Origin of the sequence: Mycobacteroides immunogenum (assembly GCF_001605725.1) — a bacterium.
In the GTDB taxonomy this organism is placed as follows: Bacteria; Actinomycetota; Actinomycetes; order Mycobacteriales; family Mycobacteriaceae; genus Mycobacterium; species Mycobacterium immunogenum.
The window spans coordinates 4,091,821-4,149,491 of record NZ_CP011530.1 but is presented as its reverse complement, the minus strand read 5'-3'; the positions used below and the strand labels follow the sequence as shown (position 1 = coordinate 4,149,491).

Below are 57,671 nucleotides of genomic sequence, written 5' to 3'. Positions count from 1 at the left end.
TTCCGCTGCCGCTGGCAGTTTGGAAGATCTTCCCGGCCCTGGGGGCCGGCAATACCGTAGTGGTCAAGCCCGATGAGACCGCGCCCCTCATGCTCCTGGAACTGGCGCGCGAGTTGGAGGCGGCCGGATTGCCCGCGGGTGTCTTCAACGTAGTCACCGGCGACGGTGAGACTGTGGGTGCCCGGCTCGCCGATCACCCCGATGTGCGCAAGATCGGGTTCACCGGGTCCACGGCGGTGGGCAAGGAGGTGATGCGCCGCGCCGCGGGAAACGTCAAGAACGTGACCCTGGAGCTGGGCGGTAAGGGAGCCAATATCGTCTGTACCGACGCCGATATCGACACCGCGGTCGACGGTTCGCTTTTCGCGTTTCTCACCCACTCCGGACAGGGGTGCGAGTCGGGGACGCGGCTGTTGCTTCCTGAATCGCTCCACGACGATTTCGTGGAGCGCATGGTGCGCAGGGTGGCCACGCTCAAGTTCGGCGATCCGATGGACTACGACACCGACCTCGGGCCGGTGCATTCCGCGGAGCATCGCGACCGGATCCTGGCGTACATCCAGCAGGGTCTGGATGAGGGTGCGACACTCGCGTGCGGCGGGGGAAGCCCGAATGGACCGTTGTTCGACAAGGGCTTCTGGGTGGAGCCGACGATCTTCACCGACGTTACCAACGACATGACGATCGCCCGCGAGGAGATCTTCGGGCCGGTCCTGTCGGTCATCAAATATCGGGCTCTATTGCCATGAATGTGGGTCGGGTGGGGTGTGCTATGTCTCGCGTGGCGGAGTGGTCTGGGCGCACGGGTAGCTCATAGGTTCGAAAGCTCCTACACCTCGTACCAAGGAGCTTGCCCGTGCGCGCGACCACTTTACTCAACCGTGTCCTCGACCTGCCGAAGACCACGGTCCGCGACGTCGAGTGCGGCGACAAGGTGACGGTGTGGGTGCGCCCGCAACAGCGGGTGATGTCCTGTCCGCATTGCGATTTCCGTACCCGGCACCGCTACGACACACGGATGGTGGATTCGGCGTGGCGGCACCTGGACCTCAGTGGGCGGGTATGTGTGCTCAAACTGCGGCGACGTCGGTTGCGCTGCCCCGAGCACGGTGTCCTGGCCGAGTCAGTGCCGTTCGCGCGGCCGGGATCGGGGTTCACCCGCGACTTCGAGGACCTTGCGGTCTGGCTGGCCGCCAAGTGTGACAAGAAGACGGTGTCGACGTTCTGCCGCGTCACGTGGCGCACCGTCGGGGCGATGTGTTCGCGCGTCGTGGCCGAGAAACTGGACCCCGACCGGCTGGCCGGGCTGGTCGACATCGGCGTCGATGAGATCTCCTGGCGCAAGCACCACAAGTATTTGACTTTGGTGTCCGACCACGACACCGGCACAATCGTGTGGGGTGCGCCGGGCAAGAAGGCAGCCACTCTCGACGCGTTCTTCACCGCGGCCCTACCCGCCGATGGCGCGAAGAAGATCGAGGCCGTGTCGATGGACCTCGGGCCGGCATTCGCGAAATCCGTTCGCGCACATGCCCCGCAGGCGGTGATCTGCTTCGATCCGTTCCATGTCGTCAAACTAGCCACCGACGCCCTCGACGACGTTCGCCGTCAGGTATGGCAGTCCGCGCGCAAACTGTCGGACAAGCAGATCGCCAAAACCTACAAGGGAGCCCGCTGGGCGCTGCTGAAGAACCCCGAATCCCTCACCGACACACAGAAAGCCACCCTCGCCCAGCTCAAACGCGAGGGCGGCGCACTGGTCCGCGCCTACGAACTGAAGGAATCGCTGCGGGCGGTGTTCGCCGGGGATCTTGACGCCGACACCGTCACCGACATGCTCGGGAAATGGTGCTCATGGGCGCAGCGGTGCCGGATCCCGCAGTTCGTCAAGGTCGGCCGAACCATCAACAAACACCTCGATGGCATCCAAGCCGCGGTGGAGCGCGGACTGGCCAACGGCCGCCACGAAGGGCTCAACAACAAGGTCCGGTTGATCATCCGCAGGGCCTACGGCTTCCACAACGCCGAGAACGCGCTCGCCATGATCATGCTCGTCTGCGGACCGGTGACCCTCGAACTCCCATACCACACATGAGGTCATCCACATTCATGGCAATAGAGCCAAATATCGGACGATCGACGAGGCCGTCGCCATCGCCAACGACACGGAATATGGCCTCTCGGCGGGTGTCTGGACCAGGGACATTCAGCAGGGTCTCGATATAGCCGAGGCCCTCGAGGCCGGCATGGTGTGGGTGAACGACTGGCATGTCGTCTATCCGGGATACCCCTTCGGCGGCATGAAGCAGAGCGGGATCGGACGGGAGGGCGCCGAGGACGCCCTTGACGCGTACACCGAACCCAAGATGGTCACCGTCGACCTGTCCGGCGGAGTCGACGGCAAGGCCTACGGAATGCTCTTCAGCAGCTAGAAATTGGAGATTCGATGACTACCCCTCAGACACTTCCGCGCGCATTCCAGGGCCACGTTGCCGAACGTCCGGATGAGCTCGCGCTCAGTGCCTTTGGCAGGGACTACGTATTGACCTGGGCGCAGTACGGCGCCGAGGTCGAGCGAGTGGCCGGCGGTCTGGCCGAGCTGGGTCTGGGCCGTGGCGATGTCCTGGCGACATTGCTCACCAATCGGCCCGAGTTCAATATCACCGAGTTGGCGGCGAACCATCTGGGAGCCACCACCTTCTCGATCTACAACACCTGCTCCGCCGAGCAGATCCACCATCTGCTGACGGACTCCGCGGCGAAGATTGTGGTCACTGAGCGCCAGTACGTCGACACCGTGAAGGCATCGGGTGTCGGCATCGAGCATCTGCTGGTGGTCGAGGACGGCGACTTCGAGAGGCTACAACCCCCTGCGGGATTCGACTTCGCTGCGCGGTGGCAGGCCGTGCAGCCCGACGACGTGCTGTGCATGATCTACACCTCGGGCACGACCGGTCCGCCGAAGGGCGTCGAGCACACCCATCGTGGGGCGTTGGGCATGGCCGGGTCGCTTGCCGCGACGTTCCCGCTGGGGCCGGGAGATACCACCATCTCGTATCTCCCGTCAGCGCACGCTGCCGATCGATGTGTCTGCCACTATCTGGCAGTCGCCACCGGCGCCCACATCGTCACGCTCTCGGATGCCGCGCAGCTTCCGCAGGCACTGCCGGAAGTGCGCCCCAGTGCCTTCGCCGCGGTACCCCGCATGTGGGAGAAGCTGAAGGCCGGTGTGGAGAGGCAACTCGACGCCATGCCCGGGTTGCGGGAGGCCTTCGAAGCGGATACCCCCGAGGTGATCGCCGCAGTCCGTGAGCGCCTGGGACTCGACAAGGTGCGCTGGGCGTTGTCGAGCGCAGCGCCGATTCCATTGGGTGTCTATGCCTTTCTGCAACGGTTGGGTATCCCGGTGAGCGAGATCTGGGGCATGTCGGAGACGGGAATCGCCACCGCGGCCTCACCTGAGCGTGCACGCATCGGCACGGTGGGTACCGTGATGCCGGGTTATGAGACGAAGGTACTCGAGGACGGTGAGCTGTTGGTGCGAGCGCCGTTCATCATGCGCGGCTATCGGAATCTTCCCGACAAGACTGCCGAGGCAATCGACGCCGAGGGCTGGATGCACACCGGCGATATCGTCACTGTGGATGACGACGGCTACTTCACCATCGTCGATCGCAAGAAGGAGCTCATCATCAATTCCGGGGGAAAGAACATGTCCCCCACGAATATCGAGAATGCCATTCGCACCGAGTCGCCGTTGGTAGGTCCGCTGATCGCCGTCGGCGATCGTCGGCCCTACAACGTCGCGGTGGTGAGCCTCGAGGCCGACGCTGTGCGGGTTTACGCGGAGAAGCTGGGTTTGGCCGCAGATCCGGCAGCCCTGGCCAAGGACCCGCGAGTGCTCGCCGAGGTTCAGCGGGCTGTCGACGCCGGCAACGCTAAACTTGCGCGTATTGAGCAGATCAAGCGATTCGCGGTCGTACCCGACACGTGGGAGTCCGGAGGGGAGTTCCTCACCCCGACAGGAAAGCTCAAGCGCCGCGTTATCACCGACAACTACGCCGCCACTATCGACGATCTGTACGGCGCTCCCGCTAGCTAGCCGACAACGCGTCTTCGACGATGTCGAGCGCCTCCGCGATATGTACGGAGAGCCGCTGCGAATGCGGCAGCGCGTCGGGGCATGCGGTGACGGTGAAGCACAGCTGGTCCACCCAGCTCGTCACCGTGACCACCAGCGCGTGGCCGTTGGCGATGATTGTGGTGGCGTGCAGGGCATCAGCATGGGCTCCGTTCCAATACAACGGCACCCGGATGCCGGGAACATTGGACAGCCCCACATTGAACATGGGCAGCTGATGCCCGGTTCCGGTGGCCATCGACACGATGAATGGGGCCAGGGCCAGCGTGCTGTAGCCGAGGGCATCGGCGCCGAGTCCCAGAAGATGCTGTTTTCCGGCCGTCGTGGAGCTGACGATACGGTTTGCGCGCTCCGGGATATCGGATGTCTCGGTGGCAAGGTCGGCGAAGATGAAACTGATCATGTTGCCGGCATTCTCGGCAAGCTGCGGGTTGACGGTATCGCGCAGCGAGGCAAGGACACCCGCCACCAAGGGGCGGTCCGGCAGTGCATCGAGCTCGATGAGATAGCGGCGCAGCGCCTCCGACAGGATCAGTGCGACAGTGTCATTTACGGTTCCGCCGATCTGAGCTGAAATCGATTGCACACGTGGCAGGTCGATGATTTGTGTCGACATCCGGCGGCGCTGGGTGATGGGCCGATTCAGTATGGATTCGGGCGGTGCATAGGGTGCGACGAGCCCGTTGTCGTGCGGGCCGTATGCCGCGATCGTGGACAGCGTTGCTTTACCGACAGCAGTGGCCGAGGAAATCGTGTTCCGCACGGTGGACAGTGTTTTCACCGGCGACCAGCTGCGCCCCGGTGAGGCTTTGGGTCGCGTGGGTTGCGGGGGCTCGGCTGCCCAGATCGGTGGTATCCCGACCGTCGACGAGTCGGTGGTGAGCCATCGGCGAATTGTCTTGAGCGCAGTCATTCCGTCCATCAACGCGTGATGCATCTTGACCAGGACGGCGTACCGTCCTTCGGCAAGACCCTCGATCAAGTGGAACTCCCACAGCGGCCGGGTGAGATCGAGTGGCTCGGTGACGATTCGGGACACGGTGAGTGCCAACTCCCACTCGCCGCCCGGGGCTGGGAGCGCCGTGTGGCGGAAGTGGTAGTCGATGTCGATATCACTGGGAGGAAGCACTTTCCATGCCGGAGCGAGCCGGTCGGTGAGATCTCGAGAGGGTATCCAGCTGAATCGGGGAGCCGTGACCGGAAACTGGCGAAGCTGATTGGCAAGCTGCTGCATGTGGTCGTGTGCTGGGTGCGATCCCGGGGTGAAGGTCAACAGAATGGACCCGTGCTGCGGCGATTCCTGCCGCTCGGCGAGTAGGAAACCGGCGTCGAGCGGGGCCATGCGGATCTTGCTGCTCATCTCGGGCTCACTTCTTATTGACTGACCGGCCGTACGGTCATTATGCTCTGGATGTGTCCTCTGAACAAGACGAAGTGGTCCAGTTCCGGCGGGAGGGTCATATCGGCGTCATCACGCTGAACCGACCCGATGCCATGAATGCCGTCAATGGAGCGATGAGCGTTGCCCTGGGTGAGATCGCGGCGGAGTTCATCGCCGACGATGGCCTCTGGGTGGGCGTCCTCACTGGTGCCGGTAGGGCCTTCTGTGCCGGCGCCGATCTGAAAGAGGTTGCCGCGGGCAAGTTCCTCACCGGAGACCAGTGGGACAGCGGGATCGGTGGGATCATCAAGAACCGCGTACCTAAACCGCTCATCGCCGCGGTCAACGGGTACGCGTTCGGCGGTGGTACCGAGCTCATGTTGGCCTGCGATCTGGCGGTGATGAGCGATACGGCCGCACTCGGACTACCGGAGGTGAAGCGCGGCATCATTGCGGCCGGAGGCGGCATGATGAGGCTCGCCAAGCGAATGCCGCTGGCCATCGCGCTCGAATACGTCATGACCGGCGACCGGATATCACCTGAGGCCGCACTGCAATGGGGGCTGGTGAATCGCGTTGTGCCGCAGGATGACGTCCTGCCGGCGGCCATGGAACTGGCCGAAAGCATTGTCGCCAACGCGCCGCTCGCGGTCGAGGCAAGCAAGGGCGTGGTGTACGACAGCCTGACCCGGGACGACTGGGATGAGCACGCGTGGGCGCTCAGCGACGGCGTCACGCGCGGCATCTTGCGGACCGCCGATGCCAAGGAGGGGCCGCGGGCCTTCGTGCAGAAGCGAGCACCGGAATGGTCTCGCACGTGAGCGCGGTGGCGGCCATCGCCGGTCTCGGCGTCACCGATGTCGGCAAGGTATACGGCAGAAGCGCGACGGATTTCGCTGCAGACGCGGTGCGGTTGGCGGCAGCGGACGCGGGTATCAGACTCGGCGACATCGACGGGCTGCTGGTCAGTCCGGGCACGCAGGGAGCCCCGCGGCTGTCGCTGCAGAAGGTGCTGGGACCGCGCGACCTGACCCTGCTGGCCGAGGTTGCGGTCTTGGGCGCCAGCCCAGCGGCCATGGTCGCCTATGCGGCCAACGCCATCGCGCGCGGTGAGGCCACCACAGTCGCATGCGTGTTCGCGGACGCCCCGCTGAAGGAAAAGGGCGCCGCCCGGGACGCTTTCGGCACGGTGCGAAAGCCCCCGAAGGGGTTCACGGCCTATCACACAGCTATCGGTGCTTTCACTCCCAACGTCTACTACGCCATGGCGGCACGCAGACATTTCGAAACATACGGCACCACAGGCGAACATCTGGCGGCGATCGCGGTGGCCCAGCGGGGCTGGGCCACCGACAATCCGGCCGCGCAGTTCCGCACGCCGATGACCGTCGCCGACCATCAATCCTCGGCACTCATCGCGGATCCGCTGCGGCTGCTCGACTGCTGCCTGGTGTCCAATGGTGGTGCGGCGGTCATCGTCACGTCGACACAGCGTGCGTTGGACCTGGCGCAACCGCCCGTCTCTGTCATGGGCTGGGGGCAATCGCATCCCGGTCTGCCCATGCATCAGGGGTCGGGCTTCGGACTGCGCACCGGCGCCGCGGTGGCGGGGCCCGCCGCGCTGAAGATGGCCGGAGTCACCATCGATGATGTCGACCTGCTGGAGCTGTACGACAGTTTCACCTACACGGTGCTGGTCACCCTGGAGGACTACGGCGTGTGCGCGAAGGGCGAGGCGGGGGAGTTCGTGGTGAGCGGGGCGACCGGGCGCGGTGGCCGGCTGCCCTGCAACACCGGGGGCGGCCAGCTGTCGAGCTATTACCTGACGGGTTTCACACCACTCATCGAGGCGGTGACCCAGGGGCGTCGGCAGGCGGCCGACCGACAGGTGCCCAAGTCTGAGGTGATCATGGTGAGCGGTAGTGGCGGAGTGCTCGAGCACCACGCCACCCTGGTGCTCGGCGGTGCCCGATGACCATCCCTAAGCCACTGATATCGCCGCTGCCGATTCAGCGAGATACCAAGAGCGCGTTCTTCTTCGACAGTGCCCGCGACGATCGGCTCGCCGTCGCCGTGTGCGCGGACTGCGATGCGGTGCTGGCCCCCGAATCCATGGTGTGTGTCAGGTGCGCGGGCACACGGCTGGAGCCCGGAGTGGCCAGTGGTGCGGCCACATTGGTGACGTGGACGGTGGTGCACCGCGCGCCCAACCCGCTCTTCGCCGACTGCGTGCCGTATGTCGTGGGCGTTGTCGAGCTGACCGAGGGCCCTTGGATGTACGCCCGCATCGACGTTCGGCAGCCCGAAGCGGGGATGCCCTTGAGCGCCTCGTTTGTCCACCCCGCCGAGGGCGAGAGCTACCCGGTATTCGGTGACGGGAGCTCCGATGGCTGAGTTCGACCTGGCGACCCTGCACGAGGCGATTGCCGTTGCTCTCGTTGATGATCCGTGCATCATCGACGGCCGGGCGTACACCTGGGGTGAGACGACCGACCGAACACGCCGATTCGCCGCCTTCCTCCGTGATCGTGGGCTGGGAGGCCGGCGGCCCACTGCCCAGCCCTGGGAATCGGGTCAGGATCATCTCGGGATCTGCCTGCACAACGGTGCGTCATATCTGGAGGTTCTGCTCGGCACTCACAAGGCATCGGTGACACCGTTCAACATCAACCATCGGTATACCGCGGCTGAGCTCGCCTACCTTCTTCGCGACGCGGCGCCGAAGGCGCTGGTGTACGGAGGAGCGTTCGCGGACGTGGTCGGCGAGGCGATAGCAGAACTCACCGACCCGCCTCTCCTGATTCGGGTGCACGACAGTAGCGATGACGAGCTGCTGTCCGGTGCGATCGATTACGAAGTGGCACTGGCAATGTCCGACCCTGATGACGGTATCCCGGATGCGAGTCCTTCGGATCGGCACATCATCTACACGGGCGGTACCACGGGCATGCCCAAGGGGGTGTTGTGGCGTGTTGGCGATCTGATCGCGGGCCCGCTTGGCGTGCGCAATGCCGAGACGGTTGCCGACGTGGTGGCCCGGGCGCTGCGGGTGCGTGGGCGTGTGATGCCAACGCCGCCGCTGATGCATGGTGCAGGAAGCGGTTTCGCGCTGGGTGGCTGGTTGGGCGGTGCGACGGTGGTCTTCCCCGACCGACCGCAGCGCTTCGATGCCGCCGATGTCTGGGATGCCTGCGACAGGCACGATGTGACGTCCATGGCGATTGTCGGGGACGCCTTCGGAGCACCCCTCGTCAAGGAACTGAAAGAGCGTCAGCGCGCATTGCCGGCGCTCAAGCTCATCGTGAGTAGCGGCGCGGCTTTGAGTCAGGGAACGAAAGATCAATTACACCAGTTGATCCCACACGTCAGGGTCAGTGACGTCCTCGGGTCCTCGGAGACCGGGTTGCACGCCAAACGCGGTGGACAGGTCTTCGAGGCGCGCGGCGACGCGGCGGTCGTCGACGAGACCCGCACGCGTGTGCTGAGACCCGGAAGCGAGGAGATCGGGTGGTTCGCATCCGGTGGGCGAATCCCGATGGGCTACCTGGGCGATCCGGACAAGACACGAAACACCTTCGTGGACATCGACGGCCGGCGCTATTCGGTCACCGGTGACAGGGCCAAGGCGCTGGTCGACGGGACCTTCGAGTTCCTGGGCAGGGAGGCCACCACCATCAACACCGGTGGCGAGAAGGTGTACGCCGATGAAGTGGAGTCGGCGGTGCGGGCCGTTCCGGGCGTGCTGGACGTGGTGGTGGTGGGCCGCCCGAACCCGCGGTGGGGACAGGAGGTTGTCGCGCTGTACCAGAGCGAGAACACTCGTCTGGATGCGCGCCAGCTCGCCGACGACTGTCGAAAAACCCTGGCCGGGTACAAGATTCCGAAGCAGTTCATTCGCGTTGAGAAGGTTGCCCGGCACGCGAATGGCAAGACCGATTACGCATGGGCGCGCGCAGTCGCCGAACAGGAGCACGCATGACGACAGTGGACATCGTGAACCCGAGCACCTATGTGCCGGGGTTTCCGTACCGGGAGGTGGCCGAGCTCCGGCGCTCCGGTCCGGTTGTGTGGGTGGAGGACTCGGAATCGAACTCGGCCTCCGGTGCGGGGTTCTGGTATGTGATGGGCCATACCGAGGTGGTGGGCGTCGGCCGTCACCCCGAGGTCTTCAGCTCTTACGAGGGCGGGACCTGGCTGCGGGACATGTCCCCGGAGGAGCTCGTCATTGTGCGACAGGCGATGCTGAACATCGACCCACCGATGCACACGCAGATGCGCAAGATCATCAACAAGGCCTTCACACCACGGGTGGTCGCGTCGATGGCTGAGTCGATCGAGGTGCACGCGACGAATCTCGTCAATGCGCTCGGGGATGGGGGAGAGGTCGATTGGGTGACAGCCGTCTCCGCCGAGATGCCTCTGCTGGTGCTCGCCGACATCCTCGGCGTCTCGGCCGCTGACCGCAGCCTGCTGTTCGACTGGACCAACCGGATGATCGCCTTCGATGACCCGGACGCGCCGAACCGCAGGCACAATATGGCTGCCTTCTTCGAGCTTTTCGCATACGCGCGCAACAAGACCCAGGAAAAGCGTGCCCACCCCGGTACCGATGTATGGAGCCTGGTGGTCAACGCCGAGGTCGATGGTGAGTACCTCACCGACGATCAACTGGACAGGTTCTTCCAGCTGCTGGTGATCGCAGGCAACGAGACCACGCGCAACATGCTCTCCGGCGCGGTGTTGCTGCTGTCGGAGCATCCGGATCAATTCGAGCTGTTGCGCACACGCCCCGAGCTGATGCCGCAGGCTGTCGAGGAGATATTGCGGATGTTCCCACCGATCATGCATTTCCGTCGAACCTGCGTGCAGGACACCACACTGGGCGGGCAGCAGATTCGCGCCGGGGACAAGGTGGTGCTCTCCTACGCGGCGGCGAATCGCGATGGGGCGGTGTTCGACAACCCAGATACATTCGACATCACCCGTGAACACAACCCGCACGTGTCGTTCGGGTTTGGCACTCACTTCTGTCTGGGCGGCGGGGTGGCTCGTCTCGAGGGGCGAATCCTGTTGACGAAGCTACTCGACCGTTTTCCGAAGATTGAGGTGACGGGTCCACCCGACCGCCTGCGATCCAATTTCGTCAATGGCATTACCGCGCTGCCGGTGAGGCTGTCGTGTTGAGCGATCTGAACACGATCCCGGGCAAGGTTGTGAGGTTGGGGGACCGTGGTTCTACCTTTGTTAGGGATAGTGGCCCCGGCGACAACGGTCGCACCCCCGTTGTACTGCTGCATGGTTGGACGCTGACCGCAGATGCGGCGTTCGCTCCTGTGTACGCCGCGCTGTCACGTACTCGACGCGTGATCAGTCTCGATTTACGCTCCCACGGACGAGGAATCCGGTCCTCCGATGGGTACCGTTTGGACGATGCGGCTGACGATGTCATCGCGCTGCTCGATGAACTTGGTGTCCCTTCGGCGATTCTGTGCGGGTATTCGATGGGCGGCGGCATAGCTGCGGATGCTGTGTCGCGATACCCCGAGCGTGTACGGGGCACGATCATCATCGGGTCGGCAGCGTGCTACACCATGACCGCTAGGGATCGGATGATCTGGCGCATCTGCCGAATACTTACCGTATTGCCGCACTTGGGAATCAACCTGAACCCAGGCGTAGTCATCTCGCGGCTGTTCGGAATCCTGCGACCACGTGGTCGAGTGCGTTGGAACTGGATGGCTGGAGAGTTACGGCAGACCAGCTTGTCTGATGTGCTCGCGATTGCTCTCGAGATTCCGCGAATCGATCTTCGCCCGCAGCTGCAGCAGGCGCCCACCCGGCCCAGCGAGATGATCTTGACGACGAAGGACCAGCTGTGTCGGCCATTCATGCAGGCTGAGCTCGGTGAATTGCTCGGATCCCACGTCATCATGGTGCCGACAGGTCATCACATGCCGGTGAGCGATCCGGCGCGTTTCAAAGATCTACTACTCGATGCGCTCGGCAGGTTGGATCGCAAGATCGGAGAACAGGATTCGAGGTCTGATCGTCTGGCCTAGGGCGTCGGCGCCGAGTGCGTGAAACCTCCGAGTTTTAACTGTGGTGGGGGTATCCATTCGGTGGTCCCATCTGGTCGTTTTCGGGTGTTCCAGCCGTGGCCTAGGAGGCGGTGGTGGGGTGCGCAGGCGAAGGTGAGGTTGTCGATGTTGGTGGGGCCGCCGTGGGCCCATTCGGTGATGTGGTGGACTTCGCAGAGGTATCCGGGCACATGGCAGCCGGGGTGGGTGCAGCCACGATCCTGGGCGTGCAGCACGAGGCGTTGATCCGGGCTCGCGATGCGTTTAGAACGCCCGAGGTACAGGGGACGGCCGTTGTCATCGAAGATCGCTAGGTAGTGGTGGGCGTGGGTGGCCATCCGGATCAGGTCGCGCATCGGCAGGCGGGTGCCCGCGCCCGTCATCGCGATTCCGGCGCCGTCTTCCAACTCTTTGAGTGTGGTGGTGATGACGACGGTGACGGGTAGTCCGTGGTGTGAACCCAGCTCTGCGCTGGCCAGGGTGGAGCGCAGGGCTGCGCGTAGGGCGTCGTGGTGGCGTTGCGCACTGCTGCGGGTGTCGCGTTCAGCGGCCTCGGGGGCTGGTTCACCATCGATTAGGGGGCTTTGATCGTTCGGGTTACACATGCCGGGGGCGGCGAGTTTGGCGAACACCGCGTCCAGGTAGGCGCGGGTCTCTGGATCCAACAAGCCACTAATGGCTGACATGCCATCAAAACCCTGCGGCCCGATACTCACCCCGCGCCGGCGCGCCCGATCCACATCAGAAAACTGCCCGTCCGGGTTCAGTAGGGCCATCATGCGGTCGGCACCGACGCGCAGCGCCTCGGGCCCAAACTGGGTGGCCATCACCGCCAGCTGTGCTTCGGCCGCCTCCCGTGTGGGGGCATCGACCACTACCGGGAGCCGATCGAAGAACTGCCGGATGATCCGGACATGTTCCTCACCGATATCGCCGCGTTCAAGGGCCACGGCCACATTCGGCAACACCGGCGCCAGCTGCTCACCGGTGATCGCGCGCCGCGGCGCCAACTGTTCGGCATCGGCGATCCGGCGCCGCGCCGCCCCCTTACCAACATGCAGCCGCCGCGACAACACATCCGGAAACGACGTGCCCCCAAGTTCCACCGGGGAGGCCCGCCCGGTCACTTTCGGAACCAACGTCAGCCCGCGAGAAAACAACCGACGCGCCACCACCTCCAGGCGCGCCAACACCGCCAACGCCTCCGCGCCAGTGAGGTCCTCGATCGACTCGGCGCAGAAGGCATCAACCGCCACCTCCAACACCCCAATCGAACTCATGTTCGAATACTAACCGCGCCCACCGACAACACCACCCGCTTTGTGACAGATGGAACCCTTGTGACAGAAGTGGATTCAGCTGCGCGGAGCCAGGCCGCTGACCTCGGCCACGATCTCCAGCGACCGCAGCTGCAGCTTCCGGTCGGGCGCATTCGGCACCACGATGAGTTCGTCGGCATCGGCCAGCTGCGCAAAATCTTCCAGGTAGGCCCCTACCTGATCGGCGGTGCCGACGGCGAAGTGCTTTGTCATCGCCTGAATCTGTTGGCCAGCGGGGGATTCCAGTGCCGCGAGGGCCTCGTCGTCGGTAAGGCGGGGCCCACCGCCGCGGTGCAGGAACAGCTTTGCGCGTTCGATCAACGCGGCACGGTACTGATCCTGCGCGGTGGCCTCATCATCCGCGGCTATCACGTTGACCCCCGCGATCACATACGGGGCGTCGAGCTGCTCGGACGGCTCGAACTCGCGCCGGTACAGCGCGACGGCGTCCTGCAGTGCTGGCGGCGCGAAATGCGAGGCGAAACCGTAGGGCAGGCCCAGTACCGCCGCAAGCTTCGCACCGAACAGTGACGATCCGAGGATGTACAGCGGCACATGCGTTCTGTGCCCAGGCGTCGCGGTCACGCCCGGAACGCGGCTCTGCTCGCCCAGATATGCCTGCAGTTCAAGGACGTCCTGTGGAAAATGTTCGGCATCGCCGGGGCTGTGTCGCAGGGCGCGCAGTGTCACCTGATCGGTCCCCGGTGCACGGCCCAGGCCGAGGTCAATGCGTCCGGGGTGCAGGGTTTCGAGCGTGCCGAACTGTTCGGCAATCTGTAGCGGGGAGTGGTTGGGCAGCATGATGCCGCCCGCACCGAGCCGGATGGTGGAGGTCTGCGTGGCCACATGCCCGATCAGGACGCTGGTCGCTGAGGAGGCAATGGACCGCATGTTGTGATGCTCGGCGTACCAGACCCGGTGAAAGCCCAGGGCCTCGGCGTGCCGCGCGATGTCGACACTGGCGGCGAAGCTCTCGGCCACGGTCTCGTGCGGCGCCACGCGCGCCAGATCCAGAATCGACAAAGGTCTCGCCATGAACTGGAGCAACCCACGGCGATTCTTCGCTATTCCCCCGTGGTACGCACCATAGAAGGTACAAACGGATGGTGCCCTTCATTCCGACCGCAGCGGAACTGGCGGGTGCTCTCGCCGAACTGCTCGACGGCCTCCAATCTGAGCTGCCCTCATCCGCGGTGCATCGCGCCCGTGTCGGTGCCAACATCGCCAGGATTCTGCGGCGAGAACTGACCATGCCCGTGGCGCCTCTTGCCGACGCCCCTTCCTGGGAAGAGCTGGTGCAGTCGGTGCGCGGTGAGCTCGCCATCGTCAAACCCGGGTATGACGACTGGGAGGGCCAATGAGTGACCTGGCGGAAGGCTTGGCCCGTTACCTGACAGACGAGTTCGGCAAGCAATTCACGGTTTCGGGTGTGGTCGGTGTTTCCGCGGGCGCCCGGCGGCGAAATGTCCTGTTGGACGCGACATCCGGGGACGAGACTCTGGAGCTGGTGGCGACGATTGTGCCCGCCGTCGTACAGCAGATACCGGTGAGCAACGAGGCCGGCGTGCGTGAACTGGCGCGCAGTAACGGTGTTCCGGTTCCTCGGGTGCGCGGTGTGTGCTCGGAATCCTCGTATCTGGGCGCGCCCTTCATGATCTCGGAGCGCATCGCGGGGGAGACGGTGCCACGCAAGGTGCTCCGACTGGTGCAATCCCAGGGCATCGGTGAGCTGGTGGCGCGTCAACTCGGTGCGGCCATGGGCCGCCTACATGGGATCGACCCGGCGATGGCGCCGCCCGATCTGCCCGGCGATCCGGAGTCCGACCCCGCTGTCGTGATGTTGGAGCAGATGCGTGAGGGTGTCACGAACTTGCTTCCCGGCCGGCCGGTGTTCCAGCGCACGCTGTCGTGGTTGACCGAGCGTATGCCTGGGCCACCCGCGCGAAGATGCCTGGTCCATACCGATATTCGCAATGGCAACGTCATCGTCGGCGAGGATGGGCTGCGGGCGGTACTCGATTGGGAAGGCACCACCCGGTTCGGGGATCCCATGCGCGATGTGGGCTGGGCGGCGCTGCGAATGTGGCGGTTTGGCCTCGACGACCGCGAGTTCGGCGGCTTTGCGGGCCGGGATGTGCTGGTGCGGGCCTACGAGGAATCCGGTGGGACGTTCGATACCGAACGATTCCTGTGGTGGAAGGTGCTCGGCACCCTCTGGTGGGGCGTAGGCCTTGCCGCGCAGGCAAAGTCGTATTTGGACGGGAGCGTGCCGGACATCGTGATGGCGGCCAGTGGCCGGCGGATACCCGAGATCGAATGGGACTTGTTGATGTTGACCAAGCCATCCCAGCCGGAAGGATCCCGATGAACTTCGAACTGCCCGCCGAGCTGGTTGATTACCTGGCCGAGCTTGACGGCTTCATCGACCGTGAGATCGTGCCCCTCGAACAGGTCGATGACAACATCCGATTCTTCGATCACCGGCGCGAAGATTCCCGAACCGACTGGGAACGTGGCGGTCTGCCGAACGGACAGTGGGAGGCGCTGCTCGGTGAGGCCCGCAGGCGCGCCGATGCGGCAGGCCACTTTCGGTACCCGTTTCCCGCGGAATTCGGCGGCCGGGACGGATCCAACCTCGGTATGGCCGTCATCCGCGAACACCTGGCACGGCGTGGCCTGGGACTGCACTGTGACCTGCAGAACGAACACGCCATCGTGGGCAACAATGTGGGCCTGCTGCTCATGCTGGAGTACGGATCGGTCGAGCAGAAGGCCGCGTGGGTGGAGGGGCTCGCGAGCGGCACCAAGGTCTTCGCGTTCGGCATCACCGAACCCGAACACGGCTCCGATGCCACGCACATGGAAACCCGGGCGGTCAGGGATGGATCGGACTGGGTGATCAACGGCGAGAAGACCTGGAACACCGGCGTGCACGTCGCCGATGCCGACCTGATCTTCGCGCGCACCTCCGGTGAACCGGGCGACGGCCGCGGTATCACCGCCTTTCTGGTGCCCGCCGATGCCCCCGGCTTCAAGGTCGAGGAATACCTGTGGACCTTCAACATGCCGACGGACCACGCCCACATATCGCTGACCGATGTGCGGGTGCCCGACACCGCGATCTTCGGCGGAGAGGGCCGTGGCCTGGGCGTGGTACAGCATTTCTTCAATGAGAACCGGATCAGGCAGGCCGCCTCCAGCCTTGGCGCCGCACAGTTCTGCATCGACCGGTCCGTCGAGTATGCGAAGGAACGCAAGCCTTTTGGGAAGCCGCTGGCATCCAACCAGGCCATTCAGTTCCCACTCGTCGAGCTGCAGACCCAGTGTGAAATGCTGCGCGCACTGATTCACAAGACCGCCTGGTCCATGGACACCTACGGTCCGTTCTCCGTTTCCGAGCAGGTCTCGATGTGTAACTACGTAGCCAACCGGTTGTGTTGTGAGGCCGCCGACCGTGCCATGCAGGTCCACGGCGGAATGGGCTATTCACGGCATATGCCGTTCGAGCACATCTACCGGCACCATCGGCGTTACCGGATCACCGAGGGCGCCGAGGAGATTCAGATGCGTAGGGTGGCCGGGTACATGTTCGGTTTCATGAGTCAGAAGGCACCCAAGGGGGTTTAGTGGCACAGGCGTCGCCGCCCGTCGTAGTCGTCATGGGTGTGGCCGGAGTGGGTAAGACAACGGTTGCCCGGCTGCTGGCGCAGCGGCTGGGCGCACCGTTTGCCGAGGGTGATGAGTTCCATCCCGACGCGAATATCGCCAAGATGGCGGCGGGCATACCGCTGGATGACGCCGATCGAGAGCCCTGGCTGCGGCGCATCGCCGAGTGGATGGCCGAGCGCGGACGCGAGGGAACCGGAGGCGTGGTCACCTGCTCCGCGCTCAAACGGCACTACCGCGACATCCTGCGCACCGGATGGTCCGACGCCTTCTTTCTGCATCTGTCGGGTGACCGGTCGCTCGTCGGTGACCGGATGTCACATCGTGCCGGACATTTCATGCCGACCTCGCTGCTGGATTCGCAGTTCGACATTCTCGAGCCGCTGCAACCCGACGAGAGAGGAGTCGCACTGGATGTGGGCACCGGGCCGGAGCAATTGGTGGCAGAGGCGCTGGGGCAGCTCGGCGCATGAACGGCGGATTGGTGCTGCTGGCCGAACAGGCGAAGGTCCCACACACTTCGAGTGAGGTTCAGCTGCTTGCCGCCGTGGTGCTCAGCATCGGGGTGATCATTCTGCTCATCACCCGGCTCAAACTACATCCGTTCTTGGCGCTGCTGTTGGGTTCCGGGACGCTCGCCGCGGTCGCGAGCGTTCCGTTCGACAAGCTGCTGGGCTCCTTCGTGACGGGCTTCGGTTCCACCATCGCCGGCGTCGGATTGCTCATCGGTTTGGGCGCGATGCTCGGTCGGCTGTTGGCCGATTCCGGCGGGGCGAATATCGTCGCCGATGCCGTGCTGGCGCGGTCCAGTCCGCGCATGCTGCCGTGGGCGGTCGCCTTGATCGCCGCGGTGCTTGGGCTGCCCTTGTTCTTCGAAGTCGGTGTGGTGCTGCTGATCCCGATCGTGCTCTTGGTGGCACGGCGGGGAAACGTGCCGTTGCTGCGGGTGGGAATCCCCGCACTGGCGGGCCTATCCGTGTTGCACGGGCTGGTGCCGCCGCATCCAGGTCCGCTGGTGGCGGTCGACGCGCTGAAGGCAGACTTGGGTGTCACCCTGGCCTTTGGTCTCGTGGCGGCGGTCCCCACCTTGATCATCGCGGGGCCGCTGTATGCGCGGGTCGCGGAGCGCTGGGTGGGGCCGTTGGCCATTCCCACCGCGACGGCGCCCGAGTCCGAGCGCACGGGGCCGGCACCCAGCGTTGCCGCCGTGTTGGCGACCATATTGCTGCCGGTCACGCTGATGTTGGCCAAGGCCCTCTCCGACGTCGTCATCGACAATCCGAAATCGTTGGTACAGAGGATTTTCGATACAATCGGCACCCCGCTGGTCGCACTGTTGGCGGCGACGCTGGTGGCGATGGTGACCCTGGGGAAGGCCTCGGGGCTGGATCGTCTCGGCGTTTCGGGGATCATCGAGAAGTCGCTGGGTCCCATTGCGGGCATCGTCTTCATTGTCGGTGCCGGAGGTGGATTCAAGCAGACCCTCATCGACGTCGGCGTCGGCGACGCCGTGAGCAGCTGGTCGGAGAAATGGCAGATTCCGGCACTGGTGCTCGGCTGGCTGATCGCCGTGCTCATTCGGTTGGCCACCGGATCGGCCACCGTGGCCACCATCACCGCTGCCGGCATCGTCTCCCCGTTGGCCGCGGAGATGTCCACCACCCATGTGGCGCTGCTGGTACTTGCGGTTGGCGCCGGGTCACTGTTCTTCTCGCACGTGAACGACGCCGGATTCTGGTTGGTCAAAGAGTATTTCGGAATGAGTGTGGGTCAGACACTCAAGTCGTGGTCGGTGATGGAGACGTTGATCTCGGTCGTCGGTTTTGCGATGGTGCTGTTGCTCAGCGCCTTTGTCTAACTCTTCGTCGCACTGATGAACTGCGACAGTCCGCGAACTTCCTGATCGATTTCCCGAAAGTCGGCCCCGTCCAGGACGGACGTGATGTCGGTCCGCTCGAACCCATGCAGACCACCCAGCGCTGCCAGCCTGACGGACGCCGATCGCAGCGGCGCGGGGCCGCGTGTGCAACTGGTCATCACCGCGATGCGGCCACCAGGGGCCAGCACACGGATCATCTCGCCGAGAACCTTGAAGGGTTCGGGAACCAAATAGAGTGCGGCGAAACAACACACCGCGTCGAAGCTGCCGTCCTCGAACGGCAATGTGCGGGCGTCCGCACGCAGGTAGGCGACGCCGTCGGCCGCGTTGGTCCGGACCGCGCGCTGCAACATGGGTTCGGAGAAGTCGAGCCCCACCGCCAGGGCGTCCGGACCCTGGTGTTGACCCAGATACTTCGTGAAGTTGCCGGGTCCGCAGGCCACATCCAGCAGCCGATGGGTGTTGCTCAGGCGCAGGGCCGCCGCTGCCCGGCGCCGCTCGGCGGCTGGGGTGATGCCCGTGTAGGCAACGGTTTGACCCCAGCGCCACGGTCCTTCGTAGACCGCGGCCACCACCGGGTTGTTCATGGCCCGTTGTGCGCCGCGCTGGGGCTGGTCCGAGGGCGGCGGCAGCAGATCCAAGTACCCGGCCGTCGAGTGTGCGGCACTGCTGAGCGCATTGGGCCGGACGATCTCGCGGAGCCTATCCAGTGTCATGGCGGTGGTCATTTGGCCTCCTGGAGAACGTCGTCGTCGCGCAGATGTTGGGCGAAGAACGTATAGACCCGGCGCCAGGCGTGTGCCTCGGCCTCGGGGGAGTACCCCAATCCGGCGATGCGCATCAGCGGCTGCATCGGCAGCTGGTTGGCGAAGCTGTGCCCGGCCTCGTAGGTCTTGATGTCGTGCTCGATGTCGTGGGTGTCCAGGGCTTTCCGCAGCCGGGGTTCACCGCGGAACACGAATGGGTCCCGCGTGGCCAGACTCGCGACGATCGGGCACGACCCTTCGAAATGGTTTCCGTAGGAACCGGGCATCGCACCGTAGAAGGGTGCGGCAGCGTCGAAACCCTTTGTTGCGGTGATCATCACGAAACCGCCGCCCATGCAGAACCCGGCCACTCCCACCGAGGATGTGGTGTATGGCAAGGCCCGCGCGTAGTCGCGTGCGGCCAGCACCTCCTCGACAGCCCGGCCGCGCCGCGTGGCCAGGTTGGTCAAGACCCGCGCGATGCATTGGATACGGCCACGTGAGTACAGATCGGGGGCCAGTGCCACATAACCGTTCGAGGCCACGTTCCTGGTGATGCGGCGCAGGTCGGGAGTGGAGCCGCTGATGTCATGCAACACCACGATGGACGGCCAGGGCCCGTCACCTTCCGGCTTCTCCAGAATCGCGTTGATCTCTCCGTTGGGGGTGGGTATCCGAATGTCGGTCATGCCGCCAGGCCTCCGTGACATAATTGTTTAACGCTAACGTCAAATTAAATGAAAGGTAGGCTCCGGCGCGATGTCTGTCAATGCCCGGCGGTCCCGGGGGCGCCCGCCCCAGACCGAGGAGCAGCGCGCCCAGACCCGTGCCCGCATCCTGGCGGCCACCGGTGCGATCTATGCCGAACATGGCTACCGGGGCACCACTGTCGCGCGCATCGCCGAGCGTGCGGAGCTGTCCAAGCCCACCTTCTACGCATTCTTCGACGGTGTGGCAGAGGCGATCACGGCACTGGTCACGGAGGGGCAGCGGCAGATGCTGGCCCAGTGGGAGCCGCTGGTGAATGTCGATGGCAGCCTCATCGAACAGGTCAGCGCGGGTCTGGACGTCTACCTGGAGACCGCGGAACGCGGGCGTGACTCTTGGCTTGTCTTCCATGTCGAACAAAACGACCCGTCGTCGCCGGCACGTTCGTTGCGCAGCGGGTACGAGCGGCGTCTTATCGAAGTCATGCGGCAGGCGTTGGTCTCAAGCGGAAGACCCGCCCCTGCGGACGAGACCTTCGGGGTGTTGTTGGCCAGCATGCAGGCGGGCTGCTATCGGTATCTGTCCACCCCGCAGAGCGGCCGCGCGGCGGTGCGTGCGGCGATGCTGCGTAGCGCGCTCGCATTGGTGGGCACACCACAGGACTGGCGTGATGCCGCCGGCCACCCGGAATTGTTCGGTGAGGGCTAAATGCTCAGATACTGCGGTGTCAGCACTATCGAGTACAGGATGGTTCGGTAGGCGCGGGTCGGATCGGTAACCCATTGACTCACCAGGAAATACAGCGTTTGGGTGCCGTCGGGGTTCATGGTGATGTTGACGACCTGCGGCCCGTACGGCTGCAGCAGCTTGTGCGGATCGCGGGATATGAACGGATCATCCGGCCGAGGGTCGGACGGGTCGTTGCGGATGAGCACCGTCATGGGCTCAGTGACCAGCTCCTGCGGAGTCCGGAACAGTTTGAGCCCGATGTGCGCATCGCCCGACCCATTCGCGTCGAGCAGCCCGAAACCGCCTGCGGGTAGGGCGAACAACTGGTTTTCGCGATCGCCGCCGCCCTTGATCTCGCCGATCTTCTCCCAGGCCGACGAGTCCAGGAATGCCGGATCGTCGGCCGGTGGGGTGAGCCAGGCGAAACGCGGTGCCCAGGGCCCGCTTCCGATGTTGCCGGCCACCAGCATCCGTCGGCCGGGTGCCGAGACACCGCTCGGTTGCGAGATGCCGGTCAGGACGCCGATGGGTCGATAGGAGGGTTTTCCCGGCTCGCTCACGTCGTACACCGTGGTATCGGCCGACACGAAGGTGCTGCATCCGGGCGACGGAATGCATGAGGCGAACAGCAGTGAACGGTGCGCCAGCTCCGCGGATCCGGTCGGCAAGAGACGAGCTCCGCGGGCGGCATCTTGAGGCAGCACAAGAGGTTTGGAGCGGCCGCCCAGCGCGACCGACGGGCTGGCCGGGTCCACGGGAATCAGCTGGATGCCGTCGCCGGTGTTCAGGTAATCGCCGGTCCACAGACAAGCCCCGCGGTTGGTGTGCACGCCGAGGTCGAAGGAGTCGTTGTTGCAGGCGATCTGGAAGCTGGTGTTGACCGATGGCATATGCGGAATCGGATTACCCTGAGCGTCCTTGAATTCCTGCTGCTGGGTCGGCCCGATCAGTGCCAGCGAGTCGAACAGCGGCACCATACGTGGTGGTAGTGCCGCGGCGATCGGTGTGTCCGGGTGAAAAGGCTTGGGCGGCACATGTTTTTCGTGGCGTATCCACAGTGACGAAGCCGGTACGCCCAGCTTGTCCAGCAGTCGGCCGACCAACGGCACGCTGACCCCGATCACATTCGACGGATCGCCATCGATGCCTTCGATGAACCAGCTGCCCAGGCCATCGAGCGTGAAGGCCCCGGCCACCTGGAGTGGCTCGCCGGTGGCAAGGTATGCCTCCAGGTCCTCGGCCGAGGGCGTGCCGAAACGCACGGTGGTCGAACGTGTCTCGCTGACTCGGGCGACGGGCTTGCCGTCGATCACCCGCACCAGGCAGTGTCCGGTGAGCAGCTCGGCGCTACGCCCGGCCATCAGCCCCCAGCGGCGGCGCGCCTCCTCGACGGTGCCCGGTTTGCCCTGCAAGGTGCCGTCGAGCAGCAGCATGGAATCGCAGCCCAACACCACCGCGTCGGCGGCCACCTCGCCGGCCAGGGCTGTCGCGACATCAAAAGCCTTGGCCGAAGCCAGCACCTCCACCGCACGCGGCGGCGGGGTACTCGCGGGCTGTGTCGCCATGACGAGATGCTCGTCGACGTGCGACACGATGATGACCGGATTCAGCCCGGCCTGCTCCAAGATCCGCGCGCGGGCGGGGGAGGCCGACGCGAGGACGAATGCTGATGAGCCGCTCACGCGAGGACCTGCGGGCCGCGATCTAGTACGTGCCCCGCGGGCGAGCGAGCTTCGCACGCTCGAACATGGTGACCCGCTGCCAGCTGTATGGGCTGTAACGCAGCATGTCGATCGGCTCGGCCCAAAGATTGCGGGGCCTCAGGTCGGCGGCCTCGGCCGTGGACGCAAGCGCGCTGAGCGCTGCGACCAAGGCCGCGATCTCCGCGTCGGTCGGGTTGCCGCTGAGCACCTGGATGTCGGCGGCCTTGACGCGGCCTTCCTCGCCGGGGTTCGCTTCAGCAGTTACGGTCTCGCCGGTCTCGGTGTCGCCCTGAGTCACGGTTACCTCTTCCTCGCTCACAGTGGAATGTTTCCGTGCTTCTTCGGTGGGAGCCGCACGATCTTGCGATCGAGCAGCCGCAGCGAGGTGGCGATGTAGCCGCGGGTGTGCGACGGCGGGATGACCGCGTCGACGTAGCCGCGCTCGGCGGCGACGTACGGGTTCACCAGGGTGTCCTCGTACTCGGCCTGCAGCTGAAGGCGCAGGGCGTCCACGTCGTCACCGTTCTTCGCGGCCTCGGACAGCTGCGAGCGATATACGAATCCCACAGCACCCGACGCCCCCATCACGGCGATCTGCGCGGTGGGCCATGCGACGTTGACGTCGGCACCCATGTCCTTGGAACCCATGACGCAATAGGCACCGCCGTAGGCCTTACGGGTGATGACAGTGATCTTGGGAACGGTGGCCTCGCCGTAGGCGTAGAGCAGCTTGGCGCCGCGGCGGATGATGCCGTTGTACTCCTGCTCGGTGCCGGGCAGGAAGCCGGGCACATCGACCAGCGTGACGATCGGGATGCCGAAGCAGTCGCAGGTGCGGATGAACCGCGCGGCCTTCTCCGAGGCGTTGATGTCCAGGCAGCCGGCGAACTGGGTGGGCTGGTTGGCCACAATGCCGACGCTGCGTCCGTCGATGCGCCCGAAGCCGACAATGATGTTCTGCGCGTAGCCCGGCTGCACCTCGAGGAACTCATCCTCGTCGAGGATGCGGGTGATGACCTCGTGCATGTCGTACGGCTGGTTGGGCGAGTCCGGGATCAGCGTGTCCAGCTCGACGTCCTCGTCGGTCAGGTGATCCTCGATCGCACCGTCGGTGGGCTCGGGGCCCGGGTGGCGCGGGGGCTCGGAGGCGTTGTTGGAGGGCAGGTAGCTCAGCAGGTCGCGGACGTAGTCCAGCGCATCCTGCTCGCCGGAGGCGACGTAGTGCACGGTGCCCGACTTGCTCTCGTGCGTGTGGGCGCCACCCAGCTCCTCCTGGGTGACGTCCTCGCCGGTGACGGTCTTGATGACGTCGGGGCCGGTGATGAACATCTGGCTGGTCTTGTCGACCATGACGACGAAATCGGTGAGCGCGGGGGAGTAGACGTGTCCACCGGCGGCGGCACCCATGATGAGCGAGATCTGCGGGATGACGCCCGAGGCGACGATGTTGTTGCGGAAGATCTGGCTGTACAGGCCGAGGGAGACCACGCCCTCCTGGATGCGGGCGCCGGCACCGTCGTTGATGCCGATCAGCGGGCGGCCGGTCTTGATGGCCAGCTGCTGCACCTTGACGATCTTCTCGCCGTAGACCTCGCCGAGGCTGCCGCCGAACACCGACGCGTCCTGGCTGAAGATGCAGACGTCGCGGCCGTCGATGGTGCCGAAGCCGGTCACCACACCGTCGCCGAGCGGGCGCTTGGACTCCAGCCCGAAGTTGGTGCTGCGGTGGCGGGCCAGCGCGTCCAGCTCCACGAACGAGCCCTCGTCCAGCAGCGCGAAGATGCGCTCGCGGGCGGTGAGCTTGCCCTTGGCGTGGATCTTGTCGACAGCGGCCTCACCGACCGGGTGAAGCGTTTCTTCGGCGCGCCGACGCAGATCGGCGAGCTTGCCCGCGGTGGTGTGGATATCGGGCTCGGTGGTCGTCATGGGTCCCGATGCTATCGCGCGCCACCCGGCAGAACACGCATGGGCCTTAGAGAGTTCTCAGAAATTTTCACGAAGAGATGTCCACCGATCGCGGTAGATAGAAGGAGATGGACAAACAGCCTGCACTGGATGCCGACGAGGTGTTCACGATCGTGTCCCATTTCGACCGTCTTGACGCCGCGGATGCCGAGGCCGCGCTGCGTGCGGCGGCGGAGCTGGCCGGATGCCCGGTGGGTGTGCGGTGGTCCGATGCGGCGGAGCCCACGGTATGGCTGGAGCGGGAGGGTCCGGCCCGGGCCACCGACGAGCTGCTGCTGCACCGGCTGCGTCACCTGCTGAACCGGGCGGCCCCCGCCCAGGGGACTACCTCGCTACGTATCGACGACCCTGCCCTGATCGAACTGCTGTTATCGGGAGACGCGAAGCCCGAGGAGCGGGCGCGCGCGGCGCGTCTTCTGGGGCTCGACGCCACGCGTGAGCTGCGGGTGCTGGCGATCTCCGCACCGGCGAGTGCGCGGCGGATTCTCGCCAAGGCATTACCCGGTCAGGCCATCAGGGCGGTCACCATCGGGCGGGTCGGGGCCTTGGTATGCCAGGGGACCGGGAACACCACAACGCTGTCGGATCACCTGAACGACGTGATCGTCGGCGAGTTCCCGGCCTCGCCGCACTCGGCGCAGGGCCCGTGGCTGGGGATCGGGTCCAGCGTCGCCGTCATCGACGCTCCGGTGTCCTGGAGTCAGGCGCAGCGTGCGCTGCGCTTCGCCTCATCCACGGGCTTCGGCCGGCGTGCCATCGCCTATGAACGGCTCAGCCTGCTAGAGGTACTGGCCGACATCCCGGCAGAGCGCGTACGTGAGATCGACGACGTGGTGCGGATCAACCAGATCGCGTCCACCGCGGCCGGCGCCGTCGAGGTGGACACCTTGGAGGCGCTCTGCCAGTACGGCACGCTGCGCCGCACCGCCACGGAACTGCATCTGCACCACAGCACCGTCGCGGCACGCATTCAGCATGTAGAGCAGCTGATGGGCTGGAACCTTGATGACCCCATCGATCGATTCCTGGCCACGTTCGCCTTGATGCTGCGACGCGTATCGCTGTCCACCACAGAGCTGGCCGGCGGCTAGACCGACAGTTGTCGGGTGTCGCGCACGTAATTCTCGACAGCTGTCGGATGACATCGCCGGTGCTGGCCGACACCATGGATCCATGGCAGTCATCGACACCGAACGAACCTGGGAACTGGTCGAAAAGCGGCTTGCCGCAACGACAAATGAGCGGCACCGGATGGTCCTCGGTGCCGTGCTGCACCACATGAAACTGGAGCGCGATGCCGATCTCGACGGGTTGATCGACACGTTGAGCGCGAATCCGAACTATCACTTCTGGATGGACGGCCAGGATTTCGGTCCCAAGGGCCGCGATGGGGTCCGCACCTACTACGCCGGTCTGGTGCGGGGGCGGATGAGCGTCATGGAGTTCGAGATGGATCGCCTTCTCGTCGATGACAATTGCGTTGTCACCGAGGGATTTCTCAAGCAGATCTATCCGGGCGCGGTGGCCCAGGGCATGGGATTCCCGATCGAGGACCCCAGCGCCGACTACCTCTTGGTGTTCCGCCAGCTGGTGCTCTGGCCCGTCGATGCCGACGGTCTCATCGAGGGCGAGGACTCGTACCACTCGGGTCCGGTGAGCATCACCAAGCTGACACCCGAGGAGCTGCCTCAGGAGTACCGGGACCTGCTGGGTGCATCATCGGCGCTATGACCACTGCGCCCCGGGCCGATATCGCGGCCATGCTCTTGGACCGCGTCGGCGACAGCCATCCCGGGCTGCGTACTCGCGACCAGGATTGGACATGGGACGAGGTGGTCGCCGAGTCTGCCGCACGGGGTGCGCTGGCGCGGAAACTGAGGATCGATGGGCCGTTTCACATCGGTGTGCTGTTGGAGAACGTGCCCGACTTCGTCTTCTGGCTGGGCGGCGCCGCATTGAGCGGGGCCACGATCGTGGGCATCAACCCGACACGTGGGCAGGCGGAGATGGCCGAGGAGATCCGTCACACCGATTGCCAGCTGATCGTCACCGACGGTGCGCACCTGGGGCGGCTGCAGGGCCTCGACTTGGGACTGACGGCCGATCGTTTCCTGGTCATCGACAGCCCCGAATACCGGCGGCAGCTTGACCAGAATCGCACCGCAGCAGCATCTTCCGGTGATGTGGGTGCGGATTCGTTGCTTCTGCTGCTGTTCACCTCCGGCACCACCGGAGCCTCCAAGGCGGTGAAGTGCAGCCAGGGACGGCTGGCGCAGATCGCGTATTTGGCCACCGAAAAGTTCGGGCATGTGCGCGCCGATGTCGACTACTGCTGTATGCCGCTGTTCCATGGCAACGCGTTGATGGCATTGTGGGCTCCGGCGCTGGCCAACGGTGCCACCGTCTGTTTGACGCCCACCTTCTCGGCGTCACGTTTCTTGGCCGATATCCGGTTCTTCGCCGCCACGTTCTTCACGTATGTCGGTAAGGCGCTGGGCTACCTGTTGGCCACACCCGAGCAGGCCGATGATGCCGACAATCAGCTGGTACGCGGATTCGGTACGGAGGCCTCACCCGAGGATCAGGCCGAGTTCCGCAGACGGTTCGGTGCGGATCTTTTCGAGGGCTATGGCTCCAGTGAGGGCGGGGGAGCGGTGGCGCTGGATGCGGGGGCGCCTCCGGGCGCGCTGGGGCGCCCCGCTCACGACGGGGTGGCGATCGTCGACCCCGATACGTTACAAGACTGTGCAGCAGCCGTTTTCGATGAGCATGGGCGGGTACTCAACGCCGATGCGGCGGTCGGCGAGATCGTCGACAAGAAGGGGCGGCGCGGTTTCGAGGGCTACTACAAAAATGACGGCGCCGATGCCGACCGAATCCGCAACGGGTGGTACTGGACGGGCGATCTCGGTTATCTGGATGCCGCGGGCTTCATCTACTTCGCGGGCCGTCGTGGCGACTGGATACGGGTCGATGGCGAGAACATGTCCGCACTGACCATCGAGCGGGTGCTGCGGCGCCATCCCCTCGTGATCGCGGCGGCGGTGTACGCCGTGCCCGACGCGCGTTCGGGGGATCAGGTGATGGCCGCCGTCGAGGTGGCCGAACCGGAATCGTTCGATGTGGGTGAGTTCACCGAATATCTCTCGTCTCAGGAAGATTTGGGCAGCAAAGGTATTCCGCGCTTCTTGCGGGTATCGGCCAACCTGCCGGTTACCGGCTCCAACAAGGTGCTCAAGCGCGAGCTGCAGGAGCAGCGCTGGCATACCGATGAACTCGTTTTCCGGGGGGAGGGCAGGGGCATCCCGATCTTCCGGCGAATGAGCCCGGATGACAAAACCGCACTCGATGCTCAATTCACCGCATATGGACGACAGCGGCTGCTGTAGCGCGCAGTATGGAAACCGGTCAGCGAAAGGACAGCCCCATGCGATCTGGCGATGCGATTCGTGAAATCGACAGTGGCGCACCGATGAATAGATTTGCCCGGGGATGGCACTGCCTGGGTTTGGCAGAGACGTTCCATGACGGTCAGCCGCACGGTATCGAGGCATTCGGCACCAAGCTGGTGGTGTTCGCCGATTCGCAGGGAGAGGTCAAGGTGCTGGACGGATATTGCCGCCATATGGGCGGCGATCTTTCGCAGGGCACCATCAAGGCCGACAGTGTGGCGTGTCCGTTCCACGATTGGCGCTGGGGCGGTGACGGTAAATGCACGCTGGTGCCGTACGCCAAGCGCACTCCGAAGCTCGCGCGTACCCGCAGCTGGCCCACGCTGGAGGTAAACGGTCAACTCCTGGTGTGGCATGACCCGGAGGGCTCCGTGCCGCCACCCGAACTGGCCCCGCCCACGATTGATGGCTATGAAGATGGCAAATGGTCTGCTTGGCAATGGAATTCGATTCTGATCGAGGGATCGCACTGCCGGGAGATCGTGGACAATAACGTCGACATGGCGCACTTTTTCTATATTCACCACGCCTATCCCACGTATTTCAAGAATGTCATCGAGGGGCAGACCGCCAGTCAGTTCATGGAGTCCAAGCCGCGGCCCGACTACGTGCCCAACCCTGAAAAGCTTTGGGAAGGAACCGGTGTGCGCTCGGAGGCAACCTATTTTGGCCCCGCGTACATGATCGACTGGATTCACAACGATCTCGGCCCTGGGTTCACCGTCGAAGTGGCACTCATCAATTGCCACTATCCGGTGACGCACGATTCCTTCGTCCTGCAATGGGGTGTCGCCATCCAGGAGATGCCCGATCTACCACCCGAGAACGCGCGCAAGCTCGCCGCGGCGATGGCCAGATCGTTCGGCGACGGATTTCTGGAGGACGTCGAGATCTGGAAGAACAAGACGCGGATCGACAATCCCTTGCTCACCCAAGAGGACGGCGCGGTGTACCAACATCGCCGGTGGTACGAGCAGTTCTACGTGGATCTGGCCGATATAACCCCCGATATGACGGAACGGTTCGAGATCGAGGTGGACACCACGCACGCCCATGGTGTGTGGGTGCATGAGGTGGAGGAGAACCTGGCGGAGCGCGCCGCCACCGCGCACTCGCACTGATATCTCAGCTGCCGCCGACGCCCTCGGCGAGCTGAGAAACGCCGACCACCGCCAACAATGTCACCATGATCTGCCAACGGTAGGTCCGCACCCAGTCATGCAGTCGCCGCAGGGCCGCTTCGGTTCGGGTGGGAGCGGCCACGTAGCCGACGAGGATTAGCTCGACAACGGCGTACATCACCACGATGAAGGCGAGTGAGGCGCTGATCTGGGCGCCGATACCCGCCCGTGAGGCCACGATGATGGCCAGGATGATGAGGATGCCGTCCACCGGCACCGATATGAGGCCGACCACCCAGGCCACCCACAAGGCGCCGTTGTCCCACGCGTCGTGGATTCGGTGCAGCAGCCGGCGGGGTTGGTGCCCCGGTGCGGCAGAGCCGCCCTCCTGGTCGCGGCGCAGCAGCCGGGGAATTGTGAACGCTGTGTTCATCTCTGCCGTGTCGGTACGCTGCCGCGTCAGTGATCGCACCAGGATCACCCCGGCGATCGTCAACCCGAGCACACCCACAGCGATCTGTATGTGGCCCAGGGCGGTGCTCTTGGCCGATGTTGCCGAGCCGTCCGAGAACGATCCGAACAGTGGCGTGAAATGCAGCAGCGTCACCGGGATGAGCAACTCGGGAATGCACACCGTGAGACAACCGAGCCAGTAGGCGAACAGGTTCGGTCCCGGTCGTGGTCGCGAGATCATGAGAAGCGCAAGGCCCAGGCGCACCGGGTTGAGCGCGGCCAACATGGCCAATCCCAGTACTGATCCCCACATAGCGGAATTAGCGCCTGTGCTCTCGGGAATCCAGGCGCCGACGGTCGCGGGTCATGGCGTTCAGCATAACTGTCGAGCCAATTTCGGCCGGTGCGAATCTGACTTCTGGACAACAGTTTCGAGGCGACTGACGTGTCATTAGACAGTTGTCGGGAATGTGTCGTAGCGATGTAGCTTGCCCCGCCGTGTGTTGTCGCGTGACGTGAATGGGCCCCCGCTCGTGCTCCGATCATTCAGCTACGGATATGGGGTGGTTTGTTGTTGGTGGTAGCCATCGAGTGCGCTCGTGCCGGGCAAGCAACATGCGCGCCGGGATGGCCGCGTCCATGTCCGACACTCAAGTGGCGCACAGACTTTCCCAGATTCGTCCTACGGGCGAACCTACTGGCAGTGGGGCGAGGCGAGCTTGCTGGGTATGTATTCGGCTGCCTTTCCTTGGTGTGGCGATGGTTTATGGCGGCTGACGGTCCAGATGCGACAAAGTTCGCGCGGCGCGCGGGGCAACATTGGGGCGGCCGGATGTAGCAAACTGCTAGTGCGCCCCGAATCGGCTGGATGGCGGGTGGCGTGGCTCCTGGAAGGGTGTCAATGGTTGAGGTCGTTGAGAGTTGTACTTTTGCTGGCCGATCAGACACACGTATTATTCGGGAATCCATTATGCGAGAACGGAATTCTGGGTACAGACCGCTACATCAACCTGCGGTTGAAAACCCGTTAACACGTCGTTTGCAGGGGGGTGAAATGGTGGCGACCGGCTGATTTGACGCTAGGAATTACCTGTAGCTCGCCTGAAAGTTTCGCAAATTTCTGGCGGGGTACAGCTGATAGCTGTTAGAACTTCAGAAGACGACTTCAAGATCCAGACCAAGCGCGTCGCGCGTGCGGGCCGGTTGACACATCGGCTCGCAGGGGCGATTGATTATGCAGTGCTGCAACTGTATTCGGGTCGCGTGTAGCGCTATCGAAACTAACTGTCTCGATATGAAGGGCGATTAGCGGGAGCTCGATCCGTTCGGGGATGACAGGTGCAGGGCGGCGTACGCCGGACCGGCGATGTGCGGACCGCCTGAGCACGAATGACGGTAAAGCTGGGAGGGCTCAGTGGAACTCGACAATCGGATGCTTCCGCTGACACGAGAGCAATATGAGATCTGGCTGGCGCAACAGACGGGGCGGTTCGATACGGCCTGGCAGCTGGGTGTGTTCGTGCGGATCGAGGGCGCCATCGAACGTGACGTGCTGCAGCGGGCGATCCGCCATGTTGTCGGTGAAACGGAATCGCTGAGGGCATCCATCGTTGAGGTGGGCGGCCAGGTGTTCCAGACGGTGGTGGATGACCCGGACGTCGATATGGACTTCCATGACCTGAGAAGTTCATGCGATCCGGCGCGGACAGCCCGTGACCTAGCCGCGTCGATCCAGCGGACACCGATGCCGCTGGCGGGGCCGCTCGTCACATTCGCGCTTTTTCGGACGCGGGACGATGAGTACTACTGGTTCGCGTGCCCCCACCACATAGCCCTGGACGGCCTCGGTATTGCTTTGGTGGGACGCAGAATTGCCTCCGTCTACTCATCGCTGGCGGCCGGCATGGCACCGTCTGCGGCGTTCTTCGGTTCGTTGCGTGACCTTGTCGAGGGCGAGTCGGAATATGCGGCGTCCACCGACTATCTGGACGATCGGGACTATTGGCTGGGCAACCTGCCCTCCGGTGAGGAATCAGGTCTGCAGCCGCCCGAGATTACCGACGGGCGGGACCCCTATGCGCCGTCCGCGCCGGTTCAACTGGACTCATCGGTCATCGGCCGAATCAAGGAGCTATCCAAGGCGCTGCAAGTGCGGAGATCATCCGTACTGACCGCGGCCTGCGCGCTACTGGTGCACGGCTGGAGCGCGGACGGCTCCGATGAGGTGGTGCTCGACTTCCCGGTGAGCCGAAGGACGGATCCGCAGACCAAAGTGCGGCCCGGGATGCTTGCGGGAGTGGTGCCGCTGGTGTTGCATGCGCGGGCGCAGGCCACGGTCGCCGATTTCTGCCGTCAGGTGGATAGCAAGTCACGAGAGGCGTTGCGACACCAGCGGTTTCCGGTAAGTACCGTTGCGGCCGGGGATGACTTCCGCGGCCCGCGACAGGCGCCCAACCGAGTGGTGGTCAATTTCGTGCCGGCCAGGCTCACCCTGGACTTCGGCGGTGTGCCCGGCATCGCCACGTATACGACCTTCGGTCCGGTGGGGCACTTCGGTCTGTTCTTTCTGGGGTTTGGCGACGAGCAGTACCTGAGCACCGTGGGTGCCGGGCAGCCCTTCGCGAGTTTCACGGCCGGTGACCTGGTGGCGCGGTTGGAGCGGCTGCTGTCGGCGATGGCGTTCAACCCGGGAAGGCCGCTGTCCTCGCTGGATCTGTTGGGGGAGCACGAGCAGGCGGCCCTTGATAGGCAGGGAAACCGGGCCGTGTTGACCGATGCGGTCGCCGCGCCCGTCTCGATTCCCGAATTGTTTGCCGCGCAGGTGGCACATATTCCGAATGCGGTGGCGCTGACTTTTCAGGGCAGGTCGTCGACCTATCGAGAGTTGGACGAGCGCGCCAATCGATTGGCCCGGTATCTGATGAGTGCGGGTGCAGGCCCCGGCGGGTGTGTGGCGCTGATGTTGCCGCGATCGGCGGACGCGATCGTGGCGATCCTGGCAATACTCAAGGCCGGTGCGGCGTATCTGCCGATCGATCCGGCATTGCCCGTGGAGCGGATCGCATTCATGGTCGCGGACGCCGCACCCGCCGCGGTGATCACCACCGCCGCCCTGGCGGACCGATTCGGCGAATTCGATGTGTTGTTGATCGACCCGGGCGATCCCGCTATCGGCGCTCACCTCGCCGATGCGCCGCCGGCGCCGCATCCAGCCGATCTTGCCTATCTGATCTATACCTCGGGCACCACAGGCGTACCCAAAGGTGTTGCGATACAGCATTACAACGTGACTCAGTTGTTCACCTCGCTGGACCCGACGCTGCCGCCCGCGGGCGTGTGGTCGCAGGCGCACTCGTACTCGTTCGATTTCTCGGTGTGGGAGATGTGGGGTGCGTTGTTGCGTGGCGGCCGCCTGGTGGTGGTGCCCGAGGAGATCACCCACTCCCCGGAGGAGCTGCACGCCCTGCTCGTGGCCGAGGGGGTCACGGTACTGAGTCAGACACCGTCGGCGGTGCAGATGCTGCCATCGCACGGACTGGACGCGACGGCATTGGTGATCGGGGCCGAGGCGTGCCCTGCCGAGGTGGTGCGCCGGTGGGCGCCGGGACGCCTGATGGTCAACGCCTATGGTCCCAGCGAGACGATGATCTGTGCGTCCATCAGTGCGCCGCTGACCGCGGAGTCGGTGGGCTCGCACGGCGTACCTATCGGTTCTCCGGTGCCCCGTGCGGCACTGTTCGTTCTCGACGAGTGGCTGCGGCCGGTGTCCGCCGGCGTGGTCGGCGAGCTGTATGTGGCGGGCGCCGGGGTGGGCGCCGGATATGTGGGCCGGTCGGCCATGACCGCGTCTCGCTTCGTGGCCTGCCCCTTCGGGGAGCCCGGCGATCGGATGTACCGCACCGGGGATTTGGTGCGCTGGCGTGACGACGGTCAGCTGGACTATCTGGGCCGCGCCGACGCGCAGGTGAAGATCCGCGGGTACCGGATCGAGCTCGGTGAAGTGCAGTCGGCCTTGGCCGCACTGGACGGGGTGAAGGCAGGGGTGGTGATCGCCCGTGAGGACCGCCCCGGCTACAAGCGGCTGTTCGGCTACATCACCGGTTCGGCGGATCCGGGCGAGGCGAGGAGCGCGCTGGCCAAGGTGCTGCCCGATTACATGGTGCCGGCCGCGGTGATGGTCGTGGAAACGATCCCGATGACCGTCAACGGCAAGCTTGATGTCCGCGCGCTTCCCACACCGGAATTCAGTGCCGGCGAGTATCGCGCGCCGGGGGATTCGGTAGAGGAAGTCCTTGCGAGTATCTACGCCGAGGTGCTCGGCCTTGAACGTGTGGGTGTCGACGAGTCCTTCTTTGAGCTGGGGGGCGACAGCATCTTGTCGCTTCAGGTGGTGGCCCGGGCACGCGCGGCCGGACTGTCCTGCCGCCCGAGAGATGTCTTCGTGGAACAGACGGTTGCCCGGCTGGCCAGGGTTACCAATACGATCGGCGGTGCAGCTGCGGTGGTCGACCTGGGCGTGGGGCCCGTTCTGCCCACACCCATCATGCGCTGGCTACAGGCGGCCGATGGTCCGATCGACGAGTTCAACCAGACGGTAGTGCTGCAAGCACCTGCCGGTGCGGTTGAGGACGATGTGGTAAATGTCCTGCAGGCCTTGCTGGATCGCCACGCGATGCTGCGGCTGTGCGTTGCCGATGACTGGTCGCTGCAGGTGCCGGACGTTGGCTCGGTGAGTGCCCGCCAGTGCCTCCATGCGGTGACCGCGTTGACCGATGAGACGCTGCGGCAAGCGCGGTCGCGGCTGAATCCTGAACGTGGGGCAATGCTCAGCGCACTGTGGATCGAAACCCGCGGCGAATTGGTGATGATCGTCCATCATCTTGCCGTCGACGCCGTGTCGTGGCTGATCCTGTTGGAGGACTTGAACGTTTCGTGGTCGCAGGTGTGTCTGGGGCTCCCGGCGGCGCTGCCCGCCACCGGCACCTCATTCGCGCGCTGGGCGGCTGTGCTGACCGAGCATGCGCACCGGCAGGAAGTCCTTGCTCAACTCGCGGCCTGGGAGGCGCTGGCGGCGACGCCCCCGGCGCTTCCCGCGGCGCGTGCGGTCACCGATACCTACGCCACCGCCGGGCGCCTGTCGGTGCAGCTGGATACCGAGACCACGGGCATTCTGCTCGGCGAGGTCCCGGCAGCTTTTCACGCTGGCGTACAAGATATTCTGCTGATCGCCTTTGGGCTGGCGTGGGGCGAGTTCTTGGAAGGCACGGGGTCCGCCATCGGTATCGACGTCGAGGGCCACGGCCGCCATGAAGAACTGGCCGCCGATCTCGATCTGTCGCACACCGTGGGATGGTTTACCAATAAATACCCGGTATCGCTGCCTGTTTCGGGCCTACGTTGGTTGCAGGTGCGCGCCGGGGAGGCCGCGCTCGGATCTGCGATCAAAGAGGCCAAGGAACATCTTCGTTCCCTTCCTTACGGTTTGGGCTACGGACTGCTGCGCTATCTCAACGACGATGTAGATCTGGAGAGTCCTGACCCGTCGATCGCGTTCAACTATCTGGGGCGGCTGGGGGCAGCGGCCGGATCGTTCGGTGATGGCTGGCGGCTCGGCCAGGACGGGTTGTCGGTGATCGGCGCCGCCGAAGCGGTACCGATGCCGTTGACCCATACCGTCACATTGAACGCGGGTGCGGTAGACACCGGCGATGGCATGCGGCTTCATGCCGAATGGACTTGGGCAACGTCGGTTCTCCAGGACGATGAGATCAGCAGGCTGGCGGAGCTCTGGTTCGAGGCGCTGTCCGGGATCTGCACGCATGTGCGGTCGGGTGGGGGCGGTTTGACGCCATCGGATATCACACCGGCACGTCTGAGTCAGCCGCAGATCGATGAACTGCAACGGCAGCACGAGATCGCCGACATCCTGCCGTTGACGCCCTTGCAGCAAGGGCTGTTCTTTCATGCCAGCACCGCACAGGCCGGGAACGATATGTACGCGGTGCAGCTGGATTTCACCCTTACCGGCCCCTTGGACCCGGACCGGCTACACGACGCGATACGCACAGTGGTTGGCCGGCATCCGCATCTGGCGGCCCTGTTCAACGATCAGTTCGAGGAGCCGGTACAGGTCATCCCCGCCGATCCGGCCGCTCAGTGGCGGTATGTGGATCTCGGTGAGGACGACGGCGAAAGCGGCGACCTGATCGACCAGTTGTGTGGAACCGAGCGCACCGCGGTGTGCGACCTCACGAATCGATCCGCGTTTCGTGCCGCATTGATCCGCACCGGTGCGAACCGGCATCGATTCGTGCTCACCAGCCATCACATCCTGCTCGATGGCTGGTCACTACCGATCGTGCTGCGGGAGATATTTGCCAGCTACTACGGGCAGCGCCTCGCCGCACCTGGTTCCTACCGTGCGTTTCTGACGTGGCTTGCCGACCGGGACCTGGATGCGGCCCGCGCGGCCTGGAGCACGGTGCTGTCCGGTCTGGAAACCCCCACCCTGGTTGGGCCCAAGGATCGTCTGGCCCAGGGACGCAGGGAATTCGCGTCGGTCCGAGTGGATGAGCAGACCACCCGCGCCTTGAGCGAATTGGCACGCGCCTGCCGAACAACCCTGAGCACGGTGCTGCAGGGCGCATGGGCAATGGTGCTGACGTCGCTGACCGGGCGGCACGACGTCGTCTTCGGTACGCCGAGGTCACGCGTGGGCCAATTGGAGGTGGCGGACGCCGAATCAATGGTTGGCCTGCTGATCAATACGGTGCCAGTACGCGCCGAAATCGGACCCACCACAACCACTGTCGACCTGCTGGCGCAGCTCCAAGACGCCCACAACGAAACCCTCGAGCATCAACATCTGGCGCTGGGCGAGGTTCACCGCGTGACGGGTCACGAGCAGCTGTTCGACACGCTCTTCGTCTACGAGAACTACCCCATCGACAGCGGCATGATGTTGGGTGCCGACGGCTTGACCATCGCGGAGTTCGCCAACAGGGAATACAACCACTATCCGCTGACGGTAGAGGTGCTGCCCGGCAGCGAGCTCGGTCTACATGTCGAGTACGACGCCGAAGTGTTCGACGCCGAGAGTGTCGCGGCGATCACCAGGCGGTTGCGGCGAGTGCTGGCCGCTATGACCGCCGATCCCACCCGCCAACTTTCTTCGGTAGCACTGCTGGACGACTCCGAGCGTGAACTGGTGCTGTCGGGCTTGTCCGGTGCGGGTGCGACCGCACCGATAGGAGTGGCTCCGCAGCTCCTGGCTGCTGCGGTGGCGGCACATCCGGACAGGCCGGCGGTGGTGCACGGCGCCCGTGAGTTGTCGTACCGGGAGCTTGATGAGGCATCGAACCGGTTGGCGCGCAGACTGGTTGATGCCGGCGTGGGGCCGGAACGCGCGGTGGGCGTGGCGGTGGATCGCCGTGCCGAGCTGGTGATCGCGTGGTGGGCGGTGGTCAAGGCCGGCGGTGTCTACGTGCCGGTGGATCTGGATCATCCCGTGGAGCGCGTCGCCGCCGTGCTGGGTGCGGCGGGTGCGGTATGCGTATTGGCCTGTGGCGCCGACGATGTGGCTGCCTGCGCAGGTCTCCCGCTGGTTCGGGTCGATGGGCCAGAGTTGTCCGGATACTCTGCTGGGCCGATCAGCGACACCGATCGGCTGTCGGCATTAGGCGTCACGGACACCGCGTACGTGATCTTTACCTCGGGTTCCACGGGCGCTCCCAAGGGGGTGGCACTGAGTCACGCGGGGTTGTTGGGTTGGGCTGCCGCCCAATGTGAGCTGTTTGGCTTGGGCACCGGCGCGCGGGTCTTGATGGTGGCCTCGCCGACCTTCGACGCCTCGGTCGGCGAGATGTTGTTGGCGGTCGGCGCGGGAGCAGCCTTGGTAGTGGCGCCGCCGCAGGTCTACGCCGGTGAGGCGTTGACCTCGCTGATGCACAGCCGGAAGGTCACCGCGGCGATCTTGACGCCCACGGTGCTCTCGACACTGGATCGGGCCAGACTCGATGAGCTGCAGACACTTATCGCGGTCGGTGAGGCCTGCCTTCCGGAGTTGGTGGATGCCTGGGCGCCGGGCCGGCAGATGTTCAACGGGTATGGCCCCAGCGAGACCACCATCTGGGTCACCTGCGCCCGGCTCCGGGAGGGGCGTCCGATACGCATTGGGGACCCGATCGCCGGGGTGCGTGCGCTGGTGCTCGATGCCTGGCTCAATCCCGTCCCGGTCGGTGTGGTGGGTGAGTTGTATCTGAGCGGGCCGGCATTAGCTCACGGGTATCTGAGCCGGACCGACCTGACCGCGGAACGGTTCGTGGCGAATCCCTTCGGAAGTTCGTACGCGCCCGAAGGGGATCGGATGTACCGCACCGGCGACCTGGTGCGGTGGACCATCGAGGGCACGCTGGATTACCGGGGCCGCGCCGACGGCCAGATCAAACTGCGCGGCCAGCGCATCGAATTGGGGGAGATCGAGAACACCCTGCTGGCCTGCCCGCAGGTTACCCAGGCGGCGGTCGCGGTGCGGGAGAACGCAACCGGATCCCATCTGGTCGCGTATGTGACACTCGACTCCTCGGCCGCGGTCGGCGATGACGCCGGAGACGTCCAGGAGTGGCAGCAGCTCTACGACGAGTTGTACGGAGCCGATATCGAATCCGGCTTCGGTATGGACTTCCGAGGCTGGAACAGCAGCTACACCGGCGAGGCGATTCCGCTCGACGAGATGATCGAATGGCGCGGGGCCACTGTCGATCGCATCATGTCACTGAGTCCGCGCCGGGTCTTGGAGATCGGCGCGGGGTCCGGCCTGCTTCTGGCCGAGATCGCGCCACAGTGCGAGGAGTACGTCGCCACCGATTTTTCGCCAGTGGCCATCGACAGCCTGGCACATGCGCTGCGGCGGTTGAGGCTTCCCTGGTGTGACCGGGTGCGCCTAATGACCCGCCCGGCTCATGTCACCGAGGGGCTGCCCCGGGCGCACTTCGACACCATCGTGCTCAACTCGGTGGTCCAGTATTTTCCGAACGCGGGGTACCTGTCGGAGGTCCTCGACGGCGCCATGGAGCTACTCGCCCCCGATGGAGTGGTGTTCGTTGGCGACATTCGCAACCATGCGCTGCAAGGGGCGTTCCAGACCGGCATCGCGGTGGGCCGCAGCGCCACGACAACGGCCGCCGAGATCCGTCAACGGGTCCGTCATGCCATGCTCGGTGAGACTGAATTGCTTTTGGCGCCAGAATTTTTCACCACATGGGCGCAATCCCGGCCCTCGGCGTGTGGGCTCGACATCCGTATCAAACGCGGTTGGGCTGACAACGAACTGAACCGGTATCGGTACGACGTCGCCATCCACAAGGAGCCCGCATCCACACGTTCGGTGGCCGCTGAGCCCACCGGCACCTGGGTGGGCCTGCAGGAATTGCGGGACACGCTGATATCCGGACGCCCCGCGGCCGTTCGCGTCATCGATATCCCGCGCGCCGGACAGATCGATGACGTCAGGTTGGAGGCCGCGCTGGCCGCGGGACTGCCCGTCGCCGAGGCACAGTGGGGAAACGCCGCGGAGCCCATGGCCGTGGTTCCCGAGGAACTACATCGTCTCGGCGCGGAGGTCGGATATCACGTCGCGGTGACCTATGGTGGTCGACCCGGCACGCTCAGCGCGGTATTCCTCGCGGACCGCGGCGCACAGAGCCCGGCTCTCACTGATCTGTATCTGCCGCCGGACCAGGCACGGCAGCGCATCAGCCACGCCAACGATCCCCGAACCAACACCAAGATCGGCGAGGTACGCGAGCGGCTGAGTGCCTGGTTGCCCGAGTACATGGTGCCGACTCACATTGTGGCGCTGGAGGAATTCCCACTCACCGCCTCGGGCAAGCTCGATCGTCGGGCCCTGCCCGCCCCCGACTACCACGATGCCGATCGTTACCGGGCCCCGGCGGGTGTGGTCGAGGAGATACTGGCCGGGATCTACGGGCAGGTGCTCGGCCTGGAGCGGGTGGGTGTCGACGATTCCTTCTTCGATCTCGGTGGCGATTCGCTCTCAGCGATGCGGCTGATCTCGGCGGTGAACGCAAGTCTGGGTGCCGATCTCGGGGTCAGGTCGGTGTTCGACGCGCCCACGGTTGCCGAGTTGTCGGGACTGCTGGGCGCGGATGCCGGTGGCCGGGAGCCGCTGGTGGCGGCGGAGCGGCCCGCCGTGATTCCGCTGTCGTTTGCCCAGAACCGGCTGTGGTTCATCGATCAGCTCCAGGGGCCCTCACCGGTGTACAACATCGCGGTGGCGCTACGTCTGCACGGGCGCCTCGATGCCGACGCGTTGCGTGCGGCACTCGTCGATGTGGTGGATCGCCACGAGAGTCTGCGTACGGTTTTCGCGGCACAGAACGGAACACCACAACAGGTGGTGATCTCCGTCGAGCAGTCGGGCTTTGCTTGCGCGGTCGTCGACGCGCGCGGCTGGTCGCAGGACAGGCTGCGGGCGGGCATCGATGCGGCAGCCCGCTACACCTTTGACCTGACCAATGAAAGTCCTTTACATACAGAGCTGTTCACCATTACTGAAGACGAACACGTGCTGGTCGCGGTGGTTCATCACATCGCCGCCGATGGATCGTCGATCACCCCGTTCGCCATGGATCTTGGGGTGGCGTACGCGAGCCGGCACGCCGGCCGGGCACCGGAGTGGGCACCGCTGGCAGTGCAGTATGTGGATTACACGATCTGGCAACGCGCGCATCTGGGCGAACTTGAGGATCCACACAGCCGCATTCGCGCACAGCTGGACTTCTGGCAGGACACCCTCGCGGGCCTGCCTGAGCGGCTGCAGCCGCCGACCGACCGGCCTTACCCACAGGTGGCCGATCATCGGGGAGCCCGCGCGGTGGCAGATTGGCCGGCCGAGCTCCAGCAGCAGATTCGCCGGGTGGCGCATGAGTACAACGCCACCAGCTTCATGGTCATCCAGGCGGCTTTCGCCGCACTGCTGTCCAAGATCACGGCGAGTTCGGATGTGGCTGTTGGATTCCCCATCGCCGGCCGGCCCGACCCGGGGCTCGACGATCTGGTCGGGTTCTTCGTCAATACCCTGGTGCTCCGGGTTGACCTCGCCGGTGATCCGACCTTTGTCGAGTTGCTCGCTCAGGTACGGCGGCGCAGTCTGGCCGCTTTCGATCACCAGGACGTGCCCTTCGAGTTCCTGGTGGAGCGTCTCAACCCCGTCAGGAGTCTGAGCCATCATCCGGTGGTGCAGGTGCTGCTGGGCTGGGAGAACTTCCCCGGGCACGGCAACAACCCGGCGGCCGCGATGACGCTGGGCGACCTGCGGGTCACCCCGATGCCTGTGCACACCGACACGGCCCGTATGGATTTGGCCTTCTCGCTGGCCGAGCGTTGGACGGAAACCGGTCAACGCGCCGGGATCAGCGTGGTGGCAGAGTTCCGCACGGACGTATTCGACGCCGAGACCATCGAGGCGTTGATCGACCGGCTCCGAAGAGTATTGACGGCCGTTACCGCCGACCCGCGACGTCGGCTGTCCAGCGTGGAACTACTCGACGGCCCCGAGCGCACCCGGCTGGCCACCTGGGGCAACGAGCAGGCACTGGACCGCACCGTCATGCCGCTGACCGTCGCCGGGCTTTTCGCGGCCCAGGCCGCCCGCACCCCCGATGCGGTGGCGGTCACCTCGGCAGGTCAGACGCTGACCTACCGCGAGCTGGAAGAATCGGCGAACAGGTTGGCACACCTGCTGATAGCGAACGGTGCGGGTCCGGGCAAGTTTGTCGCGCTGTTGTTCTCCCGCTCGGCGGAGGCCATCGTGGCAATTCTGGCGGTACTCAAGTCCGGCGCGGCGTACCTGCCCATCGACCCAGCGCTGCCGGCCAGCCGGATCGAGTTCATGCTCACCGACGCGGCGCCGATGGCGGCCGTCACCACCGCGGTACTCGCCGGAAAGCTGGACGGGTTCGGGCTTTTCGTCATCGATGTGAAAACGGCCGTCGTAGAGACGATGCCGAGCAGCGCACCGATAGAACCCGCACCGGATGACCTCGCCCACATCATTTATACCTCTGGTACTACCGGATCGCCCAAAGGTGTTGCGGTGACGCAGCATAACGTTGCCCAGCTGTTCGACGGGCTGGATATCGGGGTGGCGCTCAGCGCCGGGCAAGTGTGGACCCAATTCCACTCCTACGCCTTCGATTTCTCGGTGTGGGAGATCTGGGGTGCGCTGCTGCACGGTGGGCGGCTGGTGGTAGTACCCGATTCGGTATCGCGCTCTCCGGAAGAGTTTCACGCGTTGTTGCTCAGCGAGGGCGTCACTGTGCTGACCCAGACGCCGTCGGCGGTGGGCATGCTCACTCCCGCAGGACTGGATTCCGTGGCGTTGGTCATCGGGGCGGAGCCTTGCCCGCCGGAGCTGGTGGATCGGTGGGCTCCCGGACGAGTGATGGTGAACGTCTACGGCCCAACGGAAACCACGATGTGGGCGTGCAAGAGCGCCCCGCTGCAGGCGGGATCAGGATTTCCGCCGATCGGGTCGCCGGTAGCGCGGGCCGCATTCTTCGTCCTCGATGACTGGCTCACGCCGGTTCCGGCCGGTGTGGTCGGTGAGCTGTATCTCGCGGGTGAGGGGGTAGGTGCCGGGTACTGGCGCCGGTCCGCGCTGACCGCCTCGCGCTTTGTCGCCTGCCCGTTCGGCAAGTCGGGTGCGCGCATGTACCGCACCGGCGATCTGGTGTGCTGGGGCTCGGACGGCCAGCTGCGCTATCTGGGGCGCGCCGATGAGCAGGTGAAGGTTCGCGGGTACCGCATAGAACTCGGTGAAATCCAGTGTGCACTGGCCGATCTGGGCGGGGTAGAACAGGCGGTGGTGATCGCGCGCGAAGACCAGCCCGGCGATAAGCGTCTGGTGGGTTACGTCACCGGCTCGGTAGACGGCATCAAGGCGCGTGCCGCGCTCGCCGACAGGCTTCCGGCCTACATGGTGCCTGCCGCGGTTGTCGTGTTGCAGGCGCTGCCGGTGACCGTCAACGGAAAGCTCGACACTCGGGCCCTGCCGGCCCCCGGCTACCAGGACGTCGATCACTATCGTGCCCCCGTCAATCCCACCGAGGAGATCTTGGCAGGCATATACGCCGAAGTGCTCGGAGTGGAGCGGGTGGGTGCCGACGACTCGTTCTTTGATTTGGGTGGCGATTCGCTGACCACGATGCGACTGGTCACGGCGATCAATACCGCGCTGCGTACCGATATCGGTGTGCGTGCGGTGTTCGAGTCGCCCACGGTCGCGCAACTCGCGCCCCGCCTCGGTGAAGCCAGTGGCGGGCTGGAACCACTGCTGGCAGTGCGGCGCCCGCCCATAGTGCCATTGTCGTTCGCGCAGAACCGGTTATGGTTCGTCGACCAGCTGCAGGGTCCGTCGCCTCAGTACAACATGGCTGCCGCGCTGCGGCTGCGGGGATCCCTGGACGCGGAGGCATTGCGTGCGGCGGTCTCCGATGTGGTGTCCCGTCACGAGAGTCTGCGCACGGTGTTCCCCGTGCGCGACGGGATACCCCAACAGGTCGTCATTGCCGCCGAGTTGGCCGACGTCGGCTGGGTGACGGTGGATGCCGCACGATGGCCGGAGCCGCAGCTGGACGCGGCCATCAAGGAGGCGACTCGCTACACGTTCGACCTTGCGACCGAGATACCGATGCGCGCCAAGCTGTTCCGCGTCGGGCAGGGCGAACATGTGCTGGTGATCGTGGTGCATCACATTGCCGCCGACGGTCTGTCGCTGGGTCCGCTGGGTTCGGATCTGCGATTGGCCTATGCCAGCCGCACGCAGGGGCAGCAGCCGGGATGGTCTCAATTGCCGGTGCAGTACATCGATTACACACTGTGGCAGCGTGCCCAGCTCGGCGAGCTGGAAGATGCTGGCAGCCGTATCGGCGCTCAGCTCGCCTACTGGCAGGACGCTCTTGCCGGGATGCCGGAGCGGCTGCAGCTGCCCACCGACCGGCCGTACCCGCCAATGGCCGATCAGCGCGGTGCGACGGTACCGGTGAACTGGCCATCCGAGCTGCAGCAGCAGGTACGGAAAGTGGCGCGCGAACACAATGCCACCAGCTTCATGGTGGTGCAGGCCGCGCTGGCCGCGCTGTTATCCAAGATCGGCGCCAGTAACGATGTGGCGATTGGTTTTCCGATTGCCGGACGCAGAGATCCCGCTCTGGATGAGCTTGTCGGATTCTTCGTCAACACGTTGGTGTTGCGGGTCGATCTGAGTGGGGATCCTACCTTTGGCGAGCTGTTGGGTCGGGTCCACGTGAGCAGCCTGGGAGCATTCGAGCATCAGGACATCCCGTTCGAAGTGTTGGTGGAAAGGCTGAACCCCGCACGGAGCCTGACCCACCATCCGTTGGTACAGGCGATGCTGGCCTGGCAGAACTTCGCCGGCAATGACGATCCTGCGGCGGGTCTGGCGCTGCGTGGGCTTGAGGTCTCGTCCGTTCCGCTGGAAAACCATTCGGCACGAATGGATCTGGTGTTCTCTTTGGCGGAGCGCTGGAGTTCGACCGGCGATCCGGCGGGAATCGGTGGGCACGTCGAGTTTCGCACCGATGTGTTCGATGCCCGCACTATCGAGGCGCTGGCGGACCGGTTGCGGCGCGTGCTGACAAATCTCACCGCGGACCCGGATCGCCGACTGTCCTCGGTGGATCTGCTCGATGAAGGCGAACGTGTCCGTTGGGATGAACTGGGTAATCGCTCGGTGTTGACGCGGATGGCATCCGGGCAGCCCTCGATTCCACAGTTGTTCGCCGCGCACGTGGAGCGCATCCCGGCGACGGCAGCGCTGGTATGGCAGGGCAGGTCCATGACCTACCACGATCTGGACCGAGCGTCGAATCGGTTGGCGCACCATCTGATCGGTGCCGGCGTCCGACCGGGTGATCGGGTGGTGGTGATGCTGCCGCGTTCGGCAGAGGCCATCGTGGCGATTATGGCGGTGCTCAAGTCCGGGGCGGCATACCTACCGATGGATCCCGCGTTGCCCGCCGAACGGATAGCGTTCATCCTCGCCGATTCGGGGTCGACGGTCGCGGTGAGCAGCACGGAACTGGCGCACCCACTGCGTAGCCATCACATGACGATCCTCGACGTCGAGGACCCCCGGATCGGTGCCCAGCCCGGCACCACGCCGCCGGCGCCGGAGGCGGCCGGTGTGGCTTATCTGATCTACACCTCGGGCACCACCGGTGTACCCAAGGGAGTTGCGGTGACGCACCGTAACGTGACCCAGCTGTTGGGCACCCTGGACGCGGGATTGCCCGCTGCCGGGGTGTGGTCACACAGTCATTCGCTGGCGTTCGATGTTTCGGTGTGGGAGATTTTCGGCGCGTTACTTCGCGGTGGTCGCGTGGTCGTCGTGCCGGATCCAGTAGCGCGTTCGCCCAAGGATTTTCACGCCCTGTTGGTATCGCATGAGGTAAGCGTCCTGACGCAGACCCCCTCCGCGGTTTCGGTCTTGCCCCGCGATGGGCTGGAATCGGTGTCGTTGGTGATGGCCGGTGAGGCCTGCCCGGCCGAAGTGGTGGAACGCTGGGCTCCCGGACGGGTGATGGTGAATGCCTACGGACCTACCGAGACCACGATGTGTGTGGCGATCAGTGCGCCCTTGATGGTGGGGATGGGTACACCGCCGATCGGGTTCCCGGTGGCCGGGGCCGCCCTGTTGGTCCTCGATGATTCCCTGCGGCCGGTAGCGGCGGGGGTTGTCGGCGAGCTGTATGTGGCCGGTCACGGTGTCGCCGAAGGGTATGTCGGTCGCACCGGATTGACGGCATCGCGTTTCGTGGCGTGCCCGTTCGGAGGACCCGGAGAGCGGATGTACCGGACGGGCGACCTGGTGCGCTGGCGTGCCGACGGCCAGCTGGACTATCTGGGCCGCGCCGATGAGCAGGTGAAGATCCGTGGATATCGCATCGAGCTGGGCGAGATCCAGTCCGTGCTGGGCGGTCTGGCCGGTGTCGAGAACGCGGTGGTGATCGCTCGCACAGAGCAGACCGGTGACAAACGCTTGGTCGGATACGTCACCGGATCGGCCGATCCGGTGACGACACGTGCCGCACTGGCCGAGTTGCTCCCGTCCTACATGGTGCCCACCGCGATTGTGGTGTTGGACGCCCTGCCGCTGACATCGAATGGCAAGCTCGACATTCGTGCGCTCCCGGCGCCGCAGTACGCCACCGGCGAGTATCGCGCCCCGGAGAATCTGACCGAGGAAATCCTGGCCGGGCTCTATGCGGATGTGCTCGGCGTAGAGCCTGTCGGTGTTGACGACTCATTCTTCGACCTCGGCGGTGACAGTATTTCGGCGATGCGTCTTGTCGCGGCGATCAACGCGAATTTAGGCATCGGCCTGGCCGTCCGTACAGTTTTCGAGGCTCCGACGGTTGCCCAGCTGGCGCCCCGCATCGGCGAAGGTGCGGCGGGGCAGCAACCCTTGGTGGCGGGGGAGCGGCCGGCGGTCGTACCGCTGTCGTTCGCGCAGAACCGTTTGTGGTTCCTGGATCAGCTGCAGGGCCCCTCGCCGGTCTACAACATGGCGGTGGCATTGCGCGTGGATGGGCCGCTCGATGCCGCGGCCCTGGGCTTGGCGCTCGCCGATGTGGTGTCGCGACACGAGAGTCTGCGCACATTCTTCAGCGCACCCGACGGAACCCCACGCCAGGTCGTGGTGCCCGCCGAGCTGGCCGACTTCGGTTGGGGCATTGTCGATGCCGTCGGATGGGGAGCCGGCCGGGTCGGCGAAGCCGTGCGGGTCGTGGCGCAGCACACCTTCGATCTAGCGAACGAGATTCCGATGCGGGCAAGGATTTTCCGCGTCGCACGGGACCAGCACCTGCTGGCTGCCTCGGTTCATCACATCGCCGCGGACGGCATGTCGGTCGCACCGTTGGTGCGCGATCTGGGGACGGCCTACGCGGCACGGTGCACGGGTGGGGCTCCGGACTGGTCGCCGCTCCCGGTGCAATACATCGATTACACCCTGTGGCAGCGCGCCCAGTTCGGCGACATCGACGACGTGACGAGCCCCATCGGCGCGCAGCTCAATTACTGGCGCGATGCCTTATCCGGCATGCCGGAGCGGTTGCAGCTGCCCACGGATCGGCCATATCCGACCGTCGCCGATCAACGGGGCGCCACCGTATCGGTGGACTGGCCGGCGGAGGTGCAGCAGCGGATCGCCCGGCTGGCGCGCGAGCACAACGCGACAAGCTTCATGGTGGTGCAGGCCGCACTGGCCGTCCTGTTCTCCAAGATCGGTGCTAATTCCGATGTCGCGGTGGGTTTCCCGATCGCAGGCCGGCGCGATCCGGTACTCGATGACCTCGTGGGATTCTTCGTCAACACCCTGGTGCTTCGGCTGGATGTCGCCGGAGACCCGACATTCACCGAATTGTTGGCGCAGGCGCGGCGACAGAGCCTGGCGGCCTTCGAACATCAGGATGTGCCGTTCGAGGTGCTGGTTGAGCGGATCAATCCCACGCGGTCGCTGGCCCATCATCCACTGGTTCAGGTGACGTTGGCGTGGCAGAACTTCGCCGGGCAATCGGACCCCGCCGCGGGCCTGGCTCTCGGTGATGCCCGGGTCTCGGCGATTCCGGTCGATACCCACACCGCTCGTATGGATTTGGTGTTCTCGCTGGGCGAACGCTGGAGTGAGTCCGGTGATCCCGCCGGAATCCGTGGCACCGTCGAGTTCCGCACCGACGTTTTTGATGCGGCGTCGATCGAGGCGATGCTCGGACGGCTGCGGCGAGTGTTGATGGCAATGACCGACGGCCCTGGCCGCCGACTGTCCGCGGTGGACCTACTCGACGATGCCGAACACGCTCATCTGGATGTCATCGGGAATCGGGACGTGCTGACCGGTGTGGCGCAACCGCACGCGTCCATTCCCGAGGTGTTCACTTCTCGGGCCGCGAGCACACCTGGGGCCGTGGCGCTGACCTTCCAAGACAGGTCGATGACCTATCGGGAGCTCGATGACGCGTCGAATCGGTTGGCGCACCTCCTTGTTGGACAGGGGGCGGGTCCGGGCCGGTGCGTGGCGTTGATGCTGCCGCGCTCGGCGGAGGCCATCGTGGCGATTCTTGCGGTGCTCAAATCGGGGGCCGCCTATCTACCGCTCGATCCGGCGCTACCGGCCGCGCGGGTCGGCTTCGTCCTGGCCGATGCGGACCCGGTCGTAGCGATCAGCAACACCGAACTGGCCGGCCATATGACGAGCCACGGCGTGCACGTGCTCGACGTCGAAGATCTCCGGGCGCGGACTCAACACGGCACTGCCCTGCCGATGCCTGCTCCGGACGACATCGCCTATCTGATCTACACCTCGGGGACCACCGGTGTTCCGAAGGGCGTTGCGGTCACCCATAACAACGTGACTCAGCTGCTCGCTGCCGGGGACTCCGGGCTGCCTCCGGGCCGGGTGTGGTCACAGTGGCATTCGCTGTCGTTCGATGTCTCCGTCTGGGAGATTTTCGGCGCGCTGTTGCACGGCGGGCGACTTGTCGTGGTTCCTGAGGATCTGACACGCTCACCCGAGGAATTGCATGCGTTGCTGGTCGCCGAACAGGTCAGTGTGCTCAGTCAGACGCCTTCGGCGGCCGGGGCACTGTCGCCCGCGGGGCTGGACTCGATGGCGTTGGTGGTTGCCGGCGAGGCGTGCCCTACCGAGGTGGTGGATCGGTGGGCACCGGGCCGGGTGATGGTGAATGCCTACGGACCTACCGAGACCACGATGTGTGTGGCGATCAGTGCGCCCTTGACCGCAGGTTCGGGAGCGCCGCCGATCGGGTCGCCGGTACCGGGGGCTGCGTTGTTCGTGCTCGACGAATCGCTGCGCCGGGTCCCGGTCGGGGTGATCGGTGAGCTGTATGTCGCGGGATCAGGTGTGGCAGCTGGTTATCTCGGCCGCAGCGGGCTGTCGGCAGCACGTTTCGTGGCGTGCCCGTTCGATGAAACGGGTACTCGCATGTATCGCACCGGTGACCTGGTGCGCTGGCGTACCGATGGCCAGCTGGACTACCTGGGCCGTGCCGATGAACAGGTCAAGATCCGCGGCTACCGTATCGAATTGGGCGACGTCGGTGCCGCCCTGGCCGCACTCGACGGGGTAGACCAGGCGGTGGTGGTCGCCCGCGAGGACAGTGCCGGGGGTAAGCGCCTGGTCGGCTACATCACCGGAACGGCCGACCCCGCTGCCGCGCGCTCGGCGCTGACCGAGCACCTTCCGCCCTACATGATTCCCTCGGCGGTGGTGATGCTCGACGCGCTACCGTTGACCCCGAACGGCAAGCTGGATGTCCGGGCGCTGCCCGCGCCGACCTACCAGAGCCTCGACCGGTATCGGGCGCCCGACAGCGCGATCGAAGAGGTCTTGGCCGGCATTTACGCGCAGGTGCTGGGGCTTGATCGTGTCGGCGTCGACGAATCTTTCTTCGAGCTTGGCGGAGACAGTATTTCGTCAATGCAGGTGGTGACGCGGGCGCGGGCCGCGGGCTTGACCTGCCGACCGCGGGATATCTTCGTCGAACAGACAGTCGCCCGGCTGGCCCGGGTAGTCGAGGTTTCCGACGGGTCGACCGGCATGGCGGACCAGGGCCTCGGGCCCATCCTGGCCACCCCGATCATGCGCTGGCTACAGGCCTCCGAGGGGCCGATCGATGAGTTCAACCAGACGATGCTGGTGCAAGCCCCGGAGGGTGCCGACGCGTCCGATGTGGCGATAGTGTTGCAAGCCTTGCTCGACCGCCACGCCATGTTGCGTCTGCGGGTTGACCCGGATTCGGACGGTTGGGCGTTGACGGTGCCTGACAACGGCACGGTGAATGCTCACGACTACCTGCAGTCAGTCGATGAGCTGACCGACGATGCGGTGGTGCGGGCCCGTTCGCGATTGAACCCGCAGACGGGCGTGATGCTCAGCGCGATCTGGGTGGGTGCCACCGGGCAACTCGTGGTCATCATCCACCACCTGGCCGTCGACGCGGTGTCCTGGCGAATCTTGTTGGAAGACTTGAATATCGCCTGGATGCTGCATCGTTCCGGTCAACCCGTGGTGTTGCCCGTCGCCGGAACGTCTTTCGCTCAATGGGCAAGGGTGCTGTCTGAACGGGCGACCCATGCCGATGTCGTTGAGTGTGCCGATACCTGGAAGGCGGTGTTGGCAACCCCCGCTGCGGTGCCTCCCGTGCCGTCCGGCACCGATACCTTTGCCACCGCCGGACATCACGCGGAGGACTTGGACACCGAACTCACCATGCCGGCGTGCACGAGATCTTGCTCATCGCTTTCGCCTTGGCCACAGCGGAGTTCGTGGGAAGCGGCCAAGCCGTCGGTATCGACGTCGAAGGTCATGGTCGTTCCGAAGAGCTCGATCAATCCGTCGACTTGTCCCGTACCGTCGGCTGGTTTACCGCCAAATACCCGATATCGCTGTCGGTTCCCGGTGTGGAGTGGCCACAGGTGGTTTCGGGACATCCTGCGCTGGGCGCGGTGATCAAGAATGCCAAGGAGCAGCTTCGCGCTCTTCCGGACCCGCTCACCTTCGGACTACTGCGATACCTGAATCCGGACGCGAATCTGCGGGGCGCCGACCCGACGATCGGATTCAACTACCTGGGGCGTCAGGGTCGTGCGGCCGCACTCTCCGAGGCATTGTGGCGGCCGGGACCGCAGGACTGGACAGGTGCCGGTGCGGCGAGTGAGATACCGATGCCCCTGCCGCATACGGTCGAGCTGAACGCGGTGACCGTCGAAACCGATGGGGGCCCGGTACTGTACGCGAACTGGACCTGGGCGACCTCGGTTCTCGACCACGGCCAGATATGCCGGTTGAGTCGCCTATGGTTCGAGGCGCTGGCAGGGATCTGCGCCCACGTGCGCTCCGGGGGCGGCGGATTGACGCCCTCGGACATCGTGCCCGCGCGCCTGAGCCAACACCAGATCGACGAGCTGGGGGACCACCGGCAGATTGCCGACATACTCGCGTTGACTCCGGTGCAGCAAGGCCTGCTCTTTCACGCCAGCACGGTGGCGGGCAGCGCGGATCTGTATGCGGGGCAATTGGATTTCGCGCTCACCGGCCCGCTTGACGTCGATCGTTTGCGTGATGCGGTGCAGACCATGATCACCAGGCATCCGCATCTGCTGGCGCGGTTCTGCGGCCAGTTCGAAGAGCCGGTGCAGATCATTCCCGCCGAACCCGTCGTCCCGTGGCGATACGTCGAAGTTGACGGCGACACCGACGAGCCCATTGATCGCTTCTGCGCGGCCGAGCGCGCCGCTGTCTGCGATCTGGGCAATCGGCCCCCCCTTCCGGGTGGCGCTGATCCGCACGGCGGTAGATCGGCATCGTCTCGTGCTGACCAATCACCATATTGTGCTCGACGGGTGGTCACTACCAATCCTGTTGGGGGAGATATTCGCCGGCTATTACAGACAACGGCTGTCCGCTCCCGCTCCGTTCCGCGGGTTTGTCAGCTGGCTGGATAGCCGGGATCGCGATGACGCCCGCGCGGCCTGGCGCCGGGTATTGGCCGGCTTTGACAATCCGACGCTGGTCGGCCCGCGCGATCGCTCCGCCATCGGAACACAACGGGCCGAGTTGGTGCAGCTGCCCGCCGAGCTGTCGCGCGCCGTCGGAGAGCTGGCGCGCGCCTGCCACACTACGGTCAACGTCGTGCTGCAGGCTGCGTTCGCGCAGCTACTGAGCTGGCTGACCGGACAGCATGATGTCGTCTTCGGCACCACCGTCTCGGGCCGACCGGCTGAGGTGCCTGGTGCCGAATCGATGGTGGGCCTGATGATCAACACGGTCCCGGTGCGTGCCGACATCACCGCCACGGCCACCACCGTGGATCTGTTGGCGCAATTGCAGAACGACCACAACGACACACTGGAACACGAGTACCTGGCGCTCGGTGAAATCCATCGAATCACCGGCCAGGAGAAGCTGTTCGACACCCTCTTCGCGTTTGAGAACTACCCCATCGACGCCGCCGCACTGGCGGGCGAGCACGAGCTGGCCATCACCGATATCACCAGCAGGGAGTCCACGCACTATCCGTTGACCTTCCAGGCGCAACCGGGCCGGCAGCTCGGCTTGCGCATCGAGTACGACGCCGACGTGTTCGATGCCGACAGCATCATGGCCTGGGTGGCGCGCTTCCAGCGGCTCCTGGCACATATGACCGCGCACCCGCGGCACAGATTGTCGTCATTCGACGTGCTGGATGAGGCCGACCATCTGCGGTTGGATGGGTGGGGCAGCAGGGCGGTGCTCACCGAGGCGACGACAGCGGCCTCGATCCCAGCGTTGTTCGGCAGCCAAGCGGCACGGACCCCCGACGCGGTGGCACTCACCTTCGGCGATAGTTCGGTGACTTACCGCGAGCTGGATGAGGAAGCGAATCGGTTGGCGCATCTCTTGATAGCGCACGGAGCCGCCCCCGGGCAGTGTGTGGCACTGTTGTTCCCGCGGTCGGACCGTGCCATTGCGGCGATCCTTGCCGTCCTCAAGACCGGAGCGGCGTATCTGCCGATTGATCCCGCGCATCCGCCCGCGCGCATCGCATTCATGCTGGCCGATTCCGGTCCTGTCGCGGCGGTCACCACGGCGGGGCTGAAGGGCCGCTTCGCGGGGCATGATCTGCCTGTCATCGACGCCGACGACCCCGCGGTGCACGCCCAATCGCACCTCGCGCCAACGACTCCGCGTCCGGACGACATCGCGCATATCATCTACACCTCGGGTACCACCGGCACCCCGAAGGGGACGGCGGTCACGCACCACAACGTGACCCGGATGTTCGATTCCGCCGCCGTCGGCGTCGAGTTGGCTCCACATCAGGTGTGGGCGCAGTTCCATTCCTACGCTTTCGATTTCTCGGTGTGGGAGATCTGGGGCGCGCTGCTGCACGGCGGGCGTCTGGTGGTGGTTCCCGATGCGGTGGCGCACTCGCCGAAGGACTTCCACGCGCTGTTGATCACGGAGAAGGTCACGGTGATCAGCCAGACCCCATCCGCGGCGCGGATGCTGTCTCCGGAAGGACTCGAATCCGCGGTGCTGGTGATAGGTGCCGAACCGGTCTCCACCGATCTGGTGGACCGGTGGGCGTCAGGCCGCACGATGTTCAACGTCTACGGTCCCACGGAGACAACGATGTTCGCGTCGATCAGCGCGCCTCTGGAGGCGGAGTCAGGTGTGCCTCCGATCGGCTCCGCGGTGCCGGGTGCCGCGCTGTTCGTCCTCGACGGGTGGCTGGCGCAGGTGCCGGCCGGGGTGATCGGTGAGTTGTACGTCGCCGGCCGTGGCGTCGGTTGCGGGTATGTGAATCGGTCCGCGCTGACCGCTTCGCGGTTTGTGGCCTGCCCGTTCGGTAGGGCCGGAGAGCGTATGTATCGCACCGGTGACCTGGTCCGCTGGACCAGCGATGGCCAGTTGCAGTATGTGGGTCGCGCCGACGAGCAGGTCAAAATTCGCGGGTACCGCATTGAACTCGGTGAAATCCAGGCCGCACTGGCCAATCTCGACGGAGTGCGGTCCGCGGAGGTGATCGTCAGGGAAGACCGTCCCGGCGAGAAGCGGCTGGTCGGATACGTCACCGGAGCAGTCGAGCCGAGCGCCACCCGCGATGCGCTGGCAGATCTGCTGCCGGGATATATGGTGCCCGCCGCGGTCGTGGTCCTCCCGGAGCTACCTGTCACGTCAAATGGCAAGCTGGACAAGCGGGCTCTGCCGGCGCCCGAATTCACCAGCGCCGAGTCCCGCGGCCCCGCCACCCCAACGGAAGAGATCCTTACCGGCATCTACGCCCACGTGCTCGGGGTTGCCCGCGTGGGAGTGGACGAGTCGTTCTTCGACCTGGGCGGCGACAGTATTTCGGCCATGCGCCTGATCGCGGCCATCAATACCGCCTTGGACGCCGACCTCCCGGTGCGCGCGATTTTCGACACGCCCGCGATTGGGCAACTCGCGGAACGTGTCGCAGAGAACACGGGGCGTGCCGAGCCGCTGGTCGCTGGGACGCGGCCCGAGGTGGTACCGCTTTCGTTCTCGCAGCACCGGCTCTGGTTTGTCGATCAGTTGCAGGGACCGTCACCGGTGTACAACATCGCTGCCGCGTTGCGTCTGAACGGGCCGCTCGATTCGGATGCCTTGGGTGCCGCTCTTGCCGACGTAGTGGCCCGCCACGAGAGCTTGCGCACCCTGTTCGCGGCACCCGGCGGAACACCGCGGCAGGTGGTGATTCCCGCCGAACAGGCCGACTTCGGTTGGGAGACTATCGATGCCAGTGGATGGCCCGACGGTCGATTGGCCGAGGCCGTCAGTGCGGTGGCTTCTCACGCGTTCAACCTGGAGTCAGAGATCCCGATGCGGGCGCGACTGTTCCGGACAGCCGAGGACGAACATGTGCTGGCGGCGGTGGTACATCACATCGCCGCGGACGGCTGGTCCATCACGCCGCTGGTGCGCGACATGGGAGTCGCATACGCGGGCAGGTGTGTCGGACAGCCTCCCGACTGGGAGCCGCTAGCAGTGCAGTACGCGGATTACACCCTGTGGCAGCGGGCACAGTTCGGCGATCTCGACGACAGTGCCAGCCGTCTGGCGACGCAGCTGTCGTACTGGGAAGACGCGTTGGCCGGGATGCCCGAGCGGTTGCAGTTGCCCACCGATCGGCCGTACCCACTCATGGCTGACCAGCTCGGCGCCACGGTCGAGATACATTGGCCGGCCGAGCTGCAGGAGCAGGTGCGGCGCGTGGGGCGTGAGCACAGTACGACGAGTTTCATGGTGATGCAGGCGGCGTTGGCGGTGTTGCTGGCCAAGGTGAGCGCCAGTGATGATGTCGCGGTGGGTTTCCCGATCGCCGGACGGCGCGATCCCGCGTTGGACGATCTGGTGGGCTTCTTCGTCAATACCCTGGTGCTCCGGGTCGACGTGGCCGGCGATCCGACCTTCGCCGAGTTGCTCGCTCAGGTACGCAAGCGCAGTTTGGCGGCGTTTGAGAATCAGGATGTGCCATTCGAATTACTGGTGGAGCGGCTCAATCCGGTTCGGTCACTGAGTCATCATCCTTTGGTTCAGGTCATGTTGGCCTGGCAGAACCTCCCCGGGAACTCCGCGGGCCCGGCGGCCGGATTCTCTCTGGGCGGGGTCGAGGTGACCGCGCTACCGGCGGAAACCCAGTCGGCGCGAATGGATATGACCTTCTCGCTGTCCGAACAGTGGAGTGAGACAGGCGATCCCGCGGGAATAAGCGGCCGGGTCGAGTACCGTACCGACGTGTTCGACCCGGCAAGCATCACGTCGCTCACCGATCGGCTACTCAGGGTGCTGACCGCCATGACTGCGGATCCGGGGCGGCGACTCTCGTCGGTGAATCTGCTCGATGATGCCGAGCACGCCCGGCTGGATGAGATCGGGAACAGACACGCACTGACACACCCCACGACTTCCGGGTCGATTCCGGCGCTTTTCGCCCAACAGGTAGCACGTATCCCATCTGCTGTGGCCCTGACCTGTGCGAGTCGCTCGATGACGTACCGGGAACTGGATGATACGTCGAACCGGCTGGCACACATGCTGGTTGATCACGGAGCGGGGCCAGGTCAGTGTGTCGGCCTGCTGATCCCGCGCTCGGAGCAGGCCATAGTCGCCATTCTCGCGGTACTGAAGACCGGCGCGGCGTATCTGCCGATCGATCCGGCACTGCCCGGTGCCCGGGTCGATTTCATGCTCGGTGATGCCGCCCCCTTGGCGGTGATCAGCACGGGAGATCTGGCCGGGCGGCTCGATGGTCACCCGGTCACGGTCATCGATATCGGTGACGCCGGCATATCGGCGCAGCCGGATACGGAGCTGCCGCTACCCACGCCGAGCGATATCGCCTACTTGATCTATACCTCGGGTACCACGGGGGTCCCCAAAGGTGTTGCGGTTACCCACCAGAACGTGACGCAGCTGGTGGCGTCGACGGGCTTCGGCCTGCCTGCCGCGGGAGTGTGGTCGCAATGGCATTCGCTGGCCTTCGACGTCTCGGTGTCTGAGATCTTCGGTGCCTTGCTGAATGGTGGGCGCCTGGTCGTCGTTCCGGACGACATGGAACGCTCGCCCGAGGACTTCCATGCGCTGCTGGTGTCCGAGCGGGTCACCGTGTTGAGTCAAACACCCTCGGCCGCCGGAATGCTGCCGATGGAGGGGCTGGATTCGGTGGCATTGGTGGTGGCCGGAGAAGCATGCCCCGCCGAACTGGTGGACCGTTGGGGTTCGCAGCGGTTGATGATCAACGCCTATGGGCCCACGGAGGCCGCGATCTATGCGGCCGTCAGTGCGCCGCTGAAGGCGGGCTCGCATGGTGTTCCGATTGGTTCCCCGGTGCCGGGCGCCGCGCTGTTCGTGCTGGACAGCTCGATGAAGCCGGTGCCCGCGGGCGTGGTGGGTGAGTTGTATGTGGCTGGCGCCGGTGTGGGAGTGGGATATTGGCGGCGGTCGGGGTTGACCGGGTCACGATTCGTGGCGTGCCCGTTTGGCGATGCCGGAATGCGTATGTACCGCACCGGCGACCTCGTGCGCTGGCGCACCGACGGTCAGCTGGACTATCTGGGCCGCGTCGATGAGCAGGTGAAGATCCGCGGGTATCGCATCGAACTCGGTGAGATCAGTTCGGCGCTGGCCGATGTGGATGGGGTGGAACAGGCGGTGGTGATCGCCAGAGAGGATCGGCCGGGCGACAAGCGACTGGTGGGCTACATCACCGGATCGGCAGATCCGGCCACCGCGCGGGCCGCCCTGGCAGACCGGTTGCCTGGCTACATGGTTCCCGCAGCGGTGGTGGCGCTGGATGCGTTGCCGCTGACAGGGAACGGGAAACTCGATAGACGAGCCCTGCCGAATCCGGAGTACTCGGCGGGGGAGTACCGGGCACCGTCGACCCCCGTCGAAGAGCTGCTGGCGGGAATCTATGCGCAGGTACTTGGTCTGGAGCGGGTGGGCGCCGACGAGTCGTTCTTTGAATTGGGCGGGGACAGCATCTTATCGATGCAGGTAGTCGCCCGGGCACGGGCCGCGGGGCTGATGTGCAGGCCACGGGATGTGTTTGTTGAGCAGACCGTGGCGCGGTTGGCCCGTGTCGTGGTGGTCGGCGACGGTGCCGACGTTGCGGTGGACGACGGTGTCGGGCCACTGAATCCGAGCCCGATCATCGCGTGGCTACGCGGCGTGGACGGCCCGATCAATGAGTTCAACCAGACCATGATGGTGCAAGCTCCGCCCGGGGTTACCGCGGACGATGTGGCGACTGTGTTGCAGGCACTGCTGGATCGGCATGCGATGTTGCGTTTGCGCGTCGACGATGGCGGCACCGGAGACTGGTCGCTGACGGTTCCCGAGCCCGGGACCGTAGATGCGCGGACGTATCTCCGGTCGGTCGATGAGCTGACCGATGAGGCGGTGGTGCGGGCGCGTTCGCTGTTGGATCCACGGGCCGGTGTCATGCTCAGCGCGTTGTGGGTTGTGCCCACAGGCCAGTTGGTGGTGATCATTCATCATCTGGCTGTCGATGCGGTGTCGTGGCTGATCCTATTGGAGGACGTGAACATCGCCTGGGCGCAGCACCGCGCGGGAGTGCCGGTCACGCTGCCGGGGAGTAGGACGTCGTTCGCCCACTGGTCCAGGCTGCTTGCCGAGCATGCCCAGCGGCCAGAAGTGGTTGCCCAGGAGCACATGTGGCGACAGATCGCCCGGACGCCTGCCGTATTGCCCGCACCGCATCCGGTGGCCGACACCTATGCCAATGCCGGGCGGCTATCGGTGACTCTCGATGACGCCGAGATCATCCATGCGCTGCTGACAGAGGTGCCGGCCGCGTTCCATGCCCGGATTCACGAAATCCTGCTCATCGCCTTCGCTCTTGCCGCAACCGAATTCACGAGTAGCGAGGCTGTCGGTATCGATGTGGAAAGCCATGGGCGCCAGGAAGAGCTGAGTGGCTTCGCCGACCACGATGTCGATCTCTCGCGTACTGTGGGCTGGTTTACCGCCAAATATCCGGTGGCGCTGACGATTGCCGGTATCGATTGGCTGCACGTCAGTGCGGGGGAGGCGGCGCTGGCGACCGTTGTCAAAGCCGCCAAGGAACAGCTGCGCACACATCCGGACGGGCTGACCTATGGGGTGCTGCGCTACCTGAACGCGAACGTCGACCTGAACGGCACAGATCCGGCGATCGGTTTCAACTACTTCGGCAGGCAGG

The 57,671-nt window shown here is 65.0% G+C and carries 31 protein-coding genes and 1 pseudogene (2 of these 32 only partly in view); 23 read left to right on the top strand and 9 right to left on the bottom strand.

Annotated elements, in window-relative coordinates; all coding sequences use genetic code 11:
• From ABG82_RS20605 to ABG82_RS20590, 4 genes are all read left to right on the top strand, one after another.
• On the top strand, positions 1-749 hold the 3' portion of the coding sequence (locus ABG82_RS20605) for an aldehyde dehydrogenase family protein (RefSeq protein WP_052510931.1). The gene continues 508 nt to the left of window position 1, outside the view; 749 of the gene's 1,257 nt are visible here — the last part of the coding sequence; its start codon lies off the left edge, out of view; its stop codon occupies positions 747-749.
• 107 nt (positions 750-856) lie between these two features.
• Complete coding sequence (locus ABG82_RS20600; protein WP_043080596.1) at positions 857-2,095, top strand: ISL3 family transposase; 1,239 nt, start codon at positions 857-859, stop codon at positions 2,093-2,095.
• A gap of 4 nt (positions 2,096-2,099) precedes the next feature.
• A complete protein-coding gene (locus ABG82_RS27900) occupies positions 2,100-2,432 on the top strand; it encodes an aldehyde dehydrogenase family protein (RefSeq protein ID WP_080890276.1) in 333 nt (110 codons plus the stop codon).
• 14 nt (positions 2,433-2,446) lie between these two features.
• On the top strand, positions 2,447-4,102 hold the full coding sequence (locus tag ABG82_RS20590) for an AMP-binding protein (RefSeq protein ID WP_043080551.1): 1,656 nt from the start codon (positions 2,447-2,449) through the stop codon (positions 4,100-4,102).
• Here ABG82_RS20590 and ABG82_RS20585 read toward each other — a convergent pair.
• Positions 4,095-5,501, bottom strand: a complete 1,407-nt coding sequence (locus tag ABG82_RS20585; RefSeq protein WP_052511155.1) for a wax ester/triacylglycerol synthase family O-acyltransferase — start codon at positions 5,499-5,501, stop codon at positions 4,095-4,097. The two genes, ABG82_RS20590 and ABG82_RS20585, sit on opposite strands and share 8 nt — an antisense overlap.
• A gap of 53 nt (positions 5,502-5,554) precedes the next feature.
• On the opposite strand from ABG82_RS20585, the gene ABG82_RS20580 reads away from it, so the two are divergent.
• From ABG82_RS20580 to ABG82_RS20555, 6 genes are read left to right on the top strand one after another with little or no spacing between them, the layout of a single operon-like run.
• Complete coding sequence (locus ABG82_RS20580) at positions 5,555-6,343, top strand: enoyl-CoA hydratase-related protein (protein WP_043080552.1); 789 nt, start codon at positions 5,555-5,557, stop codon at positions 6,341-6,343.
• The gene (locus tag ABG82_RS20575) at positions 6,340-7,497 is read left to right on the top strand and encodes a thiolase family protein (RefSeq protein WP_234708124.1); all 1,158 of its coding nucleotides are present in this window, start codon (positions 6,340-6,342) and stop codon (positions 7,495-7,497) included. The genes ABG82_RS20580 and ABG82_RS20575 overlap by 4 nt, the downstream gene beginning before the upstream one ends.
• On the top strand, positions 7,494-7,916 hold the full coding sequence (locus tag ABG82_RS20570; RefSeq protein WP_052511156.1) for a Zn-ribbon domain-containing OB-fold protein: 423 nt from the start codon (positions 7,494-7,496) through the stop codon (positions 7,914-7,916). Before ABG82_RS20575 ends, ABG82_RS20570 begins: the two co-directional genes overlap by 4 nt.
• Complete coding sequence (locus tag ABG82_RS20565; RefSeq protein WP_043080554.1) at positions 7,909-9,501, top strand: AMP-binding protein; 1,593 nt, start codon at positions 7,909-7,911, stop codon at positions 9,499-9,501. The genes ABG82_RS20570 and ABG82_RS20565 overlap by 8 nt, the downstream gene beginning before the upstream one ends.
• On the top strand, positions 9,498-10,706 hold the full coding sequence (locus ABG82_RS20560; RefSeq protein WP_043080555.1) for a cytochrome P450: 1,209 nt from the start codon (positions 9,498-9,500) through the stop codon (positions 10,704-10,706). The genes ABG82_RS20565 and ABG82_RS20560 overlap by 4 nt, the downstream gene beginning before the upstream one ends.
• A complete protein-coding gene (locus ABG82_RS20555; RefSeq protein ID WP_157847538.1) occupies positions 10,703-11,581 on the top strand; it encodes an alpha/beta fold hydrolase in 879 nt (292 codons plus the stop codon). Before ABG82_RS20560 ends, ABG82_RS20555 begins: the two co-directional genes overlap by 4 nt.
• Here ABG82_RS20555 and ABG82_RS20550 read toward each other — a convergent pair.
• A complete protein-coding gene (locus ABG82_RS20550) occupies positions 11,578-12,879 on the bottom strand; it encodes an HNH endonuclease signature motif containing protein (protein WP_062826703.1) in 1,302 nt (433 codons plus the stop codon). The two genes, ABG82_RS20555 and ABG82_RS20550, sit on opposite strands and share 4 nt — an antisense overlap.
• A gap of 75 nt (positions 12,880-12,954) precedes the next feature.
• The gene (locus ABG82_RS20545) at positions 12,955-13,953 is read right to left on the bottom strand and encodes an LLM class flavin-dependent oxidoreductase (RefSeq protein ID WP_043077736.1); all 999 of its coding nucleotides are present in this window, start codon (positions 13,951-13,953) and stop codon (positions 12,955-12,957) included.
• Between the two features lie 71 nt (positions 13,954-14,024).
• Here ABG82_RS20545 and ABG82_RS20540 point away from each other — a divergent pair, with 71 nt between their 5' ends.
• The 5 genes from ABG82_RS20540 to ABG82_RS20520 are packed head-to-tail and all read left to right on the top strand — an operon-like array spanning position 14,025 to position 18,442.
• The gene (locus ABG82_RS20540) at positions 14,025-14,279 is read left to right on the top strand and encodes a hypothetical protein (RefSeq protein WP_043077768.1); all 255 of its coding nucleotides are present in this window, start codon (positions 14,025-14,027) and stop codon (positions 14,277-14,279) included.
• Positions 14,276-15,286, top strand: a complete 1,011-nt coding sequence (locus ABG82_RS20535) for a phosphotransferase family protein (RefSeq protein ID WP_043077735.1) — start codon at positions 14,276-14,278, stop codon at positions 15,284-15,286. The genes ABG82_RS20540 and ABG82_RS20535 overlap by 4 nt, the downstream gene beginning before the upstream one ends.
• A complete protein-coding gene (locus tag ABG82_RS20530; protein ID WP_043077734.1) occupies positions 15,283-16,545 on the top strand; it encodes an acyl-CoA dehydrogenase family protein in 1,263 nt (420 codons plus the stop codon). Before ABG82_RS20535 ends, ABG82_RS20530 begins: the two co-directional genes overlap by 4 nt.
• A complete protein-coding gene (locus tag ABG82_RS20525; RefSeq protein ID WP_043077733.1) occupies positions 16,545-17,057 on the top strand; it encodes a gluconokinase in 513 nt (170 codons plus the stop codon). The genes ABG82_RS20530 and ABG82_RS20525 overlap by 1 nt, the downstream gene beginning before the upstream one ends.
• The gene (locus tag ABG82_RS20520; protein WP_043077732.1) at positions 17,054-18,442 is read left to right on the top strand and encodes a GntP family permease; all 1,389 of its coding nucleotides are present in this window, start codon (positions 17,054-17,056) and stop codon (positions 18,440-18,442) included. The genes ABG82_RS20525 and ABG82_RS20520 overlap by 4 nt, the downstream gene beginning before the upstream one ends.
• On the opposite strand, the gene ABG82_RS20515 is transcribed toward ABG82_RS20520, so the two are convergent.
• Positions 18,439-19,191, bottom strand: a complete 753-nt coding sequence (locus tag ABG82_RS20515; protein WP_043077731.1) for a class I SAM-dependent methyltransferase — start codon at positions 19,189-19,191, stop codon at positions 18,439-18,441. The genes ABG82_RS20520 and ABG82_RS20515 overlap by 4 nt on opposite strands.
• Positions 19,188-19,898, bottom strand: a complete 711-nt coding sequence (locus ABG82_RS20510) for a dienelactone hydrolase family protein (protein WP_043077730.1) — start codon at positions 19,896-19,898, stop codon at positions 19,188-19,190. The genes ABG82_RS20515 and ABG82_RS20510 overlap by 4 nt, the downstream gene beginning before the upstream one ends.
• A gap of 70 nt (positions 19,899-19,968) precedes the next feature.
• On the opposite strand from ABG82_RS20510, the gene ABG82_RS20505 reads away from it, so the two are divergent.
• Positions 19,969-20,625 carry a TetR/AcrR family transcriptional regulator gene (locus ABG82_RS20505; RefSeq protein WP_043077729.1) on the top strand — a complete coding sequence of 219 codons (657 nt, stop codon included), beginning with the start codon at positions 19,969-19,971 and terminating at the stop codon, positions 20,623-20,625.
• Here the strand turns inward: ABG82_RS20505 and ABG82_RS20500 are convergent.
• From ABG82_RS20500 to ABG82_RS20490, 3 genes are read right to left on the bottom strand one after another with little or no spacing between them, the layout of a single operon-like run.
• Positions 20,622-22,385, bottom strand: a complete 1,764-nt coding sequence (locus ABG82_RS20500; protein WP_065212775.1) for a Maf family protein — start codon at positions 22,383-22,385, stop codon at positions 20,622-20,624. The two genes, ABG82_RS20505 and ABG82_RS20500, sit on opposite strands and share 4 nt — an antisense overlap.
• Positions 22,351-22,647: an acyl-CoA carboxylase epsilon subunit gene (locus ABG82_RS20495; protein WP_043077767.1), complete on the bottom strand. Its 297-nt coding sequence runs from the start codon at positions 22,645-22,647 to the stop codon at positions 22,351-22,353. The genes ABG82_RS20500 and ABG82_RS20495 overlap by 35 nt, the downstream gene beginning before the upstream one ends.
• 17 nt (positions 22,648-22,664) lie before the next feature.
• The gene (locus tag ABG82_RS20490) at positions 22,665-24,275 is read right to left on the bottom strand and encodes an acyl-CoA carboxylase subunit beta (RefSeq protein WP_043077727.1); all 1,611 of its coding nucleotides are present in this window, start codon (positions 24,273-24,275) and stop codon (positions 22,665-22,667) included.
• Positions 24,276-24,382: 107 nt separating this feature from the next.
• On the opposite strand from ABG82_RS20490, the gene ABG82_RS20485 reads away from it, so the two are divergent.
• The 4 genes from ABG82_RS20485 to ABG82_RS20470 all read left to right on the top strand — a co-directional run bounded on the left by ABG82_RS20485 (position 24,383) and on the right by ABG82_RS20470 (position 28,887).
• Positions 24,383-25,405, top strand: a complete 1,023-nt coding sequence (locus ABG82_RS20485) for a PucR family transcriptional regulator (protein ID WP_043077726.1) — start codon at positions 24,383-24,385, stop codon at positions 25,403-25,405.
• 82 nt (positions 25,406-25,487) lie between these two features.
• Positions 25,488-26,045 (top strand): nuclear transport factor 2 family protein, encoded by a 558-nt coding sequence (locus ABG82_RS20480; RefSeq protein ID WP_043077725.1) that lies wholly within the window; start codon positions 25,488-25,490, stop codon positions 26,043-26,045.
• Positions 26,042-27,703, top strand: a complete 1,662-nt coding sequence (locus ABG82_RS20475; RefSeq protein WP_043077724.1) for an AMP-binding protein — start codon at positions 26,042-26,044, stop codon at positions 27,701-27,703. Before ABG82_RS20480 ends, ABG82_RS20475 begins: the two co-directional genes overlap by 4 nt.
• Positions 27,704-27,741: 38 nt before the next feature.
• Positions 27,742-28,887, top strand: a complete 1,146-nt coding sequence (locus ABG82_RS20470) for a Rieske 2Fe-2S domain-containing protein (RefSeq protein ID WP_043077766.1) — start codon at positions 27,742-27,744, stop codon at positions 28,885-28,887.
• A 4-nt stretch (positions 28,888-28,891) separates the two neighbouring features.
• On the opposite strand, the gene ABG82_RS20465 is transcribed toward ABG82_RS20470, so the two are convergent.
• Positions 28,892-29,653, bottom strand: a complete 762-nt coding sequence (locus tag ABG82_RS20465) for a GAP family protein (protein ID WP_043077723.1) — start codon at positions 29,651-29,653, stop codon at positions 28,892-28,894.
• A 1,119-nt stretch (positions 29,654-30,772) separates the two neighbouring features.
• Between ABG82_RS20465 and ABG82_RS29345 the strand changes: the two genes are divergently transcribed.
• The 3 genes and pseudogenes from ABG82_RS29345 to ABG82_RS29335 form a co-directional block, all read left to right on the top strand.
• Positions 30,773-49,912, top strand: a complete 19,140-nt coding sequence (locus ABG82_RS29345; protein ID WP_409370871.1) for an amino acid adenylation domain-containing protein — start codon at positions 30,773-30,775, stop codon at positions 49,910-49,912.
• Positions 49,864-50,664: pseudogene (locus tag ABG82_RS29340) on the top strand (condensation domain-containing protein); the annotation flags it as partial. The gene ABG82_RS29345 and the pseudogene ABG82_RS29340, both read left to right, overlap by 49 nt.
• A gap of 109 nt (positions 50,665-50,773) precedes the next feature.
• A protein-coding gene (locus tag ABG82_RS29335; protein WP_165589738.1) for a non-ribosomal peptide synthetase crosses the window boundary here: on the top strand, positions 50,774-57,671 show its 5' portion. 4,106 nt of this gene lie beyond the right edge of the window; the window shows 6,898 of its 11,004 coding nt (coding positions 1-6,898); it begins with the start codon at positions 50,774-50,776; the stop codon falls past the right edge of the window.

Coding starts and splice junctions, on each gene's coding strand:
- ABG82_RS20590 (WP_043080551.1), top strand. CDS start 2,447: ATGACTACCCCTCAGACACTTCCGCGCGCATTCCAGGGCCACGTTGCC.
- ABG82_RS20585 (WP_052511155.1), bottom strand. CDS start 5,501: ATGAGCAGCAAGATCCGCATGGCCCCGCTCGACGCCGGTTTCCTACTC.
- ABG82_RS20570 (WP_052511156.1), top strand. CDS start 7,494: ATGACCATCCCTAAGCCACTGATATCGCCGCTGCCGATTCAGCGAGAT.
- ABG82_RS20565 (WP_043080554.1), top strand. CDS start 7,909: ATGGCTGAGTTCGACCTGGCGACCCTGCACGAGGCGATTGCCGTTGCT.
- ABG82_RS20560 (WP_043080555.1), top strand. CDS start 9,498: ATGACGACAGTGGACATCGTGAACCCGAGCACCTATGTGCCGGGGTTT.
- ABG82_RS20550 (WP_062826703.1), bottom strand. CDS start 12,879: ATGAGTTCGATTGGGGTGTTGGAGGTGGCGGTTGATGCCTTCTGCGCC.
- ABG82_RS20545 (WP_043077736.1), bottom strand. CDS start 13,953: ATGGCGAGACCTTTGTCGATTCTGGATCTGGCGCGCGTGGCGCCGCAC.
- ABG82_RS20535 (WP_043077735.1), top strand. CDS start 14,276: ATGAGTGACCTGGCGGAAGGCTTGGCCCGTTACCTGACAGACGAGTTC.
- ABG82_RS20530 (WP_043077734.1), top strand. CDS start 15,283: ATGAACTTCGAACTGCCCGCCGAGCTGGTTGATTACCTGGCCGAGCTT.
- ABG82_RS20520 (WP_043077732.1), top strand. CDS start 17,054: ATGAACGGCGGATTGGTGCTGCTGGCCGAACAGGCGAAGGTCCCACAC.
- ABG82_RS20515 (WP_043077731.1), bottom strand. CDS start 19,191: ATGACCACCGCCATGACACTGGATAGGCTCCGCGAGATCGTCCGGCCC.
- ABG82_RS20510 (WP_043077730.1), bottom strand. CDS start 19,898: ATGACCGACATTCGGATACCCACCCCCAACGGAGAGATCAACGCGATT.
- ABG82_RS20505 (WP_043077729.1), top strand. CDS start 19,969: ATGTCTGTCAATGCCCGGCGGTCCCGGGGGCGCCCGCCCCAGACCGAG.
- ABG82_RS20490 (WP_043077727.1), bottom strand. CDS start 24,275: ATGACGACCACCGAGCCCGATATCCACACCACCGCGGGCAAGCTCGCC.
- ABG82_RS20485 (WP_043077726.1), top strand. CDS start 24,383: ATGGACAAACAGCCTGCACTGGATGCCGACGAGGTGTTCACGATCGTG.
- ABG82_RS20480 (WP_043077725.1), top strand. CDS start 25,488: ATGGCAGTCATCGACACCGAACGAACCTGGGAACTGGTCGAAAAGCGG.
- ABG82_RS20475 (WP_043077724.1), top strand. CDS start 26,042: ATGACCACTGCGCCCCGGGCCGATATCGCGGCCATGCTCTTGGACCGC.
- ABG82_RS20470 (WP_043077766.1), top strand. CDS start 27,742: ATGCGATCTGGCGATGCGATTCGTGAAATCGACAGTGGCGCACCGATG.
- ABG82_RS20465 (WP_043077723.1), bottom strand. CDS start 29,653: ATGTGGGGATCAGTACTGGGATTGGCCATGTTGGCCGCGCTCAACCCG.
- ABG82_RS29345 (WP_409370871.1), top strand. CDS start 30,773: ATGCTTCCGCTGACACGAGAGCAATATGAGATCTGGCTGGCGCAACAG.